General features: G+C 71.8%; 54 protein-coding genes (2 of these 54 cut by a window edge). 32 read left to right on the top strand and 22 right to left on the bottom strand.

Annotated features, from left to right (window positions below; all coding sequences use genetic code 11):
* The 5 genes in view from ACQPZX_RS43310 to ACQPZX_RS43290 are tightly spaced (at most 45 nt apart) and all read right to left on the bottom strand, a layout consistent with a single transcriptional unit that may run on beyond the window.
* A protein-coding gene (locus tag ACQPZX_RS43310) for an alpha/beta hydrolase (protein ID WP_433369332.1) crosses the window boundary here: on the bottom strand, positions 1-686 show its 5' portion. 103 nt of this gene lie to the left of the window's left edge; the window shows 686 of its 789 coding nt (coding positions 1-686); it begins with the start codon at positions 684-686; its stop codon lies off the left edge, out of view.
* Positions 683-1645, bottom strand: coding sequence for an alpha/beta fold hydrolase (locus tag ACQPZX_RS43305; RefSeq protein WP_433385806.1), 963 nt, complete (start codon positions 1643-1645; stop codon positions 683-685). The genes ACQPZX_RS43310 and ACQPZX_RS43305 overlap by 4 nt, the downstream gene beginning before the upstream one ends.
* A complete protein-coding gene (locus ACQPZX_RS43300) occupies positions 1569-4307 on the bottom strand; it encodes an ATP-binding protein (RefSeq protein ID WP_433369330.1) in 2739 nt (912 codons plus the stop codon). The genes ACQPZX_RS43305 and ACQPZX_RS43300 overlap by 77 nt, the downstream gene beginning before the upstream one ends.
* 45 nt (positions 4308-4352) lie before the next feature.
* A complete protein-coding gene (locus ACQPZX_RS43295; protein ID WP_433369327.1) occupies positions 4353-7004 on the bottom strand; it encodes an AAA family ATPase in 2652 nt (883 codons plus the stop codon).
* 4 nt (positions 7005-7008) lie between these two features.
* Positions 7009-7695, bottom strand: a complete 687-nt coding sequence (locus ACQPZX_RS43290; RefSeq protein ID WP_364292830.1) for an IclR family transcriptional regulator — start codon at positions 7693-7695, stop codon at positions 7009-7011.
* Positions 7696-7744: 49 nt separating this feature from the next.
* Between ACQPZX_RS43290 and leuC the strand changes: the two genes are divergently transcribed.
* The 4 genes from leuC (at position 7745) to ACQPZX_RS43270 (ending at position 11349) form a co-directional block, all read left to right on the top strand.
* Positions 7745-9190, top strand: a complete 1446-nt coding sequence (leuC, locus tag ACQPZX_RS43285; RefSeq protein ID WP_433369325.1) for a 3-isopropylmalate dehydratase large subunit — start codon at positions 7745-7747, stop codon at positions 9188-9190.
* Positions 9191-9203: 13 nt separating this feature from the next.
* Entirely contained in the window at positions 9204-9791 is a 588-nt protein-coding gene (gene leuD / locus ACQPZX_RS43280) for a 3-isopropylmalate dehydratase small subunit (RefSeq protein ID WP_433369322.1), read from the top strand.
* Between the two features lie 264 nt (positions 9792-10055).
* Complete coding sequence (locus tag ACQPZX_RS43275) at positions 10056-10832, top strand: HU family DNA-binding protein (protein WP_433369320.1); 777 nt, start codon at positions 10056-10058, stop codon at positions 10830-10832.
* 103 nt (positions 10833-10935) lie between these two features.
* A complete protein-coding gene (locus ACQPZX_RS43270; RefSeq protein ID WP_433369317.1) occupies positions 10936-11349 on the top strand; it encodes a hypothetical protein in 414 nt (137 codons plus the stop codon).
* Here ACQPZX_RS43270 and ACQPZX_RS43265 read toward each other — a convergent pair.
* The 4 genes from ACQPZX_RS43265 to cofC are packed head-to-tail and all read right to left on the bottom strand — an operon-like array spanning position 11306 to position 15344.
* Positions 11306-12184, bottom strand: a complete 879-nt coding sequence (locus tag ACQPZX_RS43265) for an NUDIX hydrolase (protein WP_433369314.1) — start codon at positions 12182-12184, stop codon at positions 11306-11308. The two genes, ACQPZX_RS43270 and ACQPZX_RS43265, sit on opposite strands and share 44 nt — an antisense overlap.
* The gene (locus ACQPZX_RS43260) at positions 12184-14427 is read right to left on the bottom strand and encodes an RNA degradosome polyphosphate kinase (RefSeq protein WP_433369312.1); all 2244 of its coding nucleotides are present in this window, start codon (positions 14425-14427) and stop codon (positions 12184-12186) included. The genes ACQPZX_RS43265 and ACQPZX_RS43260 overlap by 1 nt, the downstream gene beginning before the upstream one ends.
* A 55-nt stretch (positions 14428-14482) precedes the next feature.
* Positions 14483-14680: a cold-shock protein gene (locus ACQPZX_RS43255; protein ID WP_433369309.1), complete on the bottom strand. Its 198-nt coding sequence runs from the start codon at positions 14678-14680 to the stop codon at positions 14483-14485.
* Positions 14681-14699: 19 nt separating this feature from the next.
* Positions 14700-15344 (bottom strand): 2-phospho-L-lactate guanylyltransferase, encoded by a 645-nt coding sequence (cofC, locus tag ACQPZX_RS43250; RefSeq protein WP_433369306.1) that lies wholly within the window; start codon positions 15342-15344, stop codon positions 14700-14702.
* A gap of 127 nt (positions 15345-15471) precedes the next feature.
* Here cofC and ACQPZX_RS43245 point away from each other — a divergent pair, with 127 nt between their 5' ends.
* From ACQPZX_RS43245 to ACQPZX_RS43215, 7 genes are all read left to right on the top strand, one after another.
* A complete protein-coding gene (locus tag ACQPZX_RS43245) occupies positions 15472-16206 on the top strand; it encodes a lysophospholipid acyltransferase family protein (protein WP_433369303.1) in 735 nt (244 codons plus the stop codon).
* The gene (locus tag ACQPZX_RS43240) at positions 16203-17198 is read left to right on the top strand and encodes an NAD(P)H-dependent glycerol-3-phosphate dehydrogenase (protein WP_433369300.1); all 996 of its coding nucleotides are present in this window, start codon (positions 16203-16205) and stop codon (positions 17196-17198) included. Before ACQPZX_RS43245 ends, ACQPZX_RS43240 begins: the two co-directional genes overlap by 4 nt.
* Entirely contained in the window at positions 17195-18295 is a 1101-nt protein-coding gene (locus ACQPZX_RS43235; protein ID WP_433369297.1) for a cystathionine gamma-lyase, read from the top strand. The genes ACQPZX_RS43240 and ACQPZX_RS43235 overlap by 4 nt, the downstream gene beginning before the upstream one ends.
* Positions 18292-18645 (top strand): hypothetical protein, encoded by a 354-nt coding sequence (locus tag ACQPZX_RS43230; protein WP_433369294.1) that lies wholly within the window; start codon positions 18292-18294, stop codon positions 18643-18645. The genes ACQPZX_RS43235 and ACQPZX_RS43230 overlap by 4 nt, the downstream gene beginning before the upstream one ends.
* Positions 18646-18733: 88 nt before the next feature.
* Entirely contained in the window at positions 18734-19087 is a 354-nt protein-coding gene (locus ACQPZX_RS43225) for a GntR family transcriptional regulator (protein ID WP_433369291.1), read from the top strand.
* Positions 19084-19965, top strand: coding sequence for an ABC transporter ATP-binding protein (locus tag ACQPZX_RS43220; RefSeq protein ID WP_433369288.1), 882 nt, complete (start codon positions 19084-19086; stop codon positions 19963-19965). Before ACQPZX_RS43225 ends, ACQPZX_RS43220 begins: the two co-directional genes overlap by 4 nt.
* Positions 19962-20645, top strand: coding sequence for a hypothetical protein (locus ACQPZX_RS43215; RefSeq protein WP_433369286.1), 684 nt, complete (start codon positions 19962-19964; stop codon positions 20643-20645). Before ACQPZX_RS43220 ends, ACQPZX_RS43215 begins: the two co-directional genes overlap by 4 nt.
* Here the strand turns inward: ACQPZX_RS43215 and ACQPZX_RS43210 are convergent.
* A complete protein-coding gene (locus tag ACQPZX_RS43210) occupies positions 20642-21124 on the bottom strand; it encodes a hypothetical protein (protein WP_433369283.1) in 483 nt (160 codons plus the stop codon). The genes ACQPZX_RS43215 and ACQPZX_RS43210 overlap by 4 nt on opposite strands.
* A 108-nt stretch (positions 21125-21232) precedes the next feature.
* On the opposite strand from ACQPZX_RS43210, the gene ACQPZX_RS43205 reads away from it, so the two are divergent.
* Positions 21233-22327, top strand: a complete 1095-nt coding sequence (locus ACQPZX_RS43205) for a D-alanine--D-alanine ligase family protein (protein WP_433369280.1) — start codon at positions 21233-21235, stop codon at positions 22325-22327.
* Here ACQPZX_RS43205 and ACQPZX_RS43200 read toward each other — a convergent pair.
* Positions 22321-22950 carry a DUF3515 family protein gene (locus tag ACQPZX_RS43200; protein ID WP_433369277.1) on the bottom strand — a complete coding sequence of 210 codons (630 nt, stop codon included), beginning with the start codon at positions 22948-22950 and terminating at the stop codon, positions 22321-22323. The two genes, ACQPZX_RS43205 and ACQPZX_RS43200, sit on opposite strands and share 7 nt — an antisense overlap.
* A 3-nt stretch (positions 22951-22953) precedes the next feature.
* Positions 22954-23187 carry an Lrp/AsnC ligand binding domain-containing protein gene (locus ACQPZX_RS43195; RefSeq protein ID WP_378967841.1) on the bottom strand — a complete coding sequence of 78 codons (234 nt, stop codon included), beginning with the start codon at positions 23185-23187 and terminating at the stop codon, positions 22954-22956.
* 113 nt (positions 23188-23300) lie between these two features.
* On the opposite strand from ACQPZX_RS43195, the gene ACQPZX_RS43190 reads away from it, so the two are divergent.
* Positions 23301-24239 (top strand): thiamine-phosphate kinase, encoded by a 939-nt coding sequence (locus ACQPZX_RS43190; RefSeq protein ID WP_433369275.1) that lies wholly within the window; start codon positions 23301-23303, stop codon positions 24237-24239.
* Positions 24240-24287: 48 nt separating this feature from the next.
* Positions 24288-24728: a GNAT family N-acetyltransferase gene (locus ACQPZX_RS43185; protein ID WP_433385803.1), complete on the top strand. Its 441-nt coding sequence runs from the start codon at positions 24288-24290 to the stop codon at positions 24726-24728.
* Between the two features lie 57 nt (positions 24729-24785).
* Here ACQPZX_RS43185 and rpmB read toward each other — a convergent pair whose 3' ends face one another.
* Entirely contained in the window at positions 24786-24977 is a 192-nt protein-coding gene (gene rpmB / locus ACQPZX_RS43180; protein WP_030436140.1) for a 50S ribosomal protein L28, read from the bottom strand.
* 162 nt (positions 24978-25139) lie between these two features.
* Here rpmB and ACQPZX_RS43175 point away from each other — a divergent pair, with 162 nt between their 5' ends.
* From ACQPZX_RS43175 to ACQPZX_RS43165, 3 genes are read left to right on the top strand one after another with little or no spacing between them, the layout of a single operon-like run.
* Complete coding sequence (locus tag ACQPZX_RS43175; protein ID WP_433369272.1) at positions 25140-26753, top strand: DAK2 domain-containing protein; 1614 nt, start codon at positions 25140-25142, stop codon at positions 26751-26753.
* Positions 26750-28987 (top strand): ATP-dependent DNA helicase RecG, encoded by a 2238-nt coding sequence (gene recG / locus ACQPZX_RS43170; RefSeq protein WP_433369269.1) that lies wholly within the window; start codon positions 26750-26752, stop codon positions 28985-28987. The genes ACQPZX_RS43175 and recG overlap by 4 nt, the downstream gene beginning before the upstream one ends.
* The gene (locus ACQPZX_RS43165) at positions 28984-29322 is read left to right on the top strand and encodes a DUF952 domain-containing protein (RefSeq protein WP_433369266.1); all 339 of its coding nucleotides are present in this window, start codon (positions 28984-28986) and stop codon (positions 29320-29322) included. Before recG ends, ACQPZX_RS43165 begins: the two co-directional genes overlap by 4 nt.
* A 47-nt stretch (positions 29323-29369) precedes the next feature.
* Here ACQPZX_RS43165 and ACQPZX_RS43160 read toward each other — a convergent pair whose 3' ends face one another.
* Entirely contained in the window at positions 29370-30869 is a 1500-nt protein-coding gene (locus ACQPZX_RS43160) for an LPXTG cell wall anchor domain-containing protein (protein WP_433369264.1), read from the bottom strand.
* Between the two features lie 97 nt (positions 30870-30966).
* On the bottom strand, positions 30967-31953 hold the full coding sequence (locus ACQPZX_RS43155; protein WP_433369261.1) for a hypothetical protein: 987 nt from the start codon (positions 31951-31953) through the stop codon (positions 30967-30969).
* Between the two features lie 335 nt (positions 31954-32288).
* Between ACQPZX_RS43155 and rsmD the strand changes: the two genes are divergently transcribed.
* The 9 genes from rsmD (at position 32289) to mutM (ending at position 38615) form a co-directional block, all read left to right on the top strand.
* Positions 32289-32852 (top strand): 16S rRNA (guanine(966)-N(2))-methyltransferase RsmD, encoded by a 564-nt coding sequence (gene rsmD / locus ACQPZX_RS43150; protein WP_433369258.1) that lies wholly within the window; start codon positions 32289-32291, stop codon positions 32850-32852.
* Positions 32849-33328 (top strand): pantetheine-phosphate adenylyltransferase, encoded by a 480-nt coding sequence (gene coaD, locus ACQPZX_RS43145; RefSeq protein ID WP_433369255.1) that lies wholly within the window; start codon positions 32849-32851, stop codon positions 33326-33328. Before rsmD ends, coaD begins: the two co-directional genes overlap by 4 nt.
* Positions 33329-33466: 138 nt before the next feature.
* On the top strand, positions 33467-33964 hold the full coding sequence (locus ACQPZX_RS43140; protein ID WP_433369253.1) for a hypothetical protein: 498 nt from the start codon (positions 33467-33469) through the stop codon (positions 33962-33964).
* A 73-nt stretch (positions 33965-34037) separates the two neighbouring features.
* On the top strand, positions 34038-34601 hold the full coding sequence (locus ACQPZX_RS43135) for a YceD family protein (RefSeq protein ID WP_433369250.1): 564 nt from the start codon (positions 34038-34040) through the stop codon (positions 34599-34601).
* Positions 34602-34606: 5 nt separating this feature from the next.
* Positions 34607-34780 carry a 50S ribosomal protein L32 gene (gene rpmF / locus ACQPZX_RS43130; protein WP_020518010.1) on the top strand — a complete coding sequence of 58 codons (174 nt, stop codon included), beginning with the start codon at positions 34607-34609 and terminating at the stop codon, positions 34778-34780.
* 88 nt (positions 34781-34868) lie between these two features.
* Complete coding sequence (locus ACQPZX_RS43125; protein ID WP_433369247.1) at positions 34869-35810, top strand: phosphate acyltransferase PlsX; 942 nt, start codon at positions 34869-34871, stop codon at positions 35808-35810.
* On the top strand, positions 35803-36549 hold the full coding sequence (gene rnc / locus ACQPZX_RS43120; RefSeq protein ID WP_433369244.1) for a ribonuclease III: 747 nt from the start codon (positions 35803-35805) through the stop codon (positions 36547-36549). The genes ACQPZX_RS43125 and rnc overlap by 8 nt, the downstream gene beginning before the upstream one ends.
* Positions 36550-36557: 8 nt before the next feature.
* Positions 36558-37754 (top strand): mannosyltransferase family protein, encoded by a 1197-nt coding sequence (locus tag ACQPZX_RS43115; RefSeq protein ID WP_433369241.1) that lies wholly within the window; start codon positions 36558-36560, stop codon positions 37752-37754.
* Positions 37755-37763: 9 nt separating this feature from the next.
* On the top strand, positions 37764-38615 hold the full coding sequence (gene mutM, locus ACQPZX_RS43110; protein WP_433369238.1) for a bifunctional DNA-formamidopyrimidine glycosylase/DNA-(apurinic or apyrimidinic site) lyase: 852 nt from the start codon (positions 37764-37766) through the stop codon (positions 38613-38615).
* Here the strand turns inward: mutM and ACQPZX_RS43105 are convergent.
* From ACQPZX_RS43105 to ACQPZX_RS43095, 3 genes are read right to left on the bottom strand one after another with little or no spacing between them, the layout of a single operon-like run.
* Positions 38572-39150: a spherulation-specific family 4 protein gene (locus ACQPZX_RS43105; protein ID WP_433369235.1), complete on the bottom strand. Its 579-nt coding sequence runs from the start codon at positions 39148-39150 to the stop codon at positions 38572-38574. The genes mutM and ACQPZX_RS43105 overlap by 44 nt on opposite strands.
* The gene (locus tag ACQPZX_RS43100) at positions 39147-40430 is read right to left on the bottom strand and encodes a hypothetical protein (RefSeq protein ID WP_433369232.1); all 1284 of its coding nucleotides are present in this window, start codon (positions 40428-40430) and stop codon (positions 39147-39149) included. Before ACQPZX_RS43100 ends, ACQPZX_RS43105 begins: the two co-directional genes overlap by 4 nt.
* Positions 40427-42361 (bottom strand): DUF3492 domain-containing protein, encoded by a 1935-nt coding sequence (locus ACQPZX_RS43095; protein ID WP_433369229.1) that lies wholly within the window; start codon positions 42359-42361, stop codon positions 40427-40429. The genes ACQPZX_RS43100 and ACQPZX_RS43095 overlap by 4 nt, the downstream gene beginning before the upstream one ends.
* A 751-nt stretch (positions 42362-43112) precedes the next feature.
* On the opposite strand from ACQPZX_RS43095, the gene ACQPZX_RS43090 reads away from it, so the two are divergent.
* The 3 genes from ACQPZX_RS43090 to ACQPZX_RS43080 all read left to right on the top strand — a co-directional run bounded on the left by ACQPZX_RS43090 (position 43113) and on the right by ACQPZX_RS43080 (position 47726).
* Positions 43113-43307: a hypothetical protein gene (locus ACQPZX_RS43090; RefSeq protein ID WP_020518001.1), complete on the top strand. Its 195-nt coding sequence runs from the start codon at positions 43113-43115 to the stop codon at positions 43305-43307.
* Between the two features lie 208 nt (positions 43308-43515).
* A complete protein-coding gene (gene smc / locus ACQPZX_RS43085) occupies positions 43516-47097 on the top strand; it encodes a chromosome segregation protein SMC (protein WP_433369226.1) in 3582 nt (1193 codons plus the stop codon).
* A 5-nt stretch (positions 47098-47102) separates the two neighbouring features.
* Positions 47103-47726, top strand: a complete 624-nt coding sequence (locus ACQPZX_RS43080) for an HAD family hydrolase (RefSeq protein ID WP_433369223.1) — start codon at positions 47103-47105, stop codon at positions 47724-47726.
* 103 nt (positions 47727-47829) lie between these two features.
* Here ACQPZX_RS43080 and ACQPZX_RS43075 read toward each other — a convergent pair whose 3' ends face one another.
* The 4 genes from ACQPZX_RS43075 to ACQPZX_RS43060 all read right to left on the bottom strand — a co-directional run bounded on the left by ACQPZX_RS43075 (position 47830) and on the right by ACQPZX_RS43060 (position 52119).
* A complete protein-coding gene (locus ACQPZX_RS43075) occupies positions 47830-48051 on the bottom strand; it encodes a hypothetical protein (protein ID WP_433369216.1) in 222 nt (73 codons plus the stop codon).
* Positions 48052-48059: 8 nt separating this feature from the next.
* Positions 48060-49589 (bottom strand): helix-turn-helix domain-containing protein, encoded by a 1530-nt coding sequence (locus tag ACQPZX_RS43070; RefSeq protein ID WP_433369213.1) that lies wholly within the window; start codon positions 49587-49589, stop codon positions 48060-48062.
* Between the two features lie 344 nt (positions 49590-49933).
* Positions 49934-50458: a DinB family protein gene (locus tag ACQPZX_RS43065; protein ID WP_433369211.1), complete on the bottom strand. Its 525-nt coding sequence runs from the start codon at positions 50456-50458 to the stop codon at positions 49934-49936.
* Entirely contained in the window at positions 50455-52119 is a 1665-nt protein-coding gene (locus tag ACQPZX_RS43060) for an alkaline phosphatase D family protein (protein WP_433369208.1), read from the bottom strand. Before ACQPZX_RS43060 ends, ACQPZX_RS43065 begins: the two co-directional genes overlap by 4 nt.
* A 112-nt stretch (positions 52120-52231) precedes the next feature.
* Between ACQPZX_RS43060 and ftsY the strand changes: the two genes are divergently transcribed.
* The 3 genes from ftsY to ACQPZX_RS43045 form a co-directional block, all read left to right on the top strand.
* Positions 52232-53407 carry a signal recognition particle-docking protein FtsY gene (gene ftsY, locus ACQPZX_RS43055; protein ID WP_433369206.1) on the top strand — a complete coding sequence of 392 codons (1176 nt, stop codon included), beginning with the start codon at positions 52232-52234 and terminating at the stop codon, positions 53405-53407.
* Between the two features lie 38 nt (positions 53408-53445).
* The gene (locus tag ACQPZX_RS43050; protein WP_433369203.1) at positions 53446-54243 is read left to right on the top strand and encodes a phosphotransferase; all 798 of its coding nucleotides are present in this window, start codon (positions 53446-53448) and stop codon (positions 54241-54243) included.
* A 263-nt stretch (positions 54244-54506) separates the two neighbouring features.
* Positions 54507-55785, top strand: partial view of an ammonium transporter gene (locus tag ACQPZX_RS43045; protein WP_433385800.1) — the 5' portion only. It continues 20 nt past the right edge of the window; 1279 of the gene's 1299 nt are visible here — the first part of the coding sequence; the start codon lies at positions 54507-54509; its stop codon lies off the right edge, out of view.

Here is a 55785-nt window from a genome sequence, read left to right as displayed (position 1 = left end):
TCGGTGATCGTGTTGGACTTGTAGTGCTTGCAGTTCGACTCCTGGATCGCCGGCGGCATGATGTGGTCCTCCGAGCCGGAGACGAACAGCAGCGGCGCCCGGTTGTCGTTGTGGTAGTCGACCCACGTGTCCTGGTGGCCGGGCTGGAAGTTGGCGAGCACCCCGCCCCACAGGATCCCGCCGCTGGCCGGGATGTGGTACCGCTCGTACAGCGCCTTCGACTCCTCGTCGGTGAAGGTGTTGGTGAAGGCGTACTTCCACTCCTCCAGCGAGAGCCCGATCGCCTTGTGCCGGTTGGCCGGGGTCTTCAGGACCGGGAAGGTCGACTTCAGCTGCGACAGCGGGACCACCCGGACGCCCTCGGTGGGCGCCGAGTTCAGGGCCACGCCGGCCACGCCGTACCCGTGGTCGAGCAGGATCTGGGTGAACGCGCCGCCGGCCGAGTGCCCGATGATGATCGGCTGCTCGGGCAGGGCGCGGATCGCCTCCTCGTACTGGGCGATGATCTGCGGGACGGTGACGTTCACGATCGGGGTCGGGTCGGCGTTGAGCGCCTCCACCTCGACCTCGAAGCCCGGGTATCCCGGCGCGATCACCTGGTGGCCCTTGGCCTCGTAGTGCGCCTTCCAGTGCTCCCAGCTGCGCGGGGTGACCCAGAATCCGTGGACCAGAACGATCGGCTTCATGCGTCGTGCTCCTTCAAGAAGTCCAGCAGGTCGAGGCTGAGCTGTTCTTTGTGGGTGTCGGTGATGCCGTGCGGCGCGCCGGCGTAGACCGACAGGCGCGCGTTCTTGATCCGGGCGGCCGAGGCCTGGCCGCCGACCGCGAACGGCACGACCTGGTCGTCGTCGCCGTGGATGACCAATGTGGGCACATCGATCGCGTCCAGGTCCGGGCGGAAGTCCGTCGCGGAGAAGGCGGCGATGCACTCGTACGCGTTGCGGTGGCCGGCCTGCAGCCCCTGCCGCCAGAAGGCGTCCCGGATGCCCTGCGAGACATCCGCGCCGGGCCGGTTGTTGCCGAAGAAGGGCCCGTCGGCCAGGTCCTGGTACTGCTGGGAACGGTCGGCCAGCGAGCCGGCCCGGATCCCGTCGAACACCTCGACCGGCACGCCGCCCGGGTTGTCCGGGGTGAGCAGCATGAACGGCGGCACCGCCGAGACCAGCACCACCTGCGCCACTCGCGAGGTGCCGTGCCGCCCGACGTAGCGGGCCACCTCGCCGCCGCCGGTGGAGAAGCCGACCAGCGTGATGTCGCGCAGGTCGAGCGCGTCGATCACGGCGGCCAGGTCATCGGCGTACGTGTCCATCTCGTTGCCGTCCCACGTCTGCGTCGACCGGCCGTGCCCCCGCCGGTCGTGCGCGATCGCGCGATAGCCGTTGGCCGCCAGGAAGAGCTGTTGCGCCTCCCAGCTGTCCGAGTTGAGCGGCCAGCCGTGCGCGAGCACCACCGGCCGTCCCGAACCCCAGTCCTTGTAATAGATCTCCGCCCCGTCGGCGGTATTCACAAACCCCATGTGGTGATCGTGCTGGGAGCGTGCCCACCTGCGAATCCCGCGCGGCGCGTAGTCAGTCGTGCAAACTCTCGCGTAGCTGCCGCCGCGACCGCACCCCGAGCTTCCGGAAGACCTTGCGCAGGTGGTAATCCACCGTGCTGGCGCTGAGGAACAGGTGCGCCGCGATTTCCGCGTTCGTCCCGCCGTCGCGCGCCAGGCGCGCGACGGCAGCTTCCTGCGGGGTCAGGGCCGTTTCGGATTCATCCCGTACGGCCAGTACGGCTGGCAGCGCGGTACCGCCGAGCGCGCGAAGCTCCTTGCGGGTCCGTTCGGCGAAGGCCTCGGCCCGCACCTCCTCGAACATCTCCAGCGCCGCGCCCAGCTGCTCGCCGGCGTCCCGGCGCCGGCGTTGCCGCCGCAGCCACTCGCCGTAGAGCAGCCGCGCCCGGGCCAGGTCGCCGTGCGCCAGCGTGCCGGTCAGCACCTCGATCGCCTGCCGGTAGTGCGCCTCGGCCTCGTCGGCGGGCGCCAGCAGCGCCCGCGAGCGCTCGAGGAGGCCGACGGCCCGCGGGGTGCCGCAGGGGCCGGTCGCGAGGGCCAGGTCGGCCGCGGCGAGCTTCGCGGTCCGCCGGTCGCCGGAGCGCAGCGCGGCCTCGACCAGCTCGGGCAGCGCGTCGGCGATCCGGCGGGGCCGGCCCAGCTCGACCAGCCCGGTCAGGGTGTCCCGGGCCGACGCGTACTGGCCCTCGGCGTTGTCCAGCGCCGCCAGGCTCAACCGGGTCCAGCCGTGCAGGCCGCCGAGGCCGAGCATCTCGAAGACGCCGAGCGCGCCCTGGATCGACTCCCGGATGCCGGGCTCGGCCCGCCACGCGACGAGCTCCGGATGGCGCCAGACCAGCTCCTGGTCGGCGGTCATCCCCAGCGCCGCGCGCAGCCGCTGGCCGGCTGCGTCGTGCCGGTCCGCACGGTCCAGGCGACCGAGCAGCGTCCAGGTCATCGTGCCGAGGTAGTGCACCAGGTCGAGGAAGTGCAGCGCGCCGGTCCGCCGGGCGGCCGCCTCGGCCCGGCGCAGCAGCCCGTCCTTGACGTCGTCCTCCCAGAGGAGCGTGCAGAAGTTGACGCCGACCACGAGCCGGGCGAGCACGGTCTCGTCGGGCAGGTCCGGATCGGCGATGGCGGTGATCGCCCGGCGGACCGCGGGCACACCCCGCTCGTAGCCGCCGAAGGTGAACTCCGTATAGCCCGCCAGGATCAGCTCGTCGAGGCCGGTCGGGTGGTCGCCGACCAGCCGGGCGGCCTGTTTCGCGATCTCCGGCTCGCTCACCACGCAGAGGTGCTCGGCGCTGCGCATCAGCTCGATCGCCTGGACGAGCGCGCGCCGGGCCCGATCCTGGTCGTCGCCGAACGCCTCGGCCGCGGCCAGGCAGCGGCCCGCCCCGAGCCGCTGCCCGTCCGGCACGCCCGTGTTGACCTCGGCCAGCGACCGGGTCAGCAGGGCGCTGCCGCGCGCCGGGCCGGGCAGCCCGCTCTCGTCGACGGTGCCGAGCAGCAGCAGCGCCCGTGCGTAGGCGCCGGACGCGAGCGCCGCCTCGGCCGCCCGCACCTGGCGCAGCGCCTGGGCGGCCGGGTCGGGGGTGAGCTCGGCCGCGCGGGTCAGGAAGGTGGCCCGGGCATTGTGCCCACCACGGGCGGCCGCCCGGTCGGCGCGGCTCTCCAGCTCGGCCGCGACGGCCTCGTCCGGGCCGTCGGCGGCGGCCGCCAGGTGCCAGGCCCGCCGGTCGGCGTCGCCGCTGCCGGTGATCACGGTGGCCAGCGCGCGGTGGGCGGCCCGGCGCTGAGCGGGCGCCGCGCCGCCGTAGACGGCCGATCGCACCAGCGGGTGCCGGAAGGCCGCGGCGGGCAGCCCGGTGATCAGATGGTCGGCCTCGGCCGGCGCGGCGTCCGCGGGGCGCACCCCGAGCAGCCGGCCGGCCTCGGTGAGCCGGACGCCGTCGCCGTCGGCGTTCGCGGCGGCGAGCAGCAGCCACGTGCGTGTCGCCGGGGGATAGGCGTGGATCCGGGCCGTGTAGTGCGCTTCCAAGCGGCTGCCGATCGGCACCGGCTCGGGCAGCGGGACGCTGCCGCTGAGCTGCTCGGCGGTGAGCTCGCGGCCCAGGTCGGTCAGGGCCAGCGGGTTGCCGCCGGTGGCCTGGGCGACGTGCGCGGCCAGCGCCGGGTCGACGGTCGTGTCGACCACATCGGTGAGCAGCTCCACCGCCGCCTCCGGGGCGAGGCCGGCGATCTCCCGGGCGTCGATGCCGGCGAGCAGGCCCGGGTCGTCGCCGTCGGCGCGCAGGCCGAACAGCAGCACCACGCCCTCGGCGTGCAGCCGGCGGGCCACGAAGGCCAAGGCCCGCAACGACTCCCGGTCGACCCACTGCGCGTCGTCGGCAACACACACCCGCGGCGAATCGGCCAGCAATGTCAGCGCCGCCAGGCTCACCAGATAGAGGTCGGGCGGTGGGCCGTCGGCGAGGCCGCAGGCCACCTCCAGGGCCGCGCGCTGGCCCGCCGGGATCCGGTCGCGGCCGGCGAGCAGCGGGATCAACAGGCGGTGCAGCGCCGCGTAGGGGAAGTCGGCCTCGGACTCGACCCCGCTGATCCACAGTGTTCCGGGCGCCGCGCTCTCGGCGTACCGGAGAAGTCTGGTCTTGCCGACGCCGGCCTCGCCCCGCAGCACCAAGCTCGCGCTGCGACCACCTCGCGCCCGCGTCAGCAACGTGTCCAGCTCGGCGCACTCCGTCTCGCGCCCCAACAGCCGCGTGATCTCCACATCGCACACGCTATGCAGGCATTGCTACCGATGGCGTCCGTAGAACTACGCAGTTTGCAGGGCCCGGGACAGCTCGCCACGGGAACGGATGCCCAGTTTCGGGTAGATGCGGGAGAGATGGGTGGTGACCGTGCGCGGCGAGAGGAACAGCCGATCGGCGATGTCCTTGTTGCTCAGGCCCTCGGCGGCGAGCTTCGCGATCTGGAGCTCCTGCGGGGTGAGGCCCTGCGCCGCCTCCGCCGGGCGCCGCAACGTCTCGCCCGACGCCCGCAACTCGGCGCGGGCACGGTCGGCCCACGCGATGGTGCCCAGCGCGTCGAAGGTGTCGGCCGCCGCTCGCAGAAGCGGACGGCACTCGGCGGCGCGGCGCTGCCGGCGCAGCCACATCCCGTACGCCAATTCCAGCCGGGCCCGCTCGAACGGCGACTCGATGTCGTCGGCCAGCGCCTCGGCGAACGACCCGGCCGAATCGCCCAGCACCGCGCGGGCGAAGCGCAGCCCGGCGATCAGCGCGGGGGAGCGGCCCTGCTCGGCCACCGGCGTGAGATCGTCGGCCACCAGGCGCAGCTCGTCCAGTGCGCCGCAGCCCATCGCCGCCTCGGCCAGGAAGGTGAGCAGCATGAGCCGGGTGTGCGCGTGGTGGGACGCGTCCGCCGGATCGAAGACGCGGCGCAGCTCGCGGAACGCCTCCCCGGGACGGCCGGCGGCGAGCGCGGCGGCGCCCCGCACCTGCCGAACGAGCGCGAGCAACGGGTGCGGCCCGGCCGTCATCAGCACCGCCTCGGCCCGGTCGGCCCGCTCGTGGGCGGCGGACACATCGCCGCGGAGCGCCTCGGCGAAGCCGCTGATGATCCACGCGGTCGGCAGCCAGTTGCTCTCGCCGGACTCGGCGGTGAGCCGCTCCGCCTCGGCGGCCAGGCTGATCGCCGATCGCGCGTCGCCGAGATGGGCGGCGTGCAGCGCGTGGCTGACCAGCGACTTGGCCAGCAGCCCGATCCGGCCCTGCGCGCGCAACTCGACCTCGGCGGCCGCGTGGAACGAGACGCCGAGCGAGAACGCGCCCATCGCGCCGGCGCCCATGCCGAGCTCGTACAGCTCGCGCGGATTGGCCTCGCCGGAGGCGCGCAGCGCGAGCATCTGCTTGAGGCAGAAGGCGCCGCGGGTCACCGGTGCCACCTGGGCGAGCACCGCCACCAGCCGGGGATCGTCCGGCGACACGTCGACGCTCTCGGCCGCGGCCAGCAGCCGGCCGGCCGTCTCCGGGTCGGGCACCGACCAGTAGACCCGCAGGCAGATCACGAGCAGCGACTCCAGCGCCATGTCGGTGTCGCCCTCGCGGCACATCGTCTCGACCGCCTCGACGAACGACGCGAACCGGTCGCCGCCACTCCAGCCGGTGCCCAGGAAGACCTCCCGGAGAAGGCCGTACCAGGCCCGGTCGGTGGGCGTCAGCCACTGCTCGGGCACCTCGGCGAGCAGCCGTACGACGGTGGCCGGGTCACCCTGTTCGGCGGCCGCGTTCGCGGCGGCGAGCAAGCGCCCGCCCCGGACCCCGGGATCGGCGCTGAGCCGGGCGGCCCGCTCGAACGCGGCCACCGCGACCGTGGCGACCTGCCGGTGCTGGGCGCGCCGCGCGGTCTCGGCCAGCTCCCGGGCCAGCTTCTCGTCGGGACCGATCGCCGCGGCCGCCCGATGCCACACCCGCCGCTCGGAGTTGGCGGCGACGGCGCCGGCCAGGGCCGCGTGCGCCCGCCGGCGCTGGGCCGCGGTGGCCGACTGGTGCAGCGCCGAGCGCAGCAGCGGATGCCGGAACCGGACCCGGAACTGGTCGTCGACCCGCACCAGCCGGGTGGCCACGGCGGGCTCGATGTCGTCGGCGGACACCGGCGCGCCGATCATCTCGGCGCAGGCGCCGATGAGCTCGTCGAAGTCGTCGCCGTCGTCGAGCGCGGCCACCAGCAGCAGGGCGCGGGTGATCGGCGGAAGCTCGGCGACCAGGCCGGAGAACGTGTGTTCCAGCCGCTCGCTCAACGGCAGCCGGGCCGGCAGCAACGCGGCGCCGCCGGAGCGGGCCGCGGCCTCGCCCAACTCCACCAAGCCGAGGGGATTTCCGGCCGCCTGCCGCAGAACCCGGGCGGTCAGCGCCGCGCCGAGGCCGGGCGCGACCGCGGCGACGAGGGCCGCGGAGTCGTCCGGGCCGAGTGATTCGAGTCTCCGTTCGGGCAGTCCGGCGGCGGTCAGCCGGCGGTTGACGTCGTCGCCGTCGCGGGTGGTCAGCACCATCGCGATCGGGTCGGCGCCGAGCCGGCGGGCCAGGAAGGACAGGGCGGCCCAGCTCGCCTCGTCGAGCCAGTGCGCGTCCTCGACGGCGACGAGCACCGGCACGCCGGCCTCGCCGAGAACCTCGAGCAGGGCGATGGCCAGGCGGTAGGGCTGGGAATCCGGATCGGCGGGCATGCCCACCGCCCGCAGGAGGCGGTCCAGTCCGGCGTACGGAATGTGCACCTCGGCCTGGACGCCGGCGGTGACCAGAACCCGGAATCCCCGGCCGCCGGCCTCGGCGGCGGCGTGCTCCAGCAGCGCCGACTTGCCGATGCCGGCCTCGCCGCGCAGGACCAGGGCGCCGCCGGAACCCGCGTGCGCGGCGTCCAGCACCGTGGTCAGGGCCTCGAGCTCCGGCCGGCGGCCCAGGATCACGGTCTTACAAGCCGGAGAGACGCTGACCGGCGCGGACCACGGCCATCGCGTGGCGCTCGCCGGGACGGCGGCCCAGCCGCTCGATCGGACCGCTTATCGAGATGGCGGCGATCACCCGGCCGGTGCGGTCGCGGATCGGCGCCGAGACGCTCGCCACACCCGGCTCGCGCTCGGCGACGCTCTGCGCCCAGCCCCGGCGGCGCACCTCGGCCAGCGTGCGGCCGGTGAACTTGCAGCGGGGCAGCAGCGGCATCACGGCCTCGGGCGGCTCCCAGGCGAGCAGGATCTGCGCCGCCGAGCCGGCGGTCATCGGCAGCACCGAGCCGACCGGGACGGTGTCGCGCAGGCCACTCGCGCGCTCGGCCGCGGCCACACAGATACGTTCGTCGGCGCGGCGCAAGTAGAGCTGACCACTCTCTCCCGTCGCGTCCCGCAATGCGGAAAGCAGGGGCTCGGCGGCGGTCAGCAGGACGTCGGGCGCGGCGTTCGCCAGCTCGCCCAGACGGGGGCCCGGACGCCACCGGCCCTGGGTGTCCCGGACCAGCATCCGGTGGATCTCCAAGGCCTGGGCCAGGCGATGTGCCGTCGCCCGGGGCAGTTTCGTCCGGTCGACCAACTCGGCCAGGCTGGCGCCGTCGACACAGGCCGCCAGGATGACGACCGCCTTGTCGAGAACGCCGACACCGCTCATACTGTGTCCCACAAGCCGAAACATACCTCCCAGAATTTAGGATGTCCAGATGGTGGGAGTCACTCCGAAGCCGCGGACCTTGGCGGAAAAGGTCTGGGACGACCATGTCGTGCGTGCCGCCGATGGCGAGCCCGATCTGCTCTACATCGACCTGCACCTGCTGCACGAGGTGACCAGTCCACAGGCTTTCGACGGCCTCCGGCTGGCCGGGCGCCCGGTGCGCCGCACCGACCTGACGCTCGCGACCGAGGATCACAACACCCCGACCGGGTACGCGGATCCGGCCTTCAACACCCGCCGCGGCGAGCTCCTCACGATCGCCGACACGGTGTCGCGCACGCAGATCGAGACGCTGCGCAAGAACTGCGCCGAGTTCGGCGTGCAGATCCGCCCGCTCGGCGACGTGCAGCAGGGAATCGTGCACGTGATCGGCCCGCAGCTCGGCCTCACCCAGCCCGGTCTGACCATCGTCTGCGGCGACTCGCACACCGCCACGCACGGCGCGTTCGGCGCGCTCGCCTTCGGCATCGGCACCAGCGAGGTCGAGCACGTGCTCGCTACCCAGACGCTGCCGCAGGCCAAGCCCAAGACGATGGCCGTCACGGTCGTCGGCGAGCTGCGCCCCGGCGTCAGCGCGAAAGATCTGATCCTCGCGCTCATCACGCAGACCGGCACCGGCGGCGGCAACGGCCACATCGTGGAGTACCGCGGCGAGGCCATCCGCAAGCTCTCCATGGAGGGCCGGATGACCATCTGCAACATGAGCATCGAGTGGGGCGCCAAGGCCGGCATGATCGCGCCGGACGAGACCACTTTCGCCTACCTCGAGGGCCGCGAGCACGCGCCCAAGGGCGAGCAGTGGGACGCCGCGGTCGCGTACTGGAAGACGCTCGTGACCGACGAGGGCGCCGAGTTCGACACCGAGATCATCCTGGACGCTTCGGCCGTCAGCCCGTTCATCACCTGGGGCACCAACCCGGGCCAGGGCGCGCCGCTGGACGCCGCGGTGCCCGACCCCGAGGAGTTCGTCGAGGAGACCGACCGCAACGCCGCCCGGCGCGCGCTGGAGTACATGGACCTCACGCCCGGCACGCCGTTCCGCGACGTCCCGGTCGACGTGGTCTTCGTGGGCTCCTGCACCAACGGCCGGCTGGAAGACCTGCGCGCCGCCGCCGACGTGCTGCGCGGCCACCGGGTGCACGACGACGTCCGCATGATGATCGTCCCCGGGTCGTACCAGGTGCGCGAGGCCGCCGAGGCCGAGGGCCTGGACAAGGTCTTCACCGAGGCGGGGGCCGAGTGGCGCTTCGCGGGCTGTTCCATGTGCCTGGGCATGAACCCCGACACCCTCAGCCCCGGGCAGCGCGCCGCCTCCACGTCCAACCGCAACTTCGAGGGCCGGCAGGGCAAGGGCGGGCGCACCCACCTGGTCTCGCCGCAGGTCGCCGCCGCCACCGCCGTGGTCGGGCGCCTCGCCGCCCCGGCCGACCTGTGACAGGAGTTACCAGATGGACAAGTTCGTCAGCCACAGCGGCAAGGTCATGCCCCTGCGCCGCTCCGATGTGGACACCGACCAGATCATCCCGGCCGTCTACCTGAAGCGGGTCACCCGCACCGGATTCGAGGACGGTCTGTTCAGCGCCTGGCGCGACGACCCCTCGTTCGTGCTCCACAACCCGGCCCACGCCGGCGCCACGATCCTGGTCGCCGGGCCCAACTTCGGCACCGGTTCCTCGCGCCAGCACGCGGTCTGGGCGCTGCGCGACTGGGGCTTCAAGGTGGTCATCGCCGCCCGCTTCGGCGATATCTTCCGGGGGAATGCTCTGAAGGAGGGTCTGCTGCCCGTCCAGCTCGATCAGAAAGCCGTCGAGGCGCTCTGGGACATGGCCGAGAGCGAGCCGGAAAAGCAGATCACGGTGGACCTCGAGGGCCGTCAGGTGCGCGTGGACGATGCCGCCTGGCAGTTCCCGATCGACGATTTCAGCAGGTGGAGGCTCATGGAGGGCCTCGACGACATCGGACTGACATTGCGCCACGAGGACGCCATCACCACGTACGAGAAGGGTCGTCCGGCCTTCAAGCCGGTCGTCGCCTAAGGGCCGAAAAAGCCTTGCCAGAGCAACGAATTTCGCCCCCGCCGCATCCCCGGCGGGGGCGTTTTCGTTGCAACACAAGGGATTTTTTTGACCCAAATGTTTGTGTCTGCTGGTCAGAGGGCATACGGTGCGCGCAGAATGGCTCGCATTGGGGCCAATGATGGTTGTTCGCGACGGTGGAGACCAAGTGCGTCGCCCAACGCAGGGTGCAGCTCAAGGTAGGTCGCGAACAACCATCAGTTCTCACGTTCGGGAGGAATTACCGTGAACAAGGCCGAGCTCATCGAGGCGCTCGCCGCCCGACTGGGAGACCGGAAGACGGCGACGGCGGCGCTGGATGCGGTCATCAGCGAGGTGCAGAACGCTGTCACCAAGGGCGACAAGGTGGCCATCACCGGCTTCGGCTCCTTCGAGAAGCGGGTGCGCAATGCGCGTACCGCGCGCAATCCGAGGACCGGCGAGACGGTGAAAGTGAAGAAAACGTCGGTGCCCGCATTCCGGCCCGGCACGGCCTTCAAGGACATGGTCGCGGCCGGAAAGGTCGCCAAGGCGGCCCCGGCCAAGAAGGCGGCGACGACCACGGCGGCGGCCAAGAAGACCACCGCCACGAAGGCCGCTCCCGCCAAGACCGCCGCGGCTACCAAGACGGCCACGGCGGCCAAGAAGACGACGGCGACCAAGGCGGCGCCGGCGAAGAAGGCCACCACCACCGCTACCAAGACGGCGGCGGCCAAGAAGACGACCGCCACCAAGGCCGCGCCGGCCAAGACGGCGCCGGCCAAGACGGCGGCTACCAAGACGGCGGCGGCCAAGAAGACCACCGCCACCAAGGCCGCGCCGGCCAAGACGGCGGCGGCGACCAAGACGGCCGCGGCGAAGAAGACCACGGCCGCCAAGGCGACGCCGGCGAAGAAGACGGCGACCGCTGCCAAGACGGCGGCGGCCAAGAAGACCACCGCCCGCAAGACCACCACGGCCGCCGCGGCGGCCACCCCGGCCCGCGCCCGGGCCAACACCTCGGCGGCCCGCAAGACCCGCTGACCGAGCCGTACGCCGCATAGGCGGCGCGTTGGGCGTCCACCCTTAGGTGGACGCCTTTCGTGTCTTCAGGCGCGGATACAGCGGCTCTGCCTACCGTCCGGGCATGCAGCGAGAAGCGGAACCCCGGGGGCTGGTCGGCCGGTCGCTGGTCGCCGCCGGGCTCTTCGCGGGCGCGGTGGTGCCCGGGTGGACGCTCGGCGACCTGACCGAGTCGTGGACCGGCAACGGTCTGCTCGACTGGCTGGTGACGTGCGCCTGGTCGGGCCTGGCGGTCCGGGTGCTGGCCCCGTGGGGCTCCTACCGCCCACGGGACGGGTGGCTCGGCGTCATCCCGCTCTACGGCTGGTACCTCACGTGCGTGCTGTGCTGGCGGGTGGCGCTGCTGCCCTACCGGGACTGGGAACCGCGCGAGGAGGAGCTGTGGCGGGCGCGATGGCTGACCGGCGACCGGCTAGGTCTCTGGCGCGCGGACTCTAGAGGCGCGATGCGTCCAGCAGTCGGTCACCGGACCAGGTGAGCAACCAGCCGTCGCCCTTGGGCGTCTTGTAGGGCGCCGGGTCGGACTCGTCGCGCAGGGTGGCCAGCATCGTCGGCATCACCTTGCCCTGGCTGCAGATCACCGGCACGCCCGCGTCGCGAAGGTCGAGCAGGCGCTGGGCGCCCAGCTTGGCCTTGGCCGGCGCCTCCTCGGCGATCGGTGGCTCGGCGAACGCGCCGTCCTGCACGATCGGCGCGCCGCCGAGCAGCGCCGCCAGCGGCTCCAGCGTCTGCTTGCAGCGCAACGGCGTCGCCGAGATCAGCCGCTCGGGCCGCAGCAGCGCCAGCGCCGGCCCGATCCGCTCGGCCTGCGCGCGGCCCCGCTCGTCGACCGGGCGAAGCGCGTCGTTGCCCTTCCATTCCTTGCGCTCGCCGGCGTGCGCGTGCCGCACCAGCGCCACCACCGAGGTGATCGGCGGCAGCTCGGTGAGGTGGGCGAGCACGCCGCGCTCGTCGTCGTAGCTGAGCCGGGCCGTGGCCTCGTGCAGCGGCAGCCACGCGAGCTCGTCGACCTCGGAGGTGTCCTGCACCGGGCCCTCCTCGGCCAGGCGCATCAGCCAGTAGTCGACCGTCTTGGGCGTGCCGTCCGGCAGGTCGTAGGCGAGCGTGGGCAGCCGCAGCTGCGGGATGCCGGCGCAGCCGGTCTCCTCGGTCACCTCACGGCCCGCGCCGGCCAGCGGGTGCTCGCCGGCGTGCAGCTTGCCCTTCGGCAGCGCCCAGTCGTCGTAGCGCGGGCGATGCACGAGGCAGATCTCGACACCGTCGCCGGCCGGGCGGTAGAGCACCCCGCCCGCGGCGCGAACCACCTCCGGCATCAGGCCGCCTTGCCGATGACGCGGCGCAGCAGCGCCTCCTGCAGGTGCATGTGGTTGTCGGACGGGCCGTACTGGCGCCGGTGCCAGGTGCCGTCGCCGTGCAGGTCCCAGCCCTCGCCCTCGTCGCTCATCGACATCTCCAGCACCTGCCGCAGGTCGCGCTGCGCCGACGGCAGCGTCACCCGCACCAGCGCCTCGACCCGGCGGTCGAGGTTGCGGTGCATGAGGTCGGCCGAGCCGATCCAGTACTCGGCGTCGTCGCCCGGGCCGAACCGGAAGACCCGCGAGTGCTCGAGGAAACGGCCGACGATCGAGCGGACCCGGATGTTGTCGGACAGGCCCGGGACGCCGGGACGCAGCGCGCACATGCCGCGGATGATCAGGTCGGCCCGCACCCCGACCTGCGAGGCGCGGTAGAGCGCGTCGATCGTCTCCTCGTCGACCAGCGAGTTCACCTTGAACTGCACGAGCGCCTCGCCGCCCTCGCGGGCGATCGCGGCCTGCCGCTCGATGCGCTCGATGAGCCCCGAGCGCACCCCGTGCGGCGCCACCAGGAGCCGGCGGTACGACCGCTGCCGGCTGTACCCGGTCAGCACGTTGAACAGGTCGGTGACGTCGGCGCCCACCTCGGGATCGGCGGTGAGCATGCCGAAGTCCTCGTAGAGCCGCGCCGTCTTGGGGTGGTAGTTGCCGGTGCCGATGTGGCAGTAGCGGCGGATCTGGTTGCCCTCCTGGCGCACCACCAGTGCGGTCTTGCAGTGTGTCTTGAGGCCGACCAGGCCGTACACGACGTGGCAGCCGGCCCGCTCCAGCGTGCGCGCCCAGGCGATGTTGGCCACCTCGTCGAAGCGCGCCTTCACCTCGACCAGCACCACCACCTGCTTGCCGGCCGCGGCCGCGTCGACCAGCGCGTCGACGATCGGCGAGTCGCCGGAGGTGCGGTAGAGGGTCTGCTTGATGGCCAGTACGTTGGGGTCGGCGGCGGCCTGCTCGATGAAGCGCTGCACGCTCGTGGAGAACGAGTGGTACGGGTGGTGGACCAGGATGTCGCTCTCGCGCAGGCGGTTGAACACGCTGCGCGGCACCTCGCCGTCGGCCAGCTGCGGGTGGGTGGACGGGACGAACGGGCGGTCCTTGAGGTCGTCGCGGTCGGTCTCGCCGAACACCTGCCACAGCGACGACAGGTCGAGCAGGCCCGGCACCCGCAGCACGTCCTGCGAATCCATGTCGAGCTCGCGGCAGAGCGTGTCGAGCACGTGGTCGCTGATCGAGGCGGCCACCTCGAGCCGCACCGGCGGGCCGAAGCGGCGCTGCGCCAGCTCGCGCTCGAGCGCCTGCAGGAGGTCTTCGTCGCGGTCCTCGTCGACCTCGAGCTCGGCGTTGCGGGTCACCCGGAACAGGTGCCACTCCTGGATCTGCATGCCCGAGAAGAGCTGGTCGAGGTGGACCGCGATGAGCTCCTCGACGGGCAGGAAGCGCACGGCGCGGCTGTCGTTCTGCACGGTGACGAAGCGCGGCACGTTGTTGGGCACCTTTATGCGGGCGAACAGCTCGGAGTTGCTGTCCTCCGGGTCGCGCAGCACCACGGCCAGGTTGAGCGACCGGCTCGAGATGTACGGGAACGGGTGCGCCGGGTCGACCGCGAGCGGGGTCAGTACCGGGAAGACCTGCTCGCGGAAGTACGTACGCATGCGCTCGCGCTCGGCCGGGCCCAGCTCGCCCCAGCTGACCAGCTCGATGCTCTCGGCCGACAGCTTGGGGCGCACCTCGTCGCCGAAGCAGGCCGAGTGCCGGGTGACCAGGTCGGCGGTGCGCTCGCTGATCATCTCGAGCTGGTTGCGCAGCGAGGAGCGGTCGCCGCCGCGCATCGGCAGGCCGGCGCTGAGCCGCCGCTTCAGCCCGGCGACACGCACCATGTAGAACTCGTCGAGGTTGCTGGCGAAGATGGCCAGGAACTTGGCCCGCTCGAGCAGCGGCGTGTTCGGGTCCTCGGCGAGGGCCAGCACCCGCGCGTTGAAGTCGAGCCAGGAGAGCTCGCGGTTGAGGAATCGGTCCTCGGGCAGCTCGGGGGCGCTGTCCGACTCGAAGACCTCGTCCGTCGCCGTCGCCTCGGGGGTCTCGGCTATGTCCGTCATGAGGTTCTCCGTCGGGGTCTCGGTGGTACTGCTTTCCCCGCTCCGGGGCATGAAGCGGCCGTTCGGGCCACGCCGGCGGGCTTCGGGGATCCGGGGCGAGGTCTGCATCGCTCCATCATTGCGGTTTCCGGTGAAACGTGAAACGAACAGCGCCTAGATCAACTCAACCGATTCCGGGAATGGCCACCCGGCTGACCAGGCCATTGGCCTCGGTCTCGACGGCCACACGCTGCCCGAGACGCAGCAGCCGCAGTCCCGAACGCTGGAACGCGTAAGCGTCGAAGGCCAGCTCAGTGCCGTCGTCGAGGAGGAGGGTCCCGGCACGGGTCCCCGGGTCGAAGGTCGCGATCGTGCCCTGCATGCCCTGCACGCTACCGGGTTCAGGCGGCTGGGACGCAGCTCACCGTGAGTCCCAGATCACGCAGCAGGGCGCAGGTGTGCCGGCCGGCGCCGAGCGACAGCACGAGGGCCAGGTCGGCGGGCGTGTCGACGTCCTGCCGCAGGCCCGGCCAGTCGCCGGCGAGCGGGGTCGCGCCGGAGGCGGCGTGCGCCACCGCCGAGCCGAGGCCGAAGCGCGGGTCGAGCGGGACGCCGGGCGGGGCCGCGAGCAGCACGGTGCCGGTGCCGGCCGCGTCGGCCACGAAGCTGCGCCCGTGGGCCGCGCCGAGCGCCTCGTCGAGCTGCCCGGGGCGCAGCGCCGGCAGGTCGCCGGTCATCACCACCCGGAACCGGTCGACGCCGGCCGCCTCGTCGGCGCCGAAGCGCATGGCCTCGTTGAGGTCGGCGCCCGGCCGGTCGGGCACCACCCGGGCGCCCAGCTCGGTCACGGCCGCCGCCGTGACCGGGTCGTCGGTCACCACCACGAGCTCGGCCACGGCCGATCCGGCCAGCACGGCCGTCACCGTGTCGCGCACCATGGCCAGCGCCAGGTCGGCGTGGCGGGCCGCGGGCACGGCGCCGCGCAGCCGGCTCTTGGCCGCGCTCAACCGCTTGACGGGGATCACCGCCGTCCAGTCCGCAAACATTGGGTCAAGTCTGCCAGCGGGCTGCTCAGGCACCCCTGCCTGGTCCCGGCGGCCGGGAGCAGGCATGATTCCTGGCGAGGCATGGGGATCGCGGTGGGGACACGCCGCGGGTAGGGCAGGAGGGGCCGTGGCGCAGCGCGGGCTGGGATTCTGGCAGCGTTTCGCGGTCGTGTTGGTGCTTCCGGTGCTCAAGGTCTGGACGAAGCGGACCTGGACCGGGATGGAGAACATCCCGCGGACCGGTGGCGTGATCATCGCGCCGAACCACGCGTCGCACTTCGACCCGCTGGTGGTGGCGCATTTCATCTACGGGACCGGCCGCTGGCCGCGCTTCCTCGGCAAGGCGAGCCTGTGGAAGGTGCCGGTCCTGGGCCCGTTCCTGCGCAAGGTCAAGCAGATCCCGGTGGAACGCGGCAGTGTGGAGGCGGTGAAGTCCCTCGACGCCCTGGTGGACGCCCTGGACGACGGCGGCGTCGTGGTGATCTACCCGGAGGGGACGACCACCCGCCAGCCCGACCTGTGGCCGATGCGCGGCAAGACCGGCGCGGCCCGGCTCGCCCTGCTCACCGGCGCGCCGGTGGTCCCGATGGCGAACTGGGGGGCACACACCATCTACGACCCGCGCACCAGCAAGCTGCGCATCCGGCCGCGTACGCCGGTGGTCGTCACCGCCGGCAAGCCGGTGGACCTCTCCCGCTGGGAGGGCGCCACCCCGACCCGCGCGGTGCTCGAGGAGATGACCGACGCGATCATGCTGGACGTCCAGCGCCTGGTCGCCGAGGTGCGGGGCGAGACCGCGCCGGACGGGCTCTACGACCGGCCGGCCGCCAAGCGGGCGAACACCAACGGGGAGGCGGGATGACCCGGGCCGCGGTCATCGGCTCCGGCGCCTGGGGCACCGCGTTCGCCAAGGTGCTCGCCGAGGCCGGCGCGCCCGTGACGATCTGGGGCCGGCGCGCCTCGGTGGTCGACGAGATCCGCGACCGGCGCAGCAACGAGGGCTCGCTGCCGGGGGTGAAGCTGCCGGAGACGGTCACCGCCACCGGCGACCTGGCCGCCGCGGTCGACGGGGCCGGCCTGATCGCCATCGCGGTGCCGTCCCAGACGCTGCGCGGCAACCTCGCGGACTGGTCGGGCCACTTCGGCCGCGACGCGACGATCGTCTCCCTGATGAAGGGCATCGAGCTCGGCACGACCAAGCGGATGAGCGAGGTGATCGTCGAGACCGCGCAGGTCGAGCCGGAGAGGGTGGTGGTGGTCTCCGGACCCAACCTGGCGCCCGAGATCGCCGCGGGCCAGCCCACCGCCACCGTCGTGGCCTGCCTCGACGAGGAGCGGGCCAAGCGGGTGCAGCACGCGCTGGCGCTGCCCTACTTCCGGCCGTACACCAGCGACGACGTGGTCGGATGCGAGCTGGGCGGCGCGGTCAAGAACGTGATCGCGCTCGCGTACGGAATGACGGTCGCGATGGGCATGGGCGACAACACCCGGGCCTCGCTGATCACCCGCGGGCTGGCCGAGACCGCCCGCCTGGGCGCGGCGCTGGGCGCCGACCCGCTGACCTTCGCCGGGCTGGCCGGGCTGGGCGACCTGGTCGCGTCCTGCTCGTCGCCGATGGCCCGCAACCGCACCTTCGGCGAGCACCTGGGTCGCGGCGAGAGCCTGGAGCAGGCGCAGGCGGCCACCCGGCAGACCGCCGAGGGCGTGAAGAGCTGCCTGTCGATCCGCGATCTGGCCCGGGCGCACGACGTCGAGATGCCGATCGTCGAGCAGGTGGAAAAGGTGTGCCACGAGGGCGCCGACCCGCGAATCGCGGTCAAGATGCTGATGGGGCGGGAGATCAAGCCGGAATGACCTACTCCGATGGCACCCGGGTGGTGCACGCGGGCTTGCCCGAGCCGGTGGTCGGCGAGCCGTTCCTACCCGGGCCGGTCTTCGCCGCGCCGTACCACCTCGACCCGGTGACCGGGCCGGGGGAGAACGGCTACGGCCGCACCGAGCACCCCACCCGGCGTCAGCTGGAGGCGGCGATCGGGCAGCTCGAGGGCGCGCCCACGCTGGTCTTCGCGAGCGGTCAGGCAGCGATCACCGCGCTGCTGCTCTCGGTCCTGCGCGCCGGCGACACCGTGGCGCTGCCGGCCGACGGATATTTCACGGTCCGCGCCTTCGCCGAGGGAACCCTTCGGGACCTGGGCGTGACCTCGCTCCAGGTGCCGACCTCCGGGCCATATCCCGATTTTTCCGGCGTACGGCTGGTGCTGCTGGAAACGCCGGCCAACCCGGGCCTGGACGTGTGTGACATCCAGGCCGTCGCCGCGGCCGCGCACGCCGCCGGCGCCCTGGTCGCCGTCGACAACACCACCCCCACGCCGCTCGGGCAAAATCCTCTGGCCCTGGGCGCCGACATCGTGGTCGCCTCCGGCACCAAGGCGCTGACCGGCCACTCCGACGTGCTGCTCGGCTACGTCTCGACCGCCGACGACGCGCTGTTCGAGAAGGTGGAGACCTGGCGCAAGCAGACCGGCGGGGTGCCCGGGGCGTTCGACTGCTGGCTGGCGCACCGGTCGATCGCCACGCTCGACCTGCGGCTGGCCCGCCAGACTTCGAACGCGGAGGCGATCGCTTCGCTTCTTCTCGCCCGGCCGGATGTGACCGGAGTGCGCTGGCCCGGCCTCGAGTCCGACCCGGCCTACGAGGTGGCGAGCAAGCAGATGCGCCGGATCCCCGGGATCGTCTCCTTCGACCTCGGCTCGGCCGACCGGGTGGCCCGCTTCCTCACCGCGGCCTCGCTGGTCTTCGCGGCCACCTCGTTCGGCGGCGTGCACACCACGGCCGACCGGCGGGCGCAGTGGGGCGACGACACCGCGCCCGGTTTCGTGCGGCTGTCCTGCGGCATCGAGGACACGGCCGATCTGGTGGCCGACCTGACGGCCGCCTTGGACGAAGCTTGATCGCCAGTTTCTCCGGTGACGAGGTCGCGGCGCTGACGACAGGTGAGAGCTTCTTCGCCGCGCCGGGGGAGCGCGTCTGCCCGGCGTGCGGGGAGCGCCGCCTCCGGACGTACGTGAACGCGCCTGAAAATGCTCGTCGCCCGACCCTCGTGAGCTATGTCTGGTGCGCGGGCTGCCGAAAGTTCGTCGGCACCCGGGCCCGTCATCCGGACGGCCTGGTCTTCTCGGATCCGCTCGCCGCGCTCACCGCCGGCGAACGGCGTGAGCTGGAACGCAGCCTGGTGGGCTTCCTCGCGCACCTCGATCGTCTGTGGGACGACGGCGTGCTGCCGCAGACGTTCGCGGCCTGACGCTTCCTTGACACCGCCTTGCTCTTACGGCCGTGCTGGCTCTATGGTTCGTTACATGAGTAATGAACCGCAGAACTAGGGAGGCTCGGTGTTCGACGACCGGAGCCCGATCTACCTGCAGATCGCCGACGGGATCAAGAACGACGTGCTGAGCGGCGCCCTCAAGGAGGACGAACAGGTCATGTCCACCAATCAGTACGCGGCCTTCTACCGGATCAATCCCGCCACCGCGGCCAAGGGCTTCGCCCAGCTGGTCGACGAGGGCGTGCTCTACAAGAAGCGGGGAATCGGCATGTTCGTCAGCCCGGACGCTCGCGAGAAGCTTCGCCGCGAGCGACGCGAGCGGTTCTTCACCGAGGTCGTCGACCCGATGCTGGCCGAGGCCAAGCGGGTCGGCATCGAGATCGACGAGATCGTCCGGCACCTCGGGGGCGGGCGATGATCGAGCTGCGCGGCCTCACCGTCCGGTACGGCTCGACCGTGGCGGTCGACGGCATCGACCTCGACCTGCCCACCGGCAAGATCTACGGCCTGCTCGGGCGCAACGGCTCCGGCAAGACCAGCCTGCTCAGCGCCCTCGCGTCGTTCCGCCGCCCGTCGGCCGGCAGGGTCCGGGTCGACGGCGCCGACGCCTTCGAGAACCCCGCGGTCATGCGGCAGACCTGCTTCATCCGCGACACCCTCGACACCAACGACTCCGACAAGGTGCGGGCACTGCTCTGCTTCGCCGGCTGGATGCGGCCCACCTGGGACGCCGACTACGCGGCCAAGCTGCTCGACCTCTTCGAGATCAACCCCAAGAAAAAGGCGTCGTCGCTGTCCCGCGGGCAGAAATCGGCAGTCGGCGTCGTGCTCGGCCTCGCCTCCCGTGCTCCGCTGACCATCCTGGACGAGACGTACCTCGGCATGGACGCGGTGGCCCGGGCCACCTTCTACCGCGAGCTGCTCGACGACTACCTTGCCCACCCGCGCACGATCATCCTCTCCACGCACCTCATCGAGGAGGTCGCCGACCTCTTCGAGCGGGTGATCATCATCGATCGCGGCCGGGTGCTGCTGCACGAGGAGACCGACGAGCTGCGCGGTCGCGGCGTCACGGTGACCGGGCCGTCCATGGCGGTCGGCGAGTTCGTGGTCGGGCACACCGTGCTCGGCGAGCAGAGCCTCGGCGGCGTCAGCGCCGTCACCCTCGACTGGCAGCCGACACCTTCCGAGCGGGAACGTGCCGAGAGCGCCGGGCTCACCCTGGGCCCGGTCGGCATCCAGGACCTCTTCATCCACCTCACGTCAACCGCGCCCCGGCTGGAGGCCACCCGATGAGCGTCACCGGCGCCCTGTTCCGCATCTACCGGCCGATCATCATTCCGTTCGCCGTCCTCCTCGTGGCGGTCGAGCTGATCGCGGCGAAGGCCGTCGCGTCGGTCAACGACTTGAGCTTCAGTATGTGGCTGGTGCTCGGCGGGAACGCCGCGAAGTACTGGCTGCTGGTGGTCGGCATCATCCTGGTCGCCATGCAGCTGCGGCAGTTCGTGGTCAACGGGGTGACCCGGCACGAGTTCATCGCCGCGGTGGGGATGTTCGGCCTGGTCCTGGTGGTGGGTTGGGCCGTCGCGGTGGTGCTCGGGCACGGCATCGAGAGCGTGGCGCTGGACGCCGCGGGCAAGCGGGCGGCGGGTTACCCGACGCTGACCTTCGGCGAGGCGCTGAGTGAGCTCGGCCGGCAGTTGCCGATCTCGCTGGCCTACCTGGTGTCCGGGGCGACGATCGCCGCCGGGTTCTACCGCTGGCGGCCCTGGCTGGGGCTGGTCGTGATGGTCGGCGGCGCGGTGCCGGCCGTGGTCGCGGACGGGCTGCTGGGGTTCACCGAGTTCGGCGGCCTCACCCACAAAGTGGTGCCCTACCCGGCGGCGCTGGCGTTGTCGCTGCTCGCGACCGGGCTGGGAGCGTGGGGCTTCCACCGGCTGATCAGCGACGTGGCGATCCGCCGGGCGGCGGCCTAGGCCTTTTGCAGGACGAAGTCGTGCAACCAGTCGCGGGTCACCGGCATCTGTTCGCCGCCGGTGACGCGACGAAGGGCATCGCTGGGGCCGATGCCCAGCAGCACCAGGGTCAGGCAGGCCAGCAGCGTCGACCGGCCGATGCCGCCGAAACACTGGGTCGCCACGAAATGGCCGGCGCGCACGTGCGCGGCGAGGCGGCCGGCCAGCAGCACCACCTGGGCCGCCTCCTCGCGCTGCACGCCGCCCTCGCCGAGCGGGAACGAGACGAGCTCCACGCCCAGCTCGGCGGCCGTCGCGATGGTGCTGTCGAAGCCCATCCGCTGCTGCTCGGGGGCGGTCAGCGCGGAGACCAGGACGGTGACGCCCTCGCCGGCCAGCGCGCTCAGCCGATCGGCCGCCCAGCCGTCGCCGCGCGGGTGCGCGATGGTCGCGAGCCGGCCCGATCCCATGCCGAAGATGACGTGGAGTGATGCAGTCATGAACCCGCAGTTTCCTTGTCCCGTGGCGGCGGACGGGTGAACCCGTGAGTGGCTAACGCAGAGTAGGGTTCCCCCCGGCATGACCGCTAGCGAGAGGCGCGAAGAAAAGTGACGACTCCTCGGAAGACCCGCGTCGCGATCGTGTTCGGTGGACGAAGCACCGAGCACGCCATCTCGTGCGTGAGCGCCGGGAGCATTCTGCGCGCGCTCGACCCGGGTCAGTACGAGGTCGTCCCGGTCGGCATCACCCGGGAGGGCGCCTGGGTGCTCGCCGGCGTCGATCCCGCTACCCTCGCGATCAGCGACCGGAAACTCCCCGAGATCACCACGGCCAGCGGCAACGCGGTCGTGCTCGCGGCCGACCCGACCGCCACCGACCTCATCGTGCGCGACCCGGCCGAGGGCATCTCCTCGCTGGCCGGCGTCGACGTGGTCTTCCCGGTGCTGCACGGCGCCTACGGCGAGGACGGCACGATCCAGGGCATGCTCGAGATGGCCGGCATCCCGTACGTGGGCGCCAACGTCTTCGCCTCGGCGGCGGCCATGGACAAGGAGTTCACCAAGAAGCTCGCGGCCGTCGAGGGCATCCCGGTCGGGCCGTACGCGGTGCTGCGGGCCGGCGCCTCGCTGTCCGAACAGGACAAGGAGCGGCTGGGCCTGCCGGTCTTCGTGAAGCCGTCGCGGGCCGGCTCGTCGCACGGCATCACCAAGGTGACCGACTGGGCCGACCTCGACGCCGCGATCGCCACCGCCCGGCAGATCGACCCCAAGGTGCTGGTCGAGGGCGCGATCGTGGGCCGCGAGATCGAGTGCGGCGTGCTCGAGGGCGAGGCCGGAGGAGCGCCCGAGGCGTCGCTGCTGGCCGAGATCCACGTCGATTCCTACGACTGGTACGACTTCGAGGCGAAATACCTCGACGGCGGCCGCTACGACATCCCGGCCGATCTGCCCGCCGCCGTCACCGCGCAGGTCCAGGACTACGCGCGGCGCACCTTCACCGCGCTGGACTGCGCCGGGCTGGCCCGGGTCGACTTCTTCGTCACCGCCGACCACCAGGTCTACCTCAACGAGATCAATACGATGCCGGGCATGACGCCGACCTCGATGTTCCCGCTGATGTGGGCGGCGACGGGGCTCGAGTACCCGAAGGTCGTGGACCGGCTGATCCGTACGGCGCTACGCCGTGGAACCGGGCTTCACTGAGTGCAGCCGGTCGGGACGCCTTTGTCGCGCGACTTGACCGTCTTGACCACGGCGTCGGAGAACTCGTTGGCCCACTGGGCGGTCTGCTCGTAGCTGCCCGGCACGGTCACCCGCACGGCGACCTCACGGTCCATCGTGGTGAACACGTCGGTGGCCGGGAGATCCTGTCCCCACCAGCAGACGCCGTTCATCGCGTACATGGTGGCGTCGAGCGGCACGCAGCCCGGGTGGCCGCCGTCGACCCGCTCGCACATCGTCGGCTGGGTGACGCCGCAGGCCACGGTGATCGGCGGCTCGCCCCACGCCGCGTTCTGCTCGGGGCCGGCGCTGACCTTGCGCGCGGGCAGGTCGCGCAGCGTCGCCGGCAGCTGGGACGTGACGGCCAGGCAGACCTGGGCGGTGCGGGCGTCGAGCCGGGGGGCCGCCATCTGCACCGGGGTGGACGGGATGACCGCGGGCGTGGTCGCCGTCGCCTGGACCGTTTGATCGCCCGGGTTCAACCGCGTGAACATGATGAGACCGGCCACGATGGCGATCGGCAAGGCGATCGCGGCGGCCCAGAGGGCGGCGCTGCGCGTCGTCTTGTCCGGCGTTTTCACCTCGGGGTCGGTGACGTCAACCATGGTTCAGAGGTTTACCACGGAGCAGGTGAGCGTCCGCATGATGCCCGAGACGTTCTGGACTTTGCTCACAATGAGCCCGCCGAGGTCGTCGACCGTGTGCGCCTCGGCCAGCACGACCACGTCGTAGGGCCCGGTGACCGCGTCCACCCGGATCACCCCGGGGATCTTTCCGATCGAGACGGCCACGTCATGTGCCTTTCCGACCTCTGTTTGGATCAGGATGTATGCCTGGACCACGATCCGCTCCCATCCGCCGTCAGCCGTAACCAGAACGTGAAACTACCGTAAGAACACACTCGGCTGCGGGACGCCACCTTGGCGGCCGCTGTCACGAAAGGGGCGCTGCGCTGGTGAGCATTGCCGAGATCGGCGAGTTCGGGCTCATCTCCCGGGTCGTCGCGAGGCTCGGGACCGGGTCTCAGGCGCTGCTCGGGCCGGGCGACGACGGCGCCGTGGTGGCCGCGCCCGACGGCCGGGTGGTGGCCTCCACCGACGTGCTGGTCGAGGGGCGGCATTTCCGCCGCGACTGGTCGGGCCCGGCCGACATCGGGCACCGCGCGGCCGCGGCCAACCTCGCGGACATCGCGGCGATGGGCGCGACGCCGACGGCGCTGCTGGTGGCGTTCTGCGCGCCGCCCGACCTCGACGTGACCTGGGCCGAGGAGCTGGCGGGCGGGCTGTCGGAGGAGGCGGCGCTGGTCGGCGCGAGCGTGGTGGGCGGCGACATGTCGTCGAGCCCGACGCTCACCATCGCGGTCACGGCCCTGGGCGACCTCGGCGGCAAGCCGCCGGTCGTGCGATCGGGGGCGCAGCCGGGCGACACGCTCGCGCTTTCCGGGCGTACGGGTCACGCGGCGGCCGGTTACACGATTCTCTCCCGGGGATTCCGTACGCCCAAGATGCTGGTCGAGGCGTACCGGCGGCCCGACGTGCCGTACGCCTCGGGACCGCTGGCCGCGTCGGCCGGGGCCACCTCGATGATCGACGTCTCCGACGGGCTGCTGCAGGATCTCGGCCACATCGCCACGGCCAGCATCGTGGGGATCGACGTGCGCACCGACGCGTTCGAGGTGCCCTCCCCGATGCGGGACGCGGCCTCGGCGCTCGGCGTCGACCCGTACCAGTGGCTGCTGGCCGGCGGCGAGGACCACGCGCTCGCCGCGACCTTCCCGCCCGGCGTCGCCCTGCCCGAGGGGTGGCACGAGATCGGGACGGTCCACGACGGGACGGGAATCACAGTCGACCGGAAGGCCTGGAGCGGCTCCGCGGGCTGGGATCATTTCCGCTGACGACGTACCGTCGTCGCCGTGCTTGGAGTTCCGGAGATCAAAATCAGGATGGCGGAGTTCGGCGACCCGGCGGTGAAGGCGCTGCTGGTCGAGGTGCTCGACGAGCTGTCCGAGCGGTACGGCGGCAGCGGCGACGACACGCCCATCGGCGACGACGATTTCACGTCGCCGAACGGGGCGTTCTTCGTGGCCGACGACGGGGAGCGGCTGGTGGGCTGCGCGGGCTGGCGCCGGCACGGCTCCACCGACGCGGAGCTCAAGCGGATGTTCACCGCCAAGGCCGCGCGCGGCCGGGGGCTGGCCCGGCGGATGCTGGCGGCGATCGAGGAGTCGGCGCGGGAGGCCGGGTGCGACCGCCTGATCCTGGAGACGGGCGACAAGCAGCCCGAGGCCATCGCCCTGTACGAGTCGGCCGGCTACGCCCGGATCGAGGACTTCGGGTACTACAAGGGGCACGCGGACGTGCTGTCCTTTGCCAAGGAGCTCTGACTACACAAATAGCCGCCGGGCCCAGCGGCCCGGCGGCTGAAGTGTGTGGAGCTCAGGTCAGGCGCGGACGACCTTGCCGGCCTTGATGCACGAGGTGCAGACCTGAAGCTTCTTGGTCGTGCCACCACCGGCGGGGGTGCGCACCGACTGAATGTTCGGGTTCCAGCGGCGGTTGGTCCGCCGGTGCGAGTGGGACACGTTGTGGCCGAAGCCCGGTCCCTTGCCACAGACGTCGCACACGCTAGCCACGGGGTACTCCTGAGGTTTGTCTTCTACATCGTCAAGGCAGCCCCGCGAACCATCGCCAAGGCAACCCGGCAAGGTTACCCGATGGTGCGCCGGAACAGCCAATCACCCCCGGTCAGGGTGCGGTCCTCCGACAATGTCAGGGGGCGTTAGTACGATTTTCGCGTGCTGGAGACCCTTGACGCCGCTGCGGTGCGCCGCTGGTGCGGTGGTGGGCTCGCCGCGCTCCGCGCCCATCAGCACGAGATCGACGAGCTGAACGTCTACCCCGTCCCCGACGGCGACACCGGCACCAACCTCGTGCTCACGCTCACCTCAGCCCAGCAGGCCCTCGACGAGGCCACCGCGCTGACCGGCGAGGTGCTCGACGCGCCGGCGCACGGCAGCGCCCTGCGCCGCATGGCCCGCGGCGCCCTGCTCGGCGCCCGGGGCAACTCCGGCGTGATCGTCTCGCAGATCCTGCGCGGCATGGCCGACAGCCTCGCCACCACGGTGGCGGTGCGCGGCGGCGAGCTGGCCCGGGCGCTGCGCTCGGCCTCCGAGGCGGCCTATGCGGCGGTGGCCCGCCCGGTCGAGGGCACCGTGCTGTCGGTCGTGGCGGCGGCGGCCGAGGGCGCCGGGCGCATCAAGTCCGACGATCTGGTCGCGGTGGCCCGGGCGGCGGCGGGGGCGGCCTCCGAAGCGCTGGCCCGCACTCCGCAGCAGCTGCCGGTCCTGGCCCGGGCCGGTGTGGTCGACGCCGGCGGGCGCGGGCTGGTGCTGCTGCTCGACGCGCTGGTCGACGCGCTGACCTCGACCGCTTCGCCGGCTTCCGAGCCGGTCGTGCCGGCCGTCTTCGGTCATCCCGGGCATTTCGGTTATGAGGTGCAATATCTGCTCGACGCCACCGAGCTCGGCGGCCTCCGCGAGACGCTGGACCGGCTCGGCGACTCGCTGGTCGTGGTCGGCTCCGGCGACGGCTTGTGGAACGTGCACGTCCACGTGAGCGCCGAGGGCATCGGCCCGGCGGTCGAGGCGGGGGTGGCCGCCGGGCGTCCCCATCGCATCAGCGTCACGCCGCTCGAGCCGGCACGCGTCGCCCGGCCGGACGGCGACGCGGGGCGGCCGCAGGTGGCCGAGGCGCCGTCGCAGTCGCGGGCCGCGGTCGTGGTCGCGGCGGGCGACGGGCTCACCGCGCTCTTCGAGGCCGAGGGCGCCATCGTCGTCGGGCGCAACCCGTCGATCCGCGAGATGCTCGACGCGATCACCGCCTCCGGCGCCGGCAGCGTGGTCCTGCTGCCCAACGACGCGAACACGCATGCCGTCGCCACCGGCGCCGCCCGCGAGGCCGAGGCCGCGGGGGTCCGCGTCAGCGTGGTGCCGACCCGCTCGCCCGTGCAGGCGCTCGCCGCGCTGGCCGTCCGCGATCGAGCCCGCCCGTTCGCCGACGACGTCATCGCGATGGCCGAGGCCGCCGGCGCCTGCCGCTACGGCGAGGTCTGCACCGCCCAGCGCGACTCGCTCACCGTGGCCGGTCCCTGCCGGGCCGGCGACCTGCTCGGCCTCGTCGACGGCGAGGTCCACGTGATCGGCGCCGACCTGGAAGACGTGAGCCGCCGCCTGCTCGACCGGATGCTCGGCGGCGGTGGCGAGCTGGCCACGCTGGTGCTCGGCGCCGACGCCCCGGCCGCGCTGGAGGAGACGCTGCGCGGCCACGTCACGCACGTCTGGCCGTTCGTCGAGCTCGCCTGCTACGCGGGCGGCCAGCCCCGGTACCACCTGCTGGTTGGAGTGGAATGAGCGACCAGACCACCACCGACACCCCGCTGCGCAAGGTCCTGGGCGACCGCACCGCCAAGGCGCTCGCGAGCCACCTCGATCTGCACACCGCGGGCGACCTGATCTACCACTTCCCCCGGCGGTACGACGAGCGCGGCGAGCACACCGACATGCGCGACCTGTTGATCGGCGAGCAGGTCACGCTGCTGGCCCAGGTGCAGGCGGTGAACGTGAAGCCGATGCGGGCCCGCAAGGGCAACATGCTCGAGGTGACCATCGGCGACGGCTCCGGCGCGACGCTCACCTGCACGTTCTTCAACCAGGCCTGGCGGGAGCGCGAGCTGCGCCGCGGCGTGTGGGGCCTGTTCGCCGGCAAGATCACCGACTTCCGGGGGAAGCGGCAGCTCAACGGCCCGGCCTATCAACTGCTGCGCGCCGACGCGACCCAGGACGAGGCGGCCGAGGAGATCGAGGAGTTCGCCGGCGCCCTGATCCCGGTCTATCCGGCCGCGCAGGCGGTGCCGACGTGGGTGATCGCCAAGTGCGTCCGCACGCTGCTCGACACCTTCCAGCCGCCGGCCGACCCGCTGCCCGCGACCGTGCGGGCCAATCGCAACCTGGTCGGCATCGGCACGGCCCTGCGCGAGATCCACCGCCCCAGCTCCAAGGAGGCGCTGTTCTCCGCGAAATACCGGCTGAAGTGGGACGAGGCGTTCGCCGTCCAGCTCACGCTGGTGCAGCGCCGGGCGCGGGCCGCGGCGGCGCCGAGCACGGCCCGGCCCCGGGCCGACGGCGGGATCCTCGAGAAATTCGACGCGAGCCTTCCGTACGAGTTGACCGACGGCCAGCGCCAGGTCGGTGAGGAGATCGCCGCCGACCTGTCCGAACCGCACCCGATGCACCGGCTGCTGCAGGGCGAGGTCGGCTCGGGCAAGACGCTGGTCTCGGTGCGCGCGATGCTTCAGGTCGTCGACGCCGGCGGCCAGGCCGCCCTGCTCGCGCCGACCGAGGTGCTCGCCACCCAGCACTACGGCGGCATCAGCGCCCAGCTGGGCGCGCTCGGCCGGGCCGGCGAGATCGACGGCGACCCGGGCGGCACCCAGCTCACCCTGGTCACCGGCTCGCTCGGCGCGGCGGCCCGGCGGGCGGCGCTGGCCAAGGTCGCCGACGGCACGGCCGGCATCGTGGTGGGCACGCACGCCCTGCTCTACGAGGGCGTCGACTTCAAAGACCTCGGCCTGGTGGTGGTCGACGAGCAGCACCGGTTCGGCGTCGAGCAGCGGGACGCGCTGCGCGCGAAGGCGGCCCGCCCGCCGCACGTGCTGGTGATGACGGCGACGCCGATCCCGCGGACGGTCGCGATGACCGTCTACGGCGATCTCGAGACGTCCACTTTGTCGCAGCTGCCGCGCGGCCGGTCGCCGATCGCGTCGCACGTGGTGCCGCCGGAGAAGCCGGCCTTCCTCGACCGGGCGTGGAAGAGGCTGCGCGAGGAGGTGCGAGCGGGCCACCAGGCGTACGTGGTGTGTCCCCGCATCGGCACCGGCGCCGGCGACGAAGACGAGGACCCGTCCAACCACCCCGCCGCCACCCCTGACCGGACTGAAGACTGGGCTGGCAGCGACAACGAACCGGCACGGCGGCCTCCCCTGGCGGTTACCGAGGTCGCGCCGCTGCTGGCCGAGGGCCCGCTGCACGGCCTGCGGATGGGCGTGCTGCACGGCAAGCTGCCCGCCGACGAGAAGGACGCGGTGATGCGCAAGTTCGCCGCCGGCGACCTCGACGTCCTGGTCGCCACCACAGTGATCGAGGTCGGCGTCGACGTGCCCAATTCCACCGTCATGATCATCATGGATGCCGACCGGTTCGGCGTCTCCCAGCTCCACCAGCTGCGCGGCCGGGTGGGCCGGGGCTCGGCCGCCGGCATCTGCCTGCTGGTCACCGAGTCGGTCGAGGGCACGGCGGCCCGCGAGCGCCTCGACGCGGTGGCGTCGACCACCGACGGCTTCCGGCTCTCCGAGATCGACCTCGAGCAGCGCCGCGAGGGCGACGTGCTGGGCGCTTCCCAGTCCGGCCGCCATTCCCACCTGCGGCTGCTCTCGCTGCTGCACGACGCCAAGCTGATCACCGACGCCCGGCACGAGGCCGCCGGCCTGATCGGCGACGACCCCGACCTCTCCCGTCATCCCGCGCTGGCCGCCTCGGTGGCCGCCCTGGTCGACGAGGAGAGAGCTGAGTACCTGGAGAAGGGATGATCCTGCACATCTGCCCACGCGACGTCTGGGAGGCCGCGCTGGCCGCCGGCGTCTACGAGGGCGACACGCTCGCCACCCAGGGCTACATCCACTGCTCGACCGAGGAGCTGGTGCATCTCCCGGCGACCGCCCTCTTCCGCGGTCGCACCGACCTGCTCCTGCTGGAGATCGCGGAGGATCGCCTGCCGGTCCCGCTGACCTGGGAGGACGGCGACCCGCCCCACCCCGACGGCAAGCAGTTCCCGCACCTCTACGCGGCCCTGCCGACGGCGGCGGTCATTTCCGTACGGGATTACCTGCCGGAAGCGGACGGCTCCTTCTCGCCACCGCGATAGAAGAGGGCGCGCCGACCAAGTGGTCGACGCGCCCTCTGTTCGTTGAATCAGGCGGTGAACTTCACCTTGCGGCGGCGGGCCACAAAGAAGAGCACGCCACCGGCGATCAGCAGCAGCGCCGCGATGCCGGCGATGGTGCCGCCGGCCGCGCCGGTGATCGGCAGGGTCGGTCCGCCCTCACCGCCGCCACCACCACCGTTGGCGGTCGGGGTGCTGCAGGTCAGCTTCTTCAGCGCCGCCTTGATCTCCTTCTCGAGACCGGCGATCTTGATGGTGGCGTAGGTCGCCGTGCCGGCCTTGAAGGTCGCCTTCTCCGAGGAGCCGGCCGCGACGGTCAGCTTCTTGGTCTCGTCGCCGTAGCTGACGGTGGCCTCCGCCGGGATGACGCCCTCGGGGTTGGTCACGGTGACCGTGACGTCCGTGCAGGTGTTCACGAGCGTGGCGGTCGGGAGCGCGCAGTCCTTGGGGGCGGTCCAGGTGTACTTCTGGTCCTCCATGCCCTCGGCGCTGACGGTCACGGTGCCGGCGCCGGCCGGGACGACCACGGTCTGACCCTTGCCGGCCGCGACGGTGACGGTCGAGACCCGGTCGCCGAACTTCACGGTGAAGGTCTGGTCGTACTTGCCGTTGTTCGACAGGTTGATCGCCTGGGTGCCGTCGCAGGACGGGACCGAGGTGCTGGCCGGCGTGACGCAGGACTTGTCGCCGCCGTTGTACCAGGCCTGCGGGCCCTTCGACAGGCTGCCGGGCTTGCCCTTCGAGCCGAGCTTGGTGTCGCCGTACCGCGGGCCGTCCTTGGTGATCGACGGGAGGATGTCCTTCTCGGTGCCGAAGAACGTGTCGACCTGCGTGTAGCACGGCGGGATGTCGACGTGCAGCTTGAGCGTGCGGTCCTTGTTCGAGATGACGCCGCTGTCCTTGTCGAACAGGTACTGCGGTACATCGAACTGCGGCTTCGGCGCGTAATACGAGACAGAGGTGACCGGCACCTCGACGCCCTCGCACAGCGTCACGTCGTTGTCCAGGTTGATGACCGTGTCGGCGCCGTCCTTGCCCACCACGAAGGTGTGGTTGAACGTCGCGCCCTTGGCGTCCACACACTCCGGCGCGGGCGGGGCACAGTCGGTCTTCAGGGTGACCGTCGCCGAGTTGTCGTAGTCCACGTGGTTGTCGGTCCACCGGGCGTCGAACGACAGCGTGACCTTCTCGGCCGTGTCGACGATCTGGGTGTACTGAACCTGACGCGGGTCGTCACGGGTGAAGGCGGGCAGCAGCACCGTGCCTTCCTGAAGCTTCGCGTCCGGCTTGCCGACCTGGACGGGGGCTTCGCCGGCCGGCAGCTTGAGGTTCTCGACCTTGGCGCCGTCGGTGTCCACGTAGTCGTTCTTGATGGTCCAGGTGACCTGGTTCTTGCCGGCCACGCACGCGGTCTCGCCGGTGACGGTGGCGTCGTGCGCGCTGGCGGGTCCGGTGATCGCCGCGGCGCCCACCAGCCCGAGGACGGCGGCCGCGAGGACGTTCGCGGCGCGGAGGAGCGGTTTCTTCAAGAGGGGATCTCCATCCGGGGGGTGAGAGGGGACGGAAGGGGCGCGCCGGCTCAGCCGGCGCGCCCCCGCGTTTGTTGCTGTGTCTGGTGCCGGGCTATCAGGCGGTGAAGCGAACCTTGCGACGGCGAGCCAGGACGAAGAGCACGGCGCCGATCGCGAGCAGAGCCGCGGCGCCACCGGCGATGCCGCCGGCCGCGGCACCGGTGACGGGCAGGCCGCCGCCGCTGCCGCCGGAGCAGTTGTCCGGCTTCTCGTAGTCGATGGTCACGGTCTCGGAAGCGGTCTCACCCTGCCAGCTGGCGGTGACGGTCAGCTCGATCGAGAAGCCCTCGGTCGCGCTGAACTTCTCCGACTTCTTCTCGCCCGGCTTGACGACGAGGTCGCGGACCTCGCCCTTGCTGGTCTTGTAGTGGAGCTTGTAGTCCACGCCGTCGGCCGGGTTGTCCAGGCCGATGGTGATCGTGGTGCAGTCCTCTTCGAGGATCGGCTGAGCCTCACCCGGCTGGCCGGTGGTCGACGGGGTCGGGACCGGAACCTCGGGGGTGGTCTCCGTCGGAGTCGGCTCGGTGGTCGGCGCCGTGGTGGTCGGCTCGGTCGTCGGCGCCGTGGTGGTCGGCTGCGTCGTCGGCGTCGTGGTCGGCGGCGTGGTGGTGGGCTGCGTCGTCGGCGGCGTCGACGGGCAGTTCTTCGGCCGGTAGGTCTTGCCGGTCGGCTGGTACTTCTGGTGGTCCGTGTACTCCAGGTAGACCGTCAGAGTCGCGCGGTAGCCGGTCTCGACGCTGCTGCCGGTGAGCTTCAGCGAGCTGTTGCCCTTGACCCACTTGCCGACCTTGATGTCGCCGACGCCGTCCGCGACCGTCTTGCCGTCGAGGACGACCTTCTTGACCTCGGCGTCGAGCTTGTACGGGTTGTCAACGGTCCAGTCGACCTTGTAGCTGCCGTTGTCGGCGCAGGTCGGCTCGCCGTAGACGGCGGGGTTGTGGGCGCTGGCGGGGCCCGCGAGGACGGCGACGCCGACCAGGCCGAGCAGCGTTCCGGCGACCACGGAGGTCGTCCGCTGGAACTTGGACTTAAGCAGGTTCACGCCTACTCCTGTGTTGGGATCAGGGGTGCGGCGAGGAAGCGGCGGGCCCGACGCCAGAACGGAGGCGGGGCCGTCGACGACGCCTCCCCACGTCGTCGACACGCAGCCGTAACCACGTGCAACGGGGCTCGACCCTAGCGACTTAGATGGATCTGGGGAATCCCTCAGGGACGGCTAAGGCTGTTGATACGGATCCGTGATCTTCCATCTACCGAGCGACGCTGGAAGATCGCCGAGCGTGTCCGGGCGGAGGGGAATTGTTCACTCCCCGATTGCACTCAGTAAGTGTTTCGGTAGCTTCGACTCGTGCTATTCGATGACCCGGGTGAGGCCGCATGACCAGGATCATTGCGGGCGCCCACGGCGGGCGGCGGCTGTCCGCGCCGGCCGGCGCTCTGACCCGGCCCACTTCGGACCGTGTGCGTGAGGCGGTCTTCAGCGCCCTGGGCTCGATGACCGACCTGTCTGGAGCGCGGTTCGCCGACCTGTATGCCGGATCTGGGGCGGTTGGTCTGGAAGCCCTGTCCCGCGGCGCGAAGCACGCGCTTCTGGTCGAATCGGACGCTCGCGCGGCGCGCACGATCCGCGACAACATCGTGGCGCTCCGCGTCGGCGCGGCGGCCCGGCTGATCACCGGGAAGGTCGCGCAGGTGCTCGCCGGCCCGCCCGAGGGCGGACCGTACGACGTGGTCTTCGCCGATCCGCCGTACGCGGTCGGCGACAACGAGATCGTGGAGCTCCAGGAGGCGCTGCTGGCCGGGGACTGGCTCGCGCCGGACGCCGTGGTCGCGATCGAGCGATCGAGCCGAGGTGATCCGTTGAGCTGGGTGGATGGCATCACAGCGGACCGCAGCCGACGTTACGGGGAGACTACTCTTTGGTACGGTCGCCGATCATGAGACGAGCGGTGTGTCCCGGCTCCTTCGACCCGGTCACCAACGGCCACCTCGACATCGTCGGGCGGGCCAGCCGGCTGTTCGACGAAGTGATCATCGGAGTGCTGATCAACCAGTCGAAGACCGGCCTGTTCACCATCGATGAGCGCCTCGAGATGCTCCGCGAGGCCACCGCCGAGTACGGCAACGTCCGGGTCGCCTCGTTCCACGGCCTGCTGGTGGACTTCTGCCGCTCGCAGGGCGCGGCGGTCGTCATCAAGGGACTGCGCGCCGTCAGCGACTTCGACTACGAGTTGCAGATGGCGCAGATGAACATCGGGTTGTCCGGCGTGGAGACGCTGTTCATGCCGACGAATCCGCTCTACTCCTTCCTGTCGTCCAGTCTTGTCAAAGACGTGGTGAAGTGGGGTGGCGACGCATCGGCATACGTCCCCGACTTCGTCGGCGAGCGGTTGATCACGCGCCTCAAGCAGAACTGAAGCTCTCGGCGCGCCGGAAACCGGGACGCGGGGGACGCAGTACCGTGATCGCACCACGGCTGTCCGTAGGCCTTCAGTCCGATTTTGGGTGGCGGGCCGGGCGGTCGGATGGGCGAGATGACAGGAGTGAAGTCACCGATGGATGCGCTCGACAGCATCGACGAGATCATCGAACGCGTCCAGGACGCGCGCTCCGTCCCGATGTCGCGACAGAACTTCATGTACGACCGGGCCGAGATGATCGACATGCTGGACGCCCTGCGCTCCACGCTGCCGTCCGAGATCCGCAAGGCCGCCGCCGTCCTCGACGAGCGCGATCGGATCATCGAGGCCGGCCGTCGCGAGGCCGATCGGATCATCAGCGAGGGTGAGACCGAACACGCCCGCCTGGTCTCGGTCAACGAGATCACCGTCTCGGCCGAGCACGAGGGCGCCCGGATCATCGCCGAGGCGCGCACCGAGGCTCAACGGCTGCGCGAGGAGGTCGACGACTACGTCGACACCGCGCTGGCCAACTTCGAGCAGTTCCTCACCCGCGCGCTAGCCTCGATAGAGCGTGGCCGCGACAAGATGCACGCCCTCCGGGAGATCGGCACCTTCCAGGGCGAGGACACCGAGCGCCCGCTGCCGTTCTAACCACCCGATTCGACGCTACGGGCCCTGCTCAGGTAACCTTTTTCGTCGGCCTACCCATGGCTGAGAGTTCACGATGCCCAAGTCACCGCAGAGTCACCTGGATCCCAGGCAGCCGTTCGTCCTCGACACGACGAAGCTTCCACGGCAGCCTGGTGCGACGCGTGCCCTGAATCGGGTGATCCCGGCGCCCGCGGACTTCGGCCTGGAGCTGATCAGGGTCCCCGAGGGGTCGGACGTCGAGCTCGATCTCGTGCTCACGTCGGTCTCCGAGGGGGTCTACGTCTCGGGCAGGGTCCGCGGCTCGCTCACCGGCGAGTGCGGTCGCTGCCTCAACGAGATCGGCGAGTCCTTCGACGTCTCCCTCGCGGAGCTGTTCGCCTACGAGGACAGCACCACCGAGGAGACGACCGACGAGGACGAGGTGGGTCGCATGCAGGGCGACCTGATCGACCTGGAGCCGGCGGTACGGGACGCGGTGGTGCTCACGCTGCCGACCAACCCGCTCTGCCGTCCCGACTGCCCCGGCCTGTGCCCCGAGTGTGGGGTGCATTTCGACGACCTTCCGGCTGATCACAGCCACGAGGAAGTCGATCCACGCTGGGCCGCTTTGCGCAACCTGACAAGTAACGAGGAGTAGCTACCGTGGCCGTCCCCAAGCGCAAGATGTCGCGCAGCAACACCCGGTCCCGCCGGGCGAACTGGAAGGCGACCGCGGTCGCGACCCAGGCGTGCCCGCAGTGCAAGTCGCCGAAGCTGCCGCACACGGCCTGCTCGGTCTGCGGCACTTACAACGGCCGTCAGGTCCTCGAGGTCTGAGCCTCGCGGAGTGACGCGCCCAATTGTCGGGCGGGTCGCACCTGGGCAACGGCGAGCCACCGGTGCGCCGGCTCCCTCCGCGGAGCCGGTGACCGCGCGGATCGCCGTCGACCTCCTCGGCGGGGACCACGCTCCCGCCGTCGTGGTTGACGGCGCTCTGCGCGCCTTCCAGGACGATCCGTCCCTCCACCTCCTTCTCGTCGGCCCGCACGATGCTGCCGACGCGGTTCTGGCTGCCGTCGACCCGGCGCAGCGCGACCGCATGGGCACGCTGCCCATGCCGGCCGTCGAGCTGCACCCCGACGACGTGGCCCGCGCCTCCCTGCGGGCGGTCGCGGACGGCCTGGCCGACGCGGCCGTCTCGGCCGGCAACACCGCCGCGATCGTGGTCTCGTCCGCTCGCGCCCTCGGCCGCTGGCCCGGGGTCCGCCGCCCGCCGCTCGCCGCCGTGCTGCCCACCGCCGCGGGTCGTCTCGTGCTGCTCGACGTCGGCTCCGCGGTCGACCCCGACGAGCACACCCTCATCACGCACGCCCGCCTGGGCGCCGCCTACGCCGCCGTCGCGCACGGGGTGACCGCGCCCCGGGTCGGCCTGCTCACCATCGGCACCGAGCGGGGCAAGGGCGACCGGCTGCGCCGGGCCCTCCCGTCCCTGTTCGCCGAGACCGACCTGCCGGCCGGCGCCCGGTACGCGGGGCTGGTCGAGGGCCAGGACGTCGTGACCGGCGACGCGGCGGACGTCGTCGTGACCGATGGTTTCACCGGAAATGTCCTGCTCAAGGGCCTGGAGACCGCGTATGCGCGGCTCGGGCCGCCCGGCGGGGACGCCATCGGCGTCCCGCCCCGCGTAGCCCTGCTGCTCGGTGTCGCCGGCACCGTCGTCGTCTGTCACGGGGCCGCTTCCGGCGCCGACCTGGCCGATGGCATAGCGTTCGCCGCTCGGATGCATCGCCGCGCCGCCGTCGCCGCGATGGCCGATCACGTCTTTGAAAATCAGCAGAGCCCGCACAACGAGGTGACCCATGAGTGACAAGCGTCGCCGGCCGTCGACCCTCCCGCTCGAGGAGGCGTTCGGCGTCCCCTTCGAGTCGGCCCTGCTCGAGCGCGCGCTCACTCACCGTTCGTACGCGTACGAAAATGGTGGTTTGCCGACAAATGAGCGGCTGGAGTTCCTCGGCGACTCGGTGCTCGGCGTGGTGATCACGTCGGCGCTGTACCACAACCACCCCGACCTGCCCGAGGGCCAGCTCGCGAAGCTGCGCGCCAGCGTGGTCAACATGCACGCGCTGGCCGACGTGGCCCGGGGGCTGGGCCCGCAGGGGCTCGGCCCGCACCTGCTGCTCGGCAAGGGCGAGGAGACCACGGGCGGCCGGGACAAGGCGAGCATCCTCGCCGACACCCTGGAGGCGCTGCTCGGCGCGATCTACCTCGAGCACGGGCTGGACGTGGCCGGCGAGGTGATCCACCGGCTGTTCGACCCGCTGATGGCCGAGTCGGCCGGGCGTGGCGCGGCGCTGGACTGGAAGACCAGCCTCCAGGAGCTCACCGCGGCGCTCGGGCTGGGCGTGCCGGACTACGTGATCGAGGACTCCGGTCCCGATCACGCCAAGACGTTCACGGCCTGGGTGGTGGTGGCCGGCGAGCGGTACGGCGGCTCCGAGGGCCGCAGCAAGAAGCAGGCCGAGCAGCGGGCCGCCGCGGCCGCCTGGCGCACGCTGAACGAGCGCGGCCAGGAAGCGACCGGGGACGAGAAGCCCGAACAGCAGTGAGTGTGGCTGTGGAAGAGCGTGTCGAGCGGCGACCCTCTCTGTGGGATCTGGCCGGTGCCTGGCAGGGCGTGCTGACCGCCGTCGCGATCTTCGCGGCGACCCGGATCGGGCAGCTGATCATGCTGGCCTGGCTGGGCCACGCGTCGCACAGCGACCGTACGCTGCGCGGCCAGTTGCTGGTCTGGGACGCCGGCTGGTTCCTGCGGGTCGCGGTCAACGGCTACCCGCACGGTTACACGTACGACGTGAGCGGCCACCTGGAGGGCAACGAGCTCGCCTTCTTCCCGCTCTACCCGATGCTCATCCGAGGCGTCGACGCGCTCGGCCTCAGCCCGCAGACGGCCGCGATCGGGGTCAGCTGGATCGCCTCGATCGGCGCCGCGGTCGCCCTGCACCTGCTCGGCACCACCCTGTACAACAAGCGGGCCGGCTGGGCGCTGGTCGCGATCTGCTGCAGCGCGCCGGTCTCGGTGGTGCTGTCGATGGCGTACTCGGAAGCGCTCTTCCTCGCCCTGGTGGCCGGCATGCTCGTGGCGGCGCACCGCAAGGTCTGGTGGGCCGCCGGGCTGCTCGGCCTGGGCGCCTCGCTCACCCGCCCGACCGGCGCCGCCGCCGCGCTCGCCCTGGCCGTCGCCGCGATCATGGCGGTCCGCGAGTCCCGGCGGAAGGCCGGGTCTTCACCCAAGCCTGGACTATCAGTCGGCGGAGCCTGGCAGCCGATCGGCGCCGCCGTCGTCGCCCTCGCCGGCGTGCCGCTGTTCCTGGCCTGGGTGGGGTGGCGGGTCGGCGACCCGAGCGCCTGGTTCCGCATCCAGACCGCCGGCTGGGGCACGTCGTTCGACTTCGGCCGGAGCACGTGGACGTTCCTGCGCCAGACGCTCGGCTCCGGCGACGGCTGGGTCCCGGTGAGCGTGGCGCTTATCCTGCTGGTGGCGCTGGCCGCGGCCGGGGTCGCGCTGGCCGGGAAGCCCTGGCTGCCGCTGGCGGTTTACGGGGTCGTGGCCATGGTGCTGGTGTACGGCCAGGCGGGCTTCTACCACTCGAAGCCGCGCCTGCTGTTGCCCGTACTGTTGACGCTGCTGCCCGCCGCCGTCGCGGCCGCCCGGGCCCGCCCCCGGGTCGCGGTGCTGTCGATCGCGGCGTGGGCGGCGTTCGGCCTCTGGTACGGCGCCTACCTGGTCGCCGTGTGGCCTTACACGTTGTAAGGGGGACCCGTGCCCGAGCTGCCCGAGGTCGAGACCGTCCGGCAGGGGCTGGCCAAGTGGGTGGCCGGCCGGACCATCGCGACCGTCGACGTTCATCACCCCCGCGCGATCCGTCGGCACCTGCCCGGCGACGCGCATTTCATCGCCATGCTGACCGGCCGGACGATCCTCGACGCCTCCCGCCGCGGCAAGTACCTGTGGCTGCCGCTCGACTCCGGCGACGCGATCATCGGCCACCTCGGCATGAGCGGCCAGTTGCTGATGCAGCCGGCCGACGCGGAGGACGAGAAGCACCTGCGGGTCCGGTTCACGTTCACCGACGGCGGCCCGCAACTGCGCTTCGTCGACCAGCGCACCTTCGGCGGCCTGTCGGTCTCCGAGGGCGGTTCCGAGCTGCCCGACGAGATCTCCCACATCGCCCGCGACCCGATGGATCCGCTCTTCGACGACGAGGCGTTCGTGGCCCGGCTGCGCGGCAAGCACACCGAGGTCAAGCGGGCGCTGCTCGACCAGACGCTGATCAGCGGGGTGGGCAACATCTACGCCGACGAGGCGCTGTGGCGGGCCCAGCTGCACGGCAACCGGGCCACCGACCAGCTGACCCGGCCGGCCGCGCGCCGGCTGCTCGCCCACGTCCGCGACGTGCTCGGCGAGGCTATCGTGGCCGGCGGGACCAGCTTCGACGAGCTCTATGTGAACGTGAACGGCGAGAGCGGCTACTTCGACCGGTCGCTGAACGCGTACGGCCGGGAGGGCGAGCCCTGCCACCGCTGCGGCACCCCGATCCGCCGCGAGCAGTTCATGAACCGGTCCTCGTTCAGCTGTCCGCGGTGCCAACCCCGCCCGCGCCCGAGCCACTGAAAAGCGTGCTGACGTAAGGGCTGGCGTCCGTCGCCAGCCCGAACCCGGCGCCCCGGCGGCCCATCAGCCGGCGGGCGGCGGTCAGCAGCGCCGGCGGCACCCCGTGCACGATGTGCCCGTCGCCCGGCCGTACCCCGTCGCCGTCCCAGCTCTGGTAGGCCGACCACGGCCCCTCGAAGGTGCAGATCCGCACGCCCAGATCCCGGTAGAGCGGGTGGGTCGGCACCCCCGGATTGAGCACCACCCGGTGCAGCCCGCGCCGGGCCGCCAGCCGCACGGTCAGCGCGACCGGCCCGACCCCGCCCGACCCGGCCGGCGCCCGGTCGAGGAACAGCCCCTCGACGCCGTCCGCCCGCCAGGCGTCCACGTCGGCGAGCACGTCGGCCAGCGACCGGCTGCCCCAGTCGAGGTCGATGCGGCCCAGCGACTGGTGCAGGGTGCGGCGCTCGCCCGGCAGGTCCCGGATGATCCAGGTCTCGGCGTCCAGGGCCAGCTCGGCCGACGGATGTGCGTACGGGGGGAACAGTGTCTTCACGATGTTCTCCGATGGTCGCGGGCGGTCAGGGCGACGGCGAGCAGGCCGGCCACGTGGGTGACGGCGAGCGCGCCGACGGCATCCGGCAGGGGGCCGGCGGCCAATGTCTTCAGCGCGAAGGTGAGCAGCGGTGGCGCGATCGCGACCGCGGCGGCGATGCGGGTGCGGCCGCGGGCGGCGAGCAGGTAGGTGATGGCGAAGACGCCGCCCAGCAACGTGCCCCCGGCCAGCGCGAGCACCTCCTCGGCGGCGGCGGTCTCGTAGGCGGCCAGGGCCAGCGCGACGCCGATGGCCAGCGGCGGCAGCAGCCCCGCCATGGTGACGGCGGTGACCCCGCGCCGCGCGCCCGGATCGTGCCCCGCCTCGGTGTTCCAGCCGATCAGGGCCTCCAGGATCGGCACCGCCAGCAGCAGCGGAAGCCAGAACGGCGCGGTCGACCCCGACGGTCCCGCCCGCCAGATCAGACCCACGCAGATCGCCTGGGAGGCGCCGATGACCAGGTAACCGCCGGCGCGCCGCAGCTCGGGCCCGGTGAGCCGGTAGCGCCGCCGGGTCCCCGGCAGCATCGCCGGCCGGAACGCGCGGACCAGCGGCACCACGATCGCCGCCGGCAGCAGCGTCCCGATCGGCAGCCAGGGAAGCGGCAGGCCGGCCAGTCCCGCGAGGGTGGCGGCGGCGAGCAGCCAGCAGGGCACGCACCACCGCACCACCGCGCCCTCGGCCCGGGTGACCAGCGTCGCGGTGACGGTCGCGAGCGTGGCCAGCCCGCCGAGCCCGACGACCAGGGCCATCCCGCGGTGGGGCCCGAGCAGCGCGTCCGGAGCGATCCACACCAGCGCGCACCAGAGTCCGGCCACCGCGCCGAAGCCCGCCGCGACGAGCCGGCACGCGGTCTCGATGCCGGCACGCTGGGCGACCGTGACGCCCGCGCAGGTCAGGGCCTGGGCGGCGGTCCAGCCGAGCAGCAGCGTCACCAGCGGGACCGGCCAGGCGACCTGCCCGAGCGATCCGCCGCCGGCGATGGCCACGCTCAGTGGCGCGAGATAGAGCGAGCAGCGCAGGACGGCGGCGCCGAGGTAGGCGCGCCGGGCCGGCGCCCGCCGAAGGCCCCGGCTGGGTGCGACAACTTCTTCGAGGTCAAGTGGCGGCTCAGCGGCATGTCGAGGGCGATTGACGCGTACGGCGGGAGCATGCCGACCCGCGCCGACGGCTCCGGGCCGGCGGGCCCGGGTGCGGCCCGCGCGCGACGTGGTGGCGGTTCGCCTGGGAGTGACCGTCACAGCTCGTTACCACCCTTCCGGGACATGGGCCACGCGGGCGACGCACCGGCGAGCGCTTCCTCAGGCCCGCCCACCTCACCCGGCGCCTCCTGGCCCGGCCGCGCTTCCTGGCCCCGCGTCTCCTGGGCCCGCCGCGGCTCCTGGCCCGGCCGCGGCTCCTGGCCCGGCCGGGGCTCCTGGCTGAGCCGGGGCTCCTCGCTGGGCCGGGGCTCCTGGCCCGGGCGGGGCGGGAAGACGTCCAGGGCGATCGGCGCGTGGTCGGCGATGTGGCCGGCGGGCGGCATGGCGGCGAACGGGTCCTCGAAGCCGCCCAGCATCGGCCCGCCCGGGGCCGGCGAGTTCGCATTGCCGGCATTGGCTGCATTGGCCGCATTGACCCCGCTGGCCGCACCCGCGGCGGTCGCGGCGTGCCGGCTGTGTCGCCCGTTCGCGGCGGTGTCGGCGCTTGGGGTCAGCCAGCGCAGGGTGGCCGGGAGGGCGGCCCGAGGTGCCGGGACGGCCAGGGCGAGCTCGAAGGCCGGCGCCGGCGGGGGCGCCGCCAGGTCGCTGTAGAGCGCGCCGTACACCCGCACCACCCGATCGGTGGTGAAGTGCAGCAGCGCCCGCCGGCGGGCCGCGTCGCCCAGCTGCCGGCGGCGGCCCGGCGCGCGCAGCAGCCCGACGATCGCGATCGCCAGCTCGGCCGGGTCGTCCGGCTGCACCAGCACGCCCGCGTCGCCCAGCGTCTCGGCGGCCGGCCCGACGTCCACCCCGACCACGGCGCGGCCCGACATCATCGCCTCGATCAGCCGGTACGGCGGGTCGGCCGGCCCGGGCAGGTGCGCCACGACGTGCCCGGCCGTGTACCGGTCGCGCGGGTCGGCAGGCAGCGGGTGCAGCCGCACCGCCCGGCCCAGCCCGGTGCGCTCGATCTGCTCGGCGCAGAAGTCCTCGTGCGCCGGCGTGACGCCGACCAGGTGCAGCACGGTCCCGGGCTGGGCCGCGGCCACCTGCTCGAACGCGGCCAGCAGCGGAGCGAGCCCGCTGTCCGGCCCGCCGCTGCCGGCCCAGACCACGGCCGGCTCGGTGTTCAGCTCGGCCGCGCCCGGATACTCCGACGGGTCGACCCCGGCCGGCACCTGCACGAGCCGGGTCGCCTCGGCGCCGTGCCGTAGCGCGTGCCCGTGGTGGAAAGCGCTCAGCGGCGCGATCAGCCCCGCCTCGGCGTACCCGGTGCGGGCGACCGCGGCCCGGAACCGGCGCAGCACCGCGCGCACCGACGGCGACAGCCTCTCCTCGGACGGCCGGTGCCGGGCCACCGGCGCCCGGGCCTCGGTGAGCAGCAGCGGAACCGCGGCCCGCCACCGGCCGGCCAGAGCGGCCAGCAGCGGCGTCGTCCCGCCCACGCAGTGGATGAGATCGGTTTCCGGCAGCGGCACGACCAGCGCGCCGAGCGCGTGCTTGAGCAGCGTGGCGGCGGTGCGTGCGTCGCGGTGGCCGAGCCGGGGCAGCGGCGGGTCGTCCGGCGACTCGGGCCGGGCCCGCCAGGCGTCCACGAGCAGGTCGGCGAGGGGCACCCCGGTCAGCGGGTCGGGCCGTTCCCCGGCGAGCTCGGCCAGGCCACGCAGCCCGGCGGCGAACCGGCCCTCCTCGAGCAGCCCGCGGCAGAGCAGGTGGGCCGCGCCCCGGCCGGTCTCGTTGCTGTCGCCGCGGCGGCGCTCGCGGGCGGGCTCGCGGCCGATCTGCACGGCCGAGGCCGAGCCGACGTTGAGCGGCAGCGGGTACGCGGGTGCGGACGGCGGTTCGCGGTCCGTGACGGTCAGCAGGTCGAAGCGGTGGCGGCGCAGTCCCTCGACGAGGGTCCGGCACCACCCGCTCAGCGCGTCCCGCCGGTACGGGTACCCGCCGCCGGTGAGCAGGCAGATGCGCTCGTGCGACGGGGTCGATTTCACGAAGGAGGCAACGAGACAGCTCGGGAAAGTTACGAGATCCTGTCGGGTAGGCGACAGTTTTACGCGACTTTTATCCGATTTGCCGCCACATTTGTCCGAAAAGCACAGATTTCACTCCTCGGATGAGGTGGCGCCGGGTGCCCCGCCACCGGCACCCGGCGCCTGCGGCCCGGACAGTGGGCGCTTGCCCACTCAGAGTGGGCAAGCGCCCACTCAGCCGAGGGCCGCGCGCCGAACCGGGGCCTGTCCCGTTGCCGGCGCGCCTCGCGAGGAGGGAGGCTTGATGCCGGACGGGCCGGAATTTGCGATGAACGAGATGCCGACCCTTCATCGCCGGCGCGCCGCCGCGATGCCGCTCCGCGCCGATCCCGCACCGGGAACGGCCACGGCGAACTGACGGTACGCACCGGTACTACCGGCGGCAAACCGGCTAAGCCAAACGTAAGGCCTGGTAAAGAGTGTCAAGGTGGCAAGATTCACTCAGCCTGGCATCGGGACGGCGGCCGCACGGCTTGACGGAGCGTGGGTATCGGCGGACTATGGAGGTGTCGCCAGTCGCGCCCACTCATGCCTGGTTTCGGGTTTTCGCTCCGATCAGGCGTGAGCCATCTGCACCTAGCACGTTTCGAGGGTGCACGATTCTGTGCCCACGCGTGCCCGTGTGCATGGAGGTGTGGTGCACGCTGGGCGCCCTTAGAGCGGGCGGTTTCAACAACACCCAAGAAGAAGCAGTGCTTCTCAAGGAGTCACCATGGCGAAGGCCCTCTTCGGCCACGTAGGTGCGGCGCCCGATCGGCGCCTGCTCGACGAGGTCACCCGACTGCGTTCCAGGGTGCAGGCTCTGGAGTTCGAGGTCACCCGCCTCCGGGCGGAGAATGATCGTCTCGCGGCTGCCGCCGCGGAAGCGGACGACATCCTGCGGCTGACCGAGCCGGCGCTGACCTGAGTTCCGCCGGCCGCCGGCACTCGGTGGCCGAATCCCCCTCAGCACCCAAAGACGCATTCCAAACAGCGCGCCTCCACGCCGTGGCGGCGCGCATCTTTTTGTCCGATTTGCAGGGCGACGCCCCGTGCCGAGCGCGGCGTGCCGGGCCCCAGGGCCAGGCTACGGGTAGCCTGCACCCCAGCACCCTGTTGCCGACCCTCGGAGATCCGTGCACCTCAAGAGCCTGACGGTCAAGGGCTTCAAGTCCTTCGCCTCCGCCACGACGCTGCGCCTGGAGCCGGGCATCACCTGTGTGGTGGGCCCCAACGGCTCCGGCAAGTCCAACGTCGTCGACGCCATCGCCTGGGTCCTCGGCGAGCAGGGCGCCAAGGCATTGCGCGGCGGCAAGATGGAGGACGTCATCTTCGCCGGCACCGCCGGCCGGGCGCCGCTGGGCCGCGCCGAGGTGACGCTCACGATCGACAACAACGACGGCGCCCTCCCGATCGAGTACACCGAGGTCTCGATCACCCGCCGCATGTTCCGCGACGGCGCCAGCGAGTACGAGATCAACGGCAACGCCTGCCGGCTGCTCGACATCCAGGAGCTGCTGAGCGACTCCGGCATCGGCCGCGAGATGCACATCATCGTGGGCCAGGGCCGGCTCGACGCGATGCTGCACGCCAAGCCCGAGGACCGCCGCGCCTTCATCGAGGAGGCCGCCGGCGTCCTCAAGCACCGCAAGCGCAAAGAGAAGGCGATCCGCAAGCTCGACGCGATGCAGGTCAACCTCAACCGGCTGACCGACCTCACCGCCGAGCTCCGCCGCCAGCTCAAGCCGCTCGGCAAGCAGGCCGAGGTGGCCCGCCGCGCCGCCGGCATCCAGGCCGACCTGCGCGACGCCCGGCTCCGGCTGCTCGCCGACGACCTGCACACGCTGCGCACCACCTTGGACAAGGAGATCGCCGACGAGTCGGCGATGCGGGACCGCCGCGAGCAGGTCGAGCAGGAAAATCGCGAGTTCCAGCGCCTGCTCGCCGACCTCGAGTTCGCGCACGCCGAGGACGCGCCGCTGCTGCAGGCCGCGCAGGACACCTGGTACAAGCTTTCCGCCCTGCAGGAGCGCTTCCGCTCGACCGAGCAGCTCGCCAGCGAGCGGCTGCGCCACCTCGCCGCCACCCCCGACGACGAGCGTCCGGGGCGCGACCCCGACCAGCTGGTCGCCGAGGCCGAGCGGGTACGCGAGCAGGAAGAGGAACTGCGCGAGGCCCTCACCGACGATCAGATGCGTCTCGCCGAGGCGGTCGAGCGGCGGCAGGAGCTGGAAAGGCAGCTGGCCGCGGCCGAGGGCGCGCTGCGGGCGGCCGCCAAGGCGATCGCCGACCGGCGCGAGGGGCTGGCGAAGCTCACCGGAAACGTGAACGCGGCCCGGGCCCGTACGGAAGGCGCCGCCGAGGAGATCGAGCGCCTCGCCTCGGCCCACACCGACGCCCTGATGCGCGCCGAGGCCGCTCAGGCCGAGGTGGACGCGGTCGCCGCGGAGTCCACCGAGGCCGACCGCGACAACGTCGAGCTCGACGAGCGGCACGCCGAGGCGGCGGGCGCGCTCGACCGGGCCAACGCGGTGGTGCGCGAGCTGAGCGACGCCGAGCGGGCCGCGGAGAAGGACGCGGCCAGCTGGAAGGCGCGCGAGGAAGCCCTCGCGCTCGGCCTGCAGCGCAAGGACGGCGCCGGCGCGCTGCTCGCCAAGTCCGGCGAAGTGCCCGGCATGCTCGGCAGCCTCGCCTCGATGCTCACCGTCCGCAACGGGTACGAGGCGGCGGTCGCGGCCGCGCTGGGCGCGCTCGCCGACGCGGTGGCGCTCTCCGGTGTGGACGAGGCGATCGAGGCGATGCGCTCGCTGAAGATCGCCGACGCCGGCCGCGCCGCGCTGGTCGTGGCCTCGCCGGCGGCGCCCGGCATGCGCGGCTCGCTCGAGTCGCTGCGTCCCCAGCTGCCCGGCGGCGCCGTCTGGGCGCCCGAGGTGATCGACTGCCCCGAGCAGGTCCGCCCGGCGCTCAACCGCGCCCTGCGCGACGTGGCGCTCGTGCCCGACCTCGCCGCCGCGGCCGCGGTCGTCGCGCAGAACGCCGAGCTGCGCGCGGTCACCCCCGACGGCGACGTGCTCGGCGCGTTCGCGGCCGCCGGCGGCTCCGGAAAGGCCACCAGCTACATCGAGGTGCAGGCCGCCGTCGACGAGGCCAAGGCCACCCGGGCCACGGCCGAGGAGACGATCCGCGAGGTCAAGGCGCAGCTGGTCGACGCGCGCGCCGAGGTGGCCGAGCGCAAGGAAGTGGTGAGCGTCGCGGCCGCCGCCAAGCGCGCGGCCGAGGGCGAGCGCAACGCCGCCGCCCGCCGGCTCGCCGAGCTCGGCGCGGCCGCCCGCTCCGCCAAGGCCGAGAGCGAGCGCCTCGGCGCCGCGCGGCAGAAGGCCGAGTCGGCCCGCGAGACCGACCTGATGCGGCTGGCCGAGCTCGAGGAACGGCTGTCGCTGGCCGAGTCGACCCCGATCGACGAGGAGCCGTCCACCGAGGAACGGGACCAGCTCGCCGCGCTCGTCCCGCAGTCCCGGCAGAACGAGATGGAAGTACGCCTCGCCGTCCGCACGGCCGAGGAGCGGGTCTCGTCGATCGCGGGCCGCGCCGACTCGCTGATGCGGCAGGCCAACGCCGAGCGTCAGGCCCGCGAGCGGGCCGCCGCCCGCCGGGCCGCCCGGGCCCGCGGCGCCGAGATCGCCAAGGCGGTCGCCCTCGGCGCGGCCACCGCCATGCTCCGGGTCGAGGTGTCGCTGGCGGCGGCCGTCGAGGCCCGCGACGAGCTGGCGCAGGCGCGCACCGCCCGCGAGGCCGAGCTTCAAGAGGTGCGCGCGAGCGCCAAGCGCCTCGTGGCCGAGCTGGAGCGGCTCACCAGCGAGGTGCACCGCGACGAGATGGCCCGCGCCGAGCAGCGCATGCGCATCGAGCAGCTCGAGGCCAAGGCCGCCGAGGACTTCTCGCTCGACGTGGACACGCTGATCAGCGAATACGGGCCGGACCAGCTCGTGCCGCCGAGCGCCGCCGAGACCGCGCAGGCGGAGAAGGACGGCAAACCCGTACCCGAGCCTGCTCCTTTTCATCGGCCGACCCAGGAGAAGCGCGGCAACAAGGCGGAGCGCGACCTGCAGCTGCTGGGCAAGGTCAACCCGCTGGCGCTGGAGGAGTTCGCCGCGCTCGAGGAGCGCTTCAAGTTCCTCTCCGACCAGCTGGAAGACCTCAAGGCCACCCGCAAAGACCTGCTCACCGTGGTCAAGGACGTCGACGACCGCATCCTCGAGGTGTTCACGTCGGCGTTCGAAGACACGGCCCGCGAGTTCCAGGTCGTCTTCCAGGTGCTCTTCCCCGGCGGCGAGGGCCGGCTCGTGCTCACCGACCCGGAAGACATGCTGACCACCGGTGTCGAGGTCGAAGCCCGCCCGCCGGGCAAGAAGATCAAGCGGCTGTCGCTGCTCTCCGGCGGCGAGCGCTCGCTGACCGCGGTGGCCATGCTCTGCGCGATCTTCCGGGCCCGCCCCTCGCCCTTCTACATCATGGACGAGGTCGAGGCGGCCCTCGACGACGTCAACCTGGGCCGGTTGATTACGCTCTTCGAGCAGTTGCGGGAGCGGAGCCAGCTGCTGATCATCACGCACCAGAAGCGGACGATGGAGGTCGCCGACGCCCTCTACGGCGTCACGATGCGATCCGGTGTCACGCAGGTGATCAGCCAGCGGCTGAAGAACCAATCGGAGGACTAGTAAGCATGTCGCGCGAACGCGCCCAGGCCCTGCTCATCGACCTGGACGGCGTGCTGCGCCGCTGGGACCCGGCCCCGATGATCGCCGTCGAGGTCGAGTACGGCCTGAAGCCGGCCGCGCTGCTGGAGACGGCGATGTCGTGGGACATCTACCGCCCCGCCGTGGCCGGCGAGATCTCCGACGCCGAGTGGATGGAGCTGGTCGCTGCGCGCCTGCCCATCGAGCCCGCGCGGGCCGCCGAGGCGGTCGCCCGGTGGCAGTCGTACCGCGGCGAGGTCGACCCGGAGGCGCTGGCGTTCGTCCGCGAGGTGCGGGCCGGCGGGCGCAAGGTGGGCATCGCCACCAACGCCACCGACCGCCTGCGACCCGACCTCGACGCGCTGAGCCTCACCGAGGAGGTCGACGTGGTGATCAGCTCGTGGGAGCTGAAAATCCACAAGCCCGCCCCGGAGTTCTTCACCGAGGCCTGCCACCTGATCGCCACGAAGCCCGAGCACGTCCTCTTCGTGGACGACGACGAACGCGTCATCCGCGGCGCCCGGGCGGCGGGCCTGTCCGCCTATCGCTGGACCGGCCCGCACCACGTCGAGCTGCTCAAGAAGGCCCTCGACCTGCCGGAATCTTCCTGAGACGAGGGCGGAACGCGGATTGGCACCGAGCGACGGCTCGGGCCGCCGCTCGGTGCCGTCATTGAAGTGCGGCCCTGCTCGAGCACGCAGACTCAGCCCAGTGTCAGGCTCGTTTGATCGCAGCGAGGATGACGGGGACGGCGGTGGCCACGCTGGTGAGGATTACCAGCGCCGAGAATGCCGGATCGGAATGACGAAGCGAGTTCCATGCGAGCGGTGCAGAGATGACCGCGAGCCCGGCGAGGATCAGAAGATACGGCCATAACGGCGTTCGCTTCTCCACCTCTGGAGGAGCGACGGTAACGTTCAGCAGTAGTACGACCACGTGACTTCCTAAGGTTGTTCCGGCGTTGGATGACTCCGCAGGTTTGGGGAGTCTGGTGCAGTCCGCTTGGTAGGCGAGTGCCGTAAATTATCACCGATGCCCGGGTATGTCCGAATTGGCCCGGTGGGTTCACTCGATGTGGTGATCTCTGGCGCGGACGGCGCCGGATTCGCGCCGACTGGAACCGAGGCGTCGTTTTCCATGCCCCGATCGGCTGCAGGATCTGGAGTTGCCCCCTCCGTGGTGCGGGTCGGACTGCCCAGCATTTCGCCGAGCAACCGTCGGTCGAGGCCGAGGTGAACTCCCACTCCAGCTACATCGAGAAGTGAAGAGTTCGGATCGTCCCTCGGCAGCGTGTCCGCCCGCGATACGGCAATTACCAGGACATGCTGGAACTGCGGCGGAGGCGGCTCATCGGGTTGGGTTGCGGTGCCGTCCGGCCATAGCAGGAGCGCCGCGTTCTCCAACGTGTGTTCGCAGTCCGGCGCCGTCGCGGCGCTGCCGTCGGCCTTCAAGTACAGGAACGGCACTCGCCGTCCGTCGCTGAGCAACGCCCAGACGGTGGACCAGCCGGCATTCCTGGCTCCGGGAACTGGCATGGGCTGGCCGGTCAGAATGCGACAGAGGACGAAGACTTTCTTCCCCGCCGGCAGAGGTGCAACCGTGGAGGCCTGGTCCACGGCGGCAGACGAGGGGTTCGATCGAACCGGAGTGGTGACCGCGTAGCGCAGGCCCGGTGTCGTCTCCGGTGTGGCGCTCGGCGATGGTGGGGGCGGCGCCGGCCTGCCGGCTGCGAGCGGCTGACCGGACTGTCGAAGCAGCAGATATACGGTGAGAACGGTGATGGTCAGGGCCATCAGTCCGGCTATGGCCGTCCAGCGGAGAAGCCGCGAAGCTCGCTGCCATCCGTTGTGGGTGTCGGTGATGGCGGCGAGCAGGTGGCCGGTGTGCTCCGCGGTGCCCAGACGCACCCGCCGTTCCAACCATTGATCGATCTCGCCGGGCGACGCACCGACCGCCCCGAGCACCGCACTGAGCATCTCGGGGCGAGGAAGCCGCTGACCGGAGAGCGCGACGCTCAAGGTACTGGGGGCGAAGCCCGCCTTGTCGGCGACGGCCTTGCGACTGCTTTGTTCCTTGTCGATGCGCCTGGCCAGATCCGATGCGAACAGCATGCGGCTGTCACCGTCAGCAGTCTGGGCTGCGATGCTGTTCGCCGGCGCGGTTTGACTGCTCTTGGGCCGGCACGCGTCCGACGCCGCCTCCCAGCGAGACCGCCAAGCGTCGGGATCGCCGCCACACCCTGCCACGAATGCCTCGGTCACTTGCCAGGTTGGCAGCATTGTGCTCGACACAGCCTGGGCCAGGACGGTGTGCGAAAAATTTGATCGCTTGGCAAGCTCGCGGTAAGACGGGTCGCCGTCACGTTCCTTCAGCTCACGCAGGCCTTGTTTGAGGGTGGCAACGGGATCTGACTGCTCTCGCGAAGGCTGATTCGGCATCGGCCGGCGTCGTTTGAGCAGCTTCGGTCGTGGCATGAGCCCTCCGGAACGTTCGAGAACGGCGACTTACATTCGTTCTCGAGGCCTAACGAGCCTGCCACTACCGCGTGCTTAGCTGACACGGACCTGACACGGATCGGATCAAGTCATCACCGGGCCGCGTTTGCGTAAGCCGACCCATGCACCGCCGGCCGAACAGTGCCGCTACACGCCGCGGACGACGCTAACGTTCGGCGAGTTCTGCTTGCGGATGCTTGGTGTACGGCACCTGACGGGCTACCGATGCGATGTCATCGGTGGCAACCAAGGGTCGTTCCCGCGTTGATGCTTGGTAGGCGCACCGGGAGAGGGGTTCCCCGCTGCGTGGGGAACCCCTCATTTCAGTCGCCGGTGGCGCCGTCTATGCGCTCTCTGAGCAGGTCGGCGTGGCCGTTGTGGCGGGCGTACTCCTCGATCATGTGGAGGTAGACCCAGCGGAGGCTCAGCGTGTTGCCGCGGCTCGAGGTGAACTCGTGCTCCAGCGGCAGGCCGGCGACCGCCTGGTCGGCCAGGGGGAGCTCGGCTCGGAAGGCGGCGAAGTTGGCCTCGGCGTCGGCGTCGGCCACGTCGTCGAAGTCGCCGTCGATGTTGTCGTCGGCGATGTAGAGGTCGTCGGGGAGGGTCTGGCCGGCGGCGCGTACGCGGAACCAGCTGCGCTCGACCTCGGTCATGTGGCGGACCAGGCCCAGCAGCGTCAGGGTGGACGGCTCGGCGCTGGCGGTCTTGAGCTGCTCGGCCGTCAGGCCGGCGCATTTGGTCAGGAGGGTCTGGCGGTGCCAGTCGAGCCAGCCCTGCAGCATCTGCCGCTCGGGGCCGGTGAAAGGCTCGCTCTCGCGCTGGGGTGAGGGTGCGGTCCAGGTAGTCATCGCTGATCATCCTGCCGGGGATAGGTCACCTCGGCCACCGAGAAAAGGTCGCCCTCCTTGGTCGTGCCCTCGACCGTGACCGTGGCGGTGGGCCCGGTGAGCTCCAGAGTGCTCACGGCGTTGCCGAAGTAGGGGCCGGCCAGCCGCTTCCAGCTCCACGCGGGGCGGGCCACGCCGGCCGAGCGGGCCAGGCCGCGGACTCCGCGCGCCGCCAGGCGGGACCAGCTGAACCGCATCAGCGGGCGCATGAAGGCCGGCACCTGGTTGTGCACCGGCGAGCAGGTCAGCTGCATGACCGGCGTCGCGGTGCCGAGCGAGGCCTGCGCCACGTACGAATGGTGGACGTCGCCGGACAGCACGCTGATCGTCGCGGGGGCGCTGTAAGCGGGGCCGCTGCCGATGCGGCCGCCGTTGAACGAGCCGGCGGCCAGGTGCCGGAAGAGCTCGCCCAGGGCGGCGAAGGAGCGGCCGAACGCGGCCCAGTGCTCCAGGTCGAAGGTGCGCCGGATCTTCTCGGCGCGGGCCGCGACCCGGGGCGAGGACGAGTCGGCGCGGCGCTCGTTCCACGCCTCGAGGTGGTGGATGGCGGGCGGCATCAGCCATGGCAGCGACGAGCCGACGACGAGGTGGTCGTAGTCGCCGTGCGCCTGGTCGACGAACCACTGCCATTCCTGGGCGGGCAGCATCTCGCGGGCGCCGTTGGAGAGGACCCGGTTGCAGCGGTTGTCGAGCATCACCAGGCGGGTGCGGCCGAGATCGAGAGCGAAGCTCCAGCGGTAGCGGTCGACCGTGGCGGTGTCGACCGTGCGGCCGAAGTCGTGCAGCAGGACCGTGGCGTCCTCGGCCGCGGCCACCTTGGGGAAGAGCGGGTCGGCGTCGAGCTCCTCCGGCGACAGGTTGCCCAGGTGCTGGTAGACCCAGTAGGAGGCGAGGCCGCCGGTGATCCGCTCGATCCACCAGGACTGGGCGGCCATGTCCTCGCGCCAGGAGAGCGACGTGTTCCAGTCGTCGATCAGCTCGTGGTCGTCGAAGATCATCACGCTGGGCACGGTGGAGAGCAGCCAGCGGATCTCGGGGTCGCGCCACGACTCCAGGTACAGCTTCGTGTACTCGTCGAACGTCACCACCTGGTCTTCCGGGCCCTGGTGGCCGGCCGCGCGGCGGCGGCGCAGGAAGCGCTTGACCTTGGCGGAGGTGTTGTCGGCGTAGACCTGGTCGCCCAGCAGGACGATCAGGTCGGGCGCGGGCCCGCCGGCCATCATGCGGCGGGCGTAGGCGTCCAGGGCGTCGGGCGGCAGGTGGCGGGCCGTGGAGTGGGGCGTCGCTTCGCGACACGACCCGAAGATCAATCGGACCGGGCCGTCGTCCTCTCCCTCTTCGCGCGTGCGGATCACCGATGGCGGGTACGGCGTGCCGGCCGCGGGCCACACCTGGCGATCGTCGAGGAGGACCCGGTATGCGCCGGCCGTGCCCGGGGTCAGCCCCTCCACGATCACGAGCGCGTAGTGATGCCCGTACGCGGAAAATGTCGTCGCCGAGCCGGCGCCGCCCCCGTCGACCTCGACCCGGACGGTGGCCGGCGCCGTCGTTTCCACCCAGATCGTCGCTCGGGTGCCGACGACGCGCCGCAGGAGAGGGCCGATGAGCAGATGTGCGGTCACGGGACGCGAGGCCTTCCGGTAAGGGGGCTCTCATCCTCCGCCAGATGTGCCGGATCTCGCCACTGCACGGCCCACGCCACGCGCCGACGGCTCGTCTGTCAGGATTTGAGCCATGGAATACGTGGTCGCCGCAGTCATCCTGCTCGTCGTCCTGGTGGCCGGCGTCGTCGGCCTGGTGGTGCCGCGCATGCGCCGCCGGGAGCTGCCGCCGGCGGGCGGGGCCCCCACGACCACGATCGAGCGACCCCCGGCCGCCGGGGAAGAGGCGCCGGAGCTGATCGTCCCCGCCGAGGCGGACGAGGAGCTCCCTCCGCTGATCGTGGAGGAGAAGCCGCCGGTCAAGGAGCTCGAGAAGCCGGAGCCGACCGCGGGCCGGCTCGTGCGGCTGCGTGCCCGGCTGTCCCGCTCGCAGAGCGTGTTCGGCCGCGGCCTGCTCAGCGTGCTCTCCCGCGACCACCTCGACGAGGACGCGTGGGAGGAGATCGAGGACAGCCTGATCTCGGCGGACGTCGGCGTCGAGGCCACCCAGGTGATCGTCGCCCGGCTGCGTGAGCGGGTGCGGGTGCTCGGCACGCGCACGGTGGCCGAGGTGCGCCGGCAGCTGGCCGAGGAGCTGACCGAGGCGCTGGAGCCCGATCTCGACCGCACGCTGAAGACCACGCCGCACGACGGCCGCCCGGCGGTGCTGCTGGTGGTCGGGGTGAACGGCGCCGGCAAGACCACGACCTGCGGAAAGATCGGCCGGGTGCTGATCGCCGACGGGCGCAGCGTGCTGTTCGGCGCGGCCGACACCTTCCGGGCCGCCGCCGCCGACCAGCTGCAGACCTGGGGCGAGCGGGTGGGCGCCGAGACCGTGCGCGGCCCCGAGGGCGGCGACCCGGCGAGCGTGGCGTTCGACGCGGTCAAGCGCGGCATCGACACCGGCGTGGACACCGTGCTGATCGACACGGCCGGCCGCCTGCAGAACAAGGTCGGCCTGATGGACGAGCTCGGCAAGGTCAAGCGGGTGGTGGAGAAGCACGGGCCGGTCGACGAGACCCTGCTGATCCTGGACGCGACCACCGGGCAGAACGGTCTCGAGCAGGCCCGCGTGTTCACCGAAGTGGTGGACGTTACCGGCGTCGTGCTGACCAAGCTCGACGGCACCGCGAAGGGCGGCATCGTCATCGCCGTGCAGCGCAAGCTGGGGATTCCCGTCAAGCTGGTGGGTCTCGGCGAGGGTCCGGACGACTTGGCGCCGTTCGAGCCGGCCGCCTTCGTCGAGGCGCTCCTTGGTTCCGACAGCTAGTCTCGGAGGCCAGCGTTGTTGAAATTAGGGGGCCGTGGGTGACGCAGGAGCCGGTGCGGGAGATTCCGCTGCACGGCGGCAACGTCAGCACGGTCTCGCGGGTCGGCGACACCGTCCGGCGCAACACCGGACCGTGGACGCCGGCCGTGCACGCGCTGCTCAACCACCTCGAGCGGGTCGGCTTCACCGGGTCGCCGCACGCGCTGGGCGTCGACGAGAAGGGCCGCGAGGTCCTGTCGTACCTCGACGGCGAGTGCGGTGAATACCCGCTGGCGCCGCACTGGGTGACCGAGGAGGCGCTGGTCACGGTCGCGACCATGCTGCGCATGTTCCACGACGCGCAGTACGGCTTCGCCCCGCCGCCGAACGCGGTGTGGCGCTCGTTCGGGCCGCCCCCGCCGGACACCGAGGTGATCTGCCACCACGACGCCGCCCCGCACAACGTGGTCTGGCGGCCCGACGGCACCCTCGCCCTGATCGACTTCGACCTGGCCTCCCCGGGCGCCCGCATCTACGACGTGGCCTACGCGGCGTGGACCTGGGTGCCGCTGTTCAGCGACCGGGACTCGTACACGCTGGGCTGGAAGAGGCCGAACCGGCCGCGCCGCCTGCGGCTGTTCGCCGACGCGTACGGATTGATCCCGCGCGACCGGCACCGGCTGGTCCGCACCATCCGCAAGCGGATCGTCGACCACGTCGAGGGGATCCGGCGGATGGCGGCGGCCGGCGATCCGGCTTTCGTGCGGATCGTGCACAAGGGCCACCTCCGGCGACCGATGCGCGACCTCCGGCTGCTCGATTACGAGCGCCACACCCTGGAATACGCGCTTCGTTAGGCGTATTGCCCGGATTTGGGCGGCCTCGTCGTGCCGCCTGTGAGAGTTTCTTCACACGTACGAAACAAGCCGTCACGCGCCGGAAATCGCGCGTAGACCGTGCGTGAAACCTCCGACCGGAAGTCTTCTGCCCGAACCGGCCGACTGGCGACGCTGCCCCGTAGGTCGTGTGGGAGGACACCAATAATCCGAGAGGAGGCAGCGTGGAGATCGATACAGGCAATACCGCCTGGTTGCTCCTGTCGTCTGCGCTCGTTCTGCTTATGACCCCCGGTCTGGCGCTGTTCTACGGTGGCCTCAACCGGAACAAGGGCATGTTGAACATGATGATGATGAGCTTCTCGAGTATCGGGCTCATCTCCGTCCTGTGGGCCCTGTACGGCTTCACCCTGGCGTTCGGGACGAACGACAGCGACGGCCTCAACAGGTTCCTCGGCAGCTTCACCCAGTACTGGGGCTCCGGCACCACCTGGACCTCCGAGCTCTGGGGTCAGACCGGCATCCCCACCTACGTCTTCATGGCGTTCCAGATGATGTTCGCCATCATCACGGTCGCCCTGATCAGCGGCGCCCTCTCCGACCGCCTCAAGTTCGGCGGCTGGGTCCTGTTCGCGATCGGCTGGTTCACCCTGGTCTACGTCCCGGTCGCGCACTGGGTCTGGGGCGGTGGCTGGATCGGCGCCAAGCTGCACGCGCTCGACTTCGCCGGTGGCACCGCGGTCCACATCAACGCCGGTGCGGCGGCCCTCGGTGTCATCCTGGTGCTCGGCAAGCGCATCGGCTGGCCGCGGGAGAACATGCGCCCGCACAACGTGCCGTTCGTCGCGCTCGGCGCCGGCCTGCTGTGGTTCGGCTGGTTCGGCTTCAACGCCGGCTCCGAGCTGACCGTGGACAGCACCACCGCGATCGCCTTCGTGAACACGCAGCTCGCCACCGCCGCCGCGCTCTGCGGCTGGTGCATCGTCGAGTGGCTGCGCGACGGCAAGCCGACCCTGGTCGGCGCGTCCTCCGGCGCGGTCGCCGGCCTGGTCGCCATCACCCCGGCCTGTGGCTTCGTCGCCCCGCTGCCGGCCGCCCTGATCGGCATCATCGCCGGCGCGGTCTGTGCCCTCGCCGTCAGCCTCAAGTACAAGCTGGGCTACGACGACTCGCTCGACGTCGTCGGCGTCCACTTCGTCGGTGGATGGATCGGCTCGCTCTCCATCGGCTTCTTCGCCACCACGCAGGTCAACGGCGCGATCACCGACGTGCTCGGCGCCGACAACGGCCTGTTCTACGGCGGCGGCGCCACCCAGCTCGGACGGCAGTTCATCGGCAGCCTGTCGGTGACGGTCTACTCCTTCGTGATCGCGGCAGTGATCGCGCTCGCCCTCAAGGCCGTCAAGCTCCTGCGGGTCAGCGATGACGCCGAGGTCGGCGGGATCGACATCGCCGCCCACGGCGAGACCGCGTACGACTTCACCCCGGCCAGCGGCTCGGGTGGTGGCGGCGCCTTCGCGATGGCCGGCATCTCGCCGAGCTCCGGCGCGGACACCAAGGCCG

It is taken from the genome of Actinoplanes sp. CA-142083 (assembly GCF_050942195.1).
Taxonomy (GTDB): domain Bacteria; phylum Actinomycetota; class Actinomycetes; order Mycobacteriales; family Micromonosporaceae; genus Actinoplanes.
The sequence above is the reverse complement of the archived record's forward strand: the minus strand, read 5'-3'. Positions and strand labels throughout refer to the sequence as shown.

Excerpts from the sequence above, each read along its gene's own strand:
- ftsY (WP_433369206.1), top strand. The coding sequence starts at position 52,232 with ATGGAATACGTGGTCGCCGCAGTCATCCTGCTCGTCGTCCTGGTGGCC.
- ACQPZX_RS43265 (WP_433369314.1), bottom strand. The coding sequence starts at position 12,184 with ATGCCGGAGGTGGTTCGCGCCGCGGGCGGGGTGCTCTACCGCCCGGCC.
- leuC (WP_433369325.1), top strand. The coding sequence starts at position 7,745 with ATGGTGGGAGTCACTCCGAAGCCGCGGACCTTGGCGGAAAAGGTCTGG.
- ACQPZX_RS43065 (WP_433369211.1), bottom strand. The coding sequence starts at position 50,458 with ATGACTACCTGGACCGCACCCTCACCCCAGCGCGAGAGCGAGCCTTTC.
- ACQPZX_RS43260 (WP_433369312.1), bottom strand. The coding sequence starts at position 14,427 with ATGCAGACCTCGCCCCGGATCCCCGAAGCCCGCCGGCGTGGCCCGAAC.
- ACQPZX_RS43290 (WP_364292830.1), bottom strand. The coding sequence starts at position 7,695 with ATGAGCGGTGTCGGCGTTCTCGACAAGGCGGTCGTCATCCTGGCGGCC.
- ACQPZX_RS43070 (WP_433369213.1), bottom strand. The coding sequence starts at position 49,589 with ATGCCACGACCGAAGCTGCTCAAACGACGCCGGCCGATGCCGAATCAG.
- ACQPZX_RS43200 (WP_433369277.1), bottom strand. The coding sequence starts at position 22,950 with ATGGTTGACGTCACCGACCCCGAGGTGAAAACGCCGGACAAGACGACG.
- ACQPZX_RS43135 (WP_433369250.1), top strand. The coding sequence starts at position 34,038 with ATGCCCAAGTCACCGCAGAGTCACCTGGATCCCAGGCAGCCGTTCGTC.
- rnc (WP_433369244.1), top strand. The coding sequence starts at position 35,803 with ATGAGTGACAAGCGTCGCCGGCCGTCGACCCTCCCGCTCGAGGAGGCG.
- cofC (WP_433369306.1), bottom strand. The coding sequence starts at position 15,344 with ATGTTTGCGGACTGGACGGCGGTGATCCCCGTCAAGCGGTTGAGCGCG.
- ACQPZX_RS43215 (WP_433369286.1), top strand. The coding sequence starts at position 19,962 with ATGAGCGTCACCGGCGCCCTGTTCCGCATCTACCGGCCGATCATCATT.
- ACQPZX_RS43165 (WP_433369266.1), top strand. The coding sequence starts at position 28,984 with ATGATCCTGCACATCTGCCCACGCGACGTCTGGGAGGCCGCGCTGGCC.
- leuD (WP_433369322.1), top strand. The coding sequence starts at position 9,204 with ATGGACAAGTTCGTCAGCCACAGCGGCAAGGTCATGCCCCTGCGCCGC.
- ACQPZX_RS43240 (WP_433369300.1), top strand. The coding sequence starts at position 16,203 with ATGACCCGGGCCGCGGTCATCGGCTCCGGCGCCTGGGGCACCGCGTTC.
- ACQPZX_RS43220 (WP_433369288.1), top strand. The coding sequence starts at position 19,084 with ATGATCGAGCTGCGCGGCCTCACCGTCCGGTACGGCTCGACCGTGGCG.
- ACQPZX_RS43080 (WP_433369223.1), top strand. The coding sequence starts at position 47,103 with ATGTCGCGCGAACGCGCCCAGGCCCTGCTCATCGACCTGGACGGCGTG.
- coaD (WP_433369255.1), top strand. The coding sequence starts at position 32,849 with ATGAGACGAGCGGTGTGTCCCGGCTCCTTCGACCCGGTCACCAACGGC.
- ACQPZX_RS43090 (WP_020518001.1), top strand. The coding sequence starts at position 43,113 with ATGGCGAAGGCCCTCTTCGGCCACGTAGGTGCGGCGCCCGATCGGCGC.
- ACQPZX_RS43255 (WP_433369309.1), bottom strand. The coding sequence starts at position 14,680 with ATGCAGGGCACGATCGCGACCTTCGACCCGGGGACCCGTGCCGGGACC.
- ACQPZX_RS43270 (WP_433369317.1), top strand. The coding sequence starts at position 10,936 with ATGCAGCGAGAAGCGGAACCCCGGGGGCTGGTCGGCCGGTCGCTGGTC.
- ACQPZX_RS43185 (WP_433385803.1), top strand. The coding sequence starts at position 24,288 with ATGGCGGAGTTCGGCGACCCGGCGGTGAAGGCGCTGCTGGTCGAGGTG.
- ACQPZX_RS43235 (WP_433369297.1), top strand. The coding sequence starts at position 17,195 with ATGACCTACTCCGATGGCACCCGGGTGGTGCACGCGGGCTTGCCCGAG.
- rsmD (WP_433369258.1), top strand. The coding sequence starts at position 32,289 with ATGACCAGGATCATTGCGGGCGCCCACGGCGGGCGGCGGCTGTCCGCG.
- recG (WP_433369269.1), top strand. The coding sequence starts at position 26,750 with ATGAGCGACCAGACCACCACCGACACCCCGCTGCGCAAGGTCCTGGGC.
- ACQPZX_RS43140 (WP_433369253.1), top strand. The coding sequence starts at position 33,467 with ATGGATGCGCTCGACAGCATCGACGAGATCATCGAACGCGTCCAGGAC.
- ACQPZX_RS43210 (WP_433369283.1), bottom strand. The coding sequence starts at position 21,124 with ATGACTGCATCACTCCACGTCATCTTCGGCATGGGATCGGGCCGGCTC.